The organism is Polaribacter sp. HaHaR_3_91 (assembly GCF_019278525.1).
Lineage (GTDB): Bacteria > Bacteroidota > Bacteroidia > Flavobacteriales > Flavobacteriaceae > Polaribacter.
This window is the reverse complement of the sequence record NZ_CP058986.1, coordinates 3,670,073-3,727,743: the sequence shown is the minus strand read 5'-3', so window position 1 is coordinate 3,727,743 and position 57,671 is coordinate 3,670,073. Positions and strand designations below refer to the sequence as shown.

The 57,671-nt window shown below is 28.9% G+C and carries 39 protein-coding genes and 1 tRNA gene (1 of these 40 cut by a window edge); 27 read left to right on the top strand and 13 right to left on the bottom strand.

The genetic code is table 11. The annotated features are described in order from the left end of the window. Positions 1 to 771 precede the first annotated feature (771 nt). The 26 genes from H0I27_RS15540 to H0I27_RS15415 all read left to right on the top strand — a co-directional run bounded on the left by H0I27_RS15540 (position 772) and on the right by H0I27_RS15415 (position 39,194). Positions 772 to 844 (top strand) — tRNA-Met (locus H0I27_RS15540). A gap of 51 nt (positions 845 to 895) precedes the next feature. Continuing rightward, positions 896 to 2,419: a site-specific integrase gene (locus H0I27_RS15535; RefSeq protein WP_218731567.1), complete on the top strand. Its 1,524-nt coding sequence runs from the start codon at positions 896 to 898 to the stop codon at positions 2,417 to 2,419. Then, the gene (locus H0I27_RS15530; protein ID WP_218731565.1) at positions 2,420 to 3,070 is read left to right on the top strand and encodes a hypothetical protein; all 651 of its coding nucleotides are present in this window, start codon (positions 2,420 to 2,422) and stop codon (positions 3,068 to 3,070) included. A 269-nt stretch (positions 3,071 to 3,339) separates the two neighbouring features. Next, on the top strand, positions 3,340 to 6,591 hold the full coding sequence (gene hsdR / locus H0I27_RS15525) for a type I restriction-modification system endonuclease (protein WP_218731564.1): 3,252 nt from the start codon (positions 3,340 to 3,342) through the stop codon (positions 6,589 to 6,591). Next, positions 6,584 to 8,074, top strand: a complete 1,491-nt coding sequence (locus H0I27_RS15520; RefSeq protein WP_218731562.1) for a DUF262 domain-containing protein — start codon at positions 6,584 to 6,586, stop codon at positions 8,072 to 8,074. The genes hsdR and H0I27_RS15520 overlap by 8 nt, the downstream gene beginning before the upstream one ends. A gap of 3 nt (positions 8,075 to 8,077) precedes the next feature. Continuing rightward, positions 8,078 to 10,105, top strand: coding sequence for a DUF262 domain-containing protein (locus tag H0I27_RS15515; protein ID WP_218731561.1), 2,028 nt, complete (start codon positions 8,078 to 8,080; stop codon positions 10,103 to 10,105). A gap of 11 nt (positions 10,106 to 10,116) precedes the next feature. After that, on the top strand, positions 10,117 to 11,520 hold the full coding sequence (locus H0I27_RS15510; RefSeq protein ID WP_218731559.1) for an N-6 DNA methylase: 1,404 nt from the start codon (positions 10,117 to 10,119) through the stop codon (positions 11,518 to 11,520). Then, positions 11,521 to 13,110: a restriction endonuclease subunit S gene (locus H0I27_RS15505; protein ID WP_218731558.1), complete on the top strand. Its 1,590-nt coding sequence runs from the start codon at positions 11,521 to 11,523 to the stop codon at positions 13,108 to 13,110. Continuing rightward, positions 13,107 to 14,660, top strand: a complete 1,554-nt coding sequence (locus H0I27_RS15500) for a restriction system-associated AAA family ATPase (protein ID WP_218731556.1) — start codon at positions 13,107 to 13,109, stop codon at positions 14,658 to 14,660. The genes H0I27_RS15505 and H0I27_RS15500 overlap by 4 nt, the downstream gene beginning before the upstream one ends. Positions 14,661 to 14,727: 67 nt before the next feature. Next, a complete protein-coding gene (locus H0I27_RS15495) occupies positions 14,728 to 15,789 on the top strand; it encodes a hypothetical protein (protein WP_218731555.1) in 1,062 nt (353 codons plus the stop codon). Between the two features lie 109 nt (positions 15,790 to 15,898). Beyond that, on the top strand, positions 15,899 to 16,402 hold the full coding sequence (locus tag H0I27_RS15490) for a hypothetical protein (protein WP_218731553.1): 504 nt from the start codon (positions 15,899 to 15,901) through the stop codon (positions 16,400 to 16,402). A gap of 8 nt (positions 16,403 to 16,410) precedes the next feature. Continuing rightward, entirely contained in the window at positions 16,411 to 17,697 is a 1,287-nt protein-coding gene (locus tag H0I27_RS15485) for a hypothetical protein (protein ID WP_218731551.1), read from the top strand. A gap of 203 nt (positions 17,698 to 17,900) precedes the next feature. Continuing rightward, the gene (locus H0I27_RS15480) at positions 17,901 to 19,037 is read left to right on the top strand and encodes a reverse transcriptase family protein (RefSeq protein WP_218731549.1); all 1,137 of its coding nucleotides are present in this window, start codon (positions 17,901 to 17,903) and stop codon (positions 19,035 to 19,037) included. 48 nt (positions 19,038 to 19,085) lie between these two features. Further along, a complete protein-coding gene (locus H0I27_RS15475; RefSeq protein ID WP_218731547.1) occupies positions 19,086 to 22,127 on the top strand; it encodes an EVE domain-containing protein in 3,042 nt (1,013 codons plus the stop codon). Continuing rightward, positions 22,128 to 23,366, top strand: a complete 1,239-nt coding sequence (locus H0I27_RS15470) for an McrC family protein (RefSeq protein WP_218731545.1) — start codon at positions 22,128 to 22,130, stop codon at positions 23,364 to 23,366. It begins immediately after the preceding gene. Positions 23,367 to 23,980: 614 nt separating this feature from the next. Continuing rightward, entirely contained in the window at positions 23,981 to 24,517 is a 537-nt protein-coding gene (locus H0I27_RS15465) for an RNA polymerase sigma factor (RefSeq protein WP_218731544.1), read from the top strand. 160 nt (positions 24,518 to 24,677) lie between these two features. Next, a complete protein-coding gene (locus H0I27_RS15460; RefSeq protein WP_218731543.1) occupies positions 24,678 to 25,796 on the top strand; it encodes a FecR family protein in 1,119 nt (372 codons plus the stop codon). A 36-nt stretch (positions 25,797 to 25,832) separates the two neighbouring features. Further along, positions 25,833 to 29,198, top strand: a complete 3,366-nt coding sequence (locus tag H0I27_RS15455; protein WP_218731541.1) for a SusC/RagA family TonB-linked outer membrane protein — start codon at positions 25,833 to 25,835, stop codon at positions 29,196 to 29,198. An 11-nt stretch (positions 29,199 to 29,209) separates the two neighbouring features. Then, positions 29,210 to 30,616 (top strand): RagB/SusD family nutrient uptake outer membrane protein, encoded by a 1,407-nt coding sequence (locus tag H0I27_RS15450; RefSeq protein WP_218731540.1) that lies wholly within the window; start codon positions 29,210 to 29,212, stop codon positions 30,614 to 30,616. A gap of 30 nt (positions 30,617 to 30,646) precedes the next feature. Beyond that, positions 30,647 to 31,108, top strand: coding sequence for a hypothetical protein (locus H0I27_RS15445; protein ID WP_218731538.1), 462 nt, complete (start codon positions 30,647 to 30,649; stop codon positions 31,106 to 31,108). Positions 31,109 to 31,111: 3 nt separating this feature from the next. Then, on the top strand, positions 31,112 to 33,898 hold the full coding sequence (locus H0I27_RS15440; RefSeq protein ID WP_218731536.1) for a pitrilysin family protein: 2,787 nt from the start codon (positions 31,112 to 31,114) through the stop codon (positions 33,896 to 33,898). Between the two features lie 26 nt (positions 33,899 to 33,924). Beyond that, positions 33,925 to 35,382, top strand: coding sequence for a hypothetical protein (locus H0I27_RS15435; protein WP_218731535.1), 1,458 nt, complete (start codon positions 33,925 to 33,927; stop codon positions 35,380 to 35,382). A gap of 79 nt (positions 35,383 to 35,461) precedes the next feature. Next, positions 35,462 to 36,931, top strand: a complete 1,470-nt coding sequence (locus H0I27_RS15430; protein WP_218731533.1) for a calcineurin-like phosphoesterase C-terminal domain-containing protein — start codon at positions 35,462 to 35,464, stop codon at positions 36,929 to 36,931. Between the two features lie 286 nt (positions 36,932 to 37,217). After that, complete coding sequence (locus H0I27_RS15425; protein ID WP_218731531.1) at positions 37,218 to 38,618, top strand: tyrosine-type recombinase/integrase; 1,401 nt, start codon at positions 37,218 to 37,220, stop codon at positions 38,616 to 38,618. Positions 38,619 to 38,754: 136 nt separating this feature from the next. After that, a complete protein-coding gene (locus H0I27_RS15420; RefSeq protein ID WP_218731530.1) occupies positions 38,755 to 38,943 on the top strand; it encodes a hypothetical protein in 189 nt (62 codons plus the stop codon). A gap of 59 nt (positions 38,944 to 39,002) precedes the next feature. After that, positions 39,003 to 39,194, top strand: coding sequence for a hypothetical protein (locus tag H0I27_RS15415; RefSeq protein WP_218731528.1), 192 nt, complete (start codon positions 39,003 to 39,005; stop codon positions 39,192 to 39,194). Between the two features lie 41 nt (positions 39,195 to 39,235). Here H0I27_RS15415 and H0I27_RS15410 read toward each other — a convergent pair whose 3' ends face one another. After that, positions 39,236 to 39,595: an integrase core domain-containing protein gene (locus tag H0I27_RS15410; protein ID WP_218731049.1), complete on the bottom strand. Its 360-nt coding sequence runs from the start codon at positions 39,593 to 39,595 to the stop codon at positions 39,236 to 39,238. 959 nt (positions 39,596 to 40,554) lie between these two features. After that, complete coding sequence (locus H0I27_RS15405) at positions 40,555 to 41,757, bottom strand: hypothetical protein (protein ID WP_218731526.1); 1,203 nt, start codon at positions 41,755 to 41,757, stop codon at positions 40,555 to 40,557. A gap of 346 nt (positions 41,758 to 42,103) precedes the next feature. Between H0I27_RS15405 and H0I27_RS17780 the strand changes: the two genes are divergently transcribed. Continuing rightward, on the top strand, positions 42,104 to 42,319 hold the full coding sequence (locus H0I27_RS17780; protein ID WP_368407321.1) for a hypothetical protein: 216 nt from the start codon (positions 42,104 to 42,106) through the stop codon (positions 42,317 to 42,319). Positions 42,320 to 42,643: 324 nt separating this feature from the next. Here H0I27_RS17780 and H0I27_RS15395 read toward each other — a convergent pair whose 3' ends face one another. The 11 genes from H0I27_RS15395 to H0I27_RS15345 all read right to left on the bottom strand — a co-directional run. Continuing rightward, entirely contained in the window at positions 42,644 to 43,507 is an 864-nt protein-coding gene (locus tag H0I27_RS15395; protein WP_218731524.1) for a hypothetical protein, read from the bottom strand. After that, positions 43,507 to 47,211: an ATP-binding protein gene (locus H0I27_RS15390; RefSeq protein WP_218731522.1), complete on the bottom strand. Its 3,705-nt coding sequence runs from the start codon at positions 47,209 to 47,211 to the stop codon at positions 43,507 to 43,509. Before H0I27_RS15390 ends, H0I27_RS15395 begins: the two co-directional genes overlap by 1 nt. Next, positions 47,195 to 47,767: a hypothetical protein gene (locus H0I27_RS15385; protein WP_218731520.1), complete on the bottom strand. Its 573-nt coding sequence runs from the start codon at positions 47,765 to 47,767 to the stop codon at positions 47,195 to 47,197. Before H0I27_RS15385 ends, H0I27_RS15390 begins: the two co-directional genes overlap by 17 nt. 6 nt (positions 47,768 to 47,773) lie before the next feature. After that, the gene (locus tag H0I27_RS15380) at positions 47,774 to 48,970 is read right to left on the bottom strand and encodes a hypothetical protein (protein WP_218731518.1); all 1,197 of its coding nucleotides are present in this window, start codon (positions 48,968 to 48,970) and stop codon (positions 47,774 to 47,776) included. Positions 48,971 to 49,151: 181 nt separating this feature from the next. Next, positions 49,152 to 50,156 carry an IS30 family transposase gene (locus H0I27_RS15375; protein WP_218731516.1) on the bottom strand — a complete coding sequence of 335 codons (1,005 nt, stop codon included), beginning with the start codon at positions 50,154 to 50,156 and terminating at the stop codon, positions 49,152 to 49,154. 215 nt (positions 50,157 to 50,371) lie between these two features. Beyond that, positions 50,372 to 51,136 (bottom strand): hypothetical protein, encoded by a 765-nt coding sequence (locus tag H0I27_RS15370; RefSeq protein WP_218731514.1) that lies wholly within the window; start codon positions 51,134 to 51,136, stop codon positions 50,372 to 50,374. A 348-nt stretch (positions 51,137 to 51,484) separates the two neighbouring features. Further along, positions 51,485 to 52,633 (bottom strand): AraC family transcriptional regulator, encoded by a 1,149-nt coding sequence (locus tag H0I27_RS15365; RefSeq protein ID WP_218731512.1) that lies wholly within the window; start codon positions 52,631 to 52,633, stop codon positions 51,485 to 51,487. Between the two features lie 189 nt (positions 52,634 to 52,822). Beyond that, positions 52,823 to 53,383 (bottom strand): hypothetical protein, encoded by a 561-nt coding sequence (locus tag H0I27_RS15360; protein WP_218731510.1) that lies wholly within the window; start codon positions 53,381 to 53,383, stop codon positions 52,823 to 52,825. 153 nt (positions 53,384 to 53,536) lie between these two features. Beyond that, complete coding sequence (locus H0I27_RS15355; protein ID WP_218731508.1) at positions 53,537 to 53,995, bottom strand: hypothetical protein; 459 nt, start codon at positions 53,993 to 53,995, stop codon at positions 53,537 to 53,539. A 167-nt stretch (positions 53,996 to 54,162) separates the two neighbouring features. After that, the gene (locus H0I27_RS15350; protein ID WP_218731506.1) at positions 54,163 to 57,405 is read right to left on the bottom strand and encodes a YCF48-related protein; all 3,243 of its coding nucleotides are present in this window, start codon (positions 57,403 to 57,405) and stop codon (positions 54,163 to 54,165) included. Positions 57,406 to 57,586: 181 nt separating this feature from the next. Further along, positions 57,587 to 57,671, bottom strand: partial view of a PorT family protein gene (locus H0I27_RS15345; RefSeq protein WP_254713102.1) — the end only. The gene runs 1,157 nt beyond the window's last position; 85 of the gene's 1,242 nt are visible here — the last part of the coding sequence; its start codon lies off the right edge, out of view; it ends in the stop codon at positions 57,587 to 57,589.

Sequence of the window (57,671 nt, the reverse complement as noted above, 5' to 3'; positions counted from 1 at the left end):
TTGGTTTTATGTCACAATAGTTGTAGCCTAAGCACAATAAAAAAAGCAAAGAGCCATTGCCAACGCTCAAACAACTATTTCGCCATAAAACCAACCCAATCTAAGTTACATAATAGTTGTTATACTGCTCTTCCGTAAAAACTCCAGGCACTATAACGCCATTATGTAAAATAGCCGCTTCCAGCCGCATAAAAAGAAACTTAAAACAATAATTAAACTATTCAAAAATTCTCAAAATTAATAGAAGCTTTTATCAACTTAAAATTCTTTAGCTTTTAATTTATATTGAGTACTTTTTATGGCTCATACTTTTTACTTAATAGTTGTTAAATTATAATACTTAATTTCATTTGTAAAAGAATAATTTTAAAGAGTCATTATTGTTTAATAATCACTAAATTGCAATAAGAAAATATAATAATAATCTGAACTAAACTGAACACGTTTTAGAACACGATTTAAATAATAAAAAGGTTAAAATTCAGTAAGTCAAAGATTTACTTGAACTCATAACCCGAAGGTCACTGGTTCGAGTCCAGTTCCCGCTACTAAGTAAAGAGTAATCAGCAATGATTACTCTTTTTTTTTTACTTTAATTTTTATTTTGAAAGTTGATTTTTTGTTGATAATAGGTCAATAAAAAATATATTTATAATTTTTATTAAAAAAGAGCGCAATTCTCTAATTAAGTTGTATATTTGCCGCCGGAAATAACGGGTCGATTTTATGATTCGAAAGTTAAAAGCTAAGTTGTTGTTTTTGAAACAATATCGCGGGATAGAGCAGTAGGTAGCTCGTCGGGCTCATAACCCGAAGGTCACTGGTTCGAGTCCAGTTCCCGCTACTACTTTAAATCATTATAAAACAACAGTTTAGTTCGCTAAACTGTTTTTTTATGCAATCAATTCTCGAATTCATTACCTTTACTTCCAAAATTGAACACGATTTGGAACACGATTCAAAAGTTTTACCACTTTTTTCACCCCCAAAAATTTATACTGCAAATGGAGACCTCTCTAAGCGCTGGTATGTGTATTTTTCATTTAAAGTTCCAGAAACAGGAAAAATGAAACGTATGGGGAATATTTATGGAAAAGTGAACAATTACAAAACCAAAGAAGCACGGTTGACTATTTTAACTTCATACAGAAAAAATTTACTTTTTTTATTGAAGAAAGGATTTAATCCGTTTGAAGATAATGCTATTTTACATCAAAAATTGAAAGATCCTTTTTTGAAAGAAGCACCGAAGAAAAAAGCTAAAGAAGAAGTTTTAAAAGAAGAGGGAGTCCCAAGTTATTTAAATGATGCTATAAAGTCAGCAGTAAAAGAAGCTATAGATGAACATGCAATTGTTTTAGGAGTAGAAAGTGGCGGCGGTAAAACGAAAAGCATTGCTAAGGAAGAGAAAAGCATTACAAATGACGATAAAAGTATTGCTGATGATAATAAAACAATTGCAAATGATGATAAAACAATTGCAAATGATAATAAAACAATTGCAAAAGTTAAATATGATGTAATTTCTATTACAAAAGCTTTTGATCTTGCCTTAGAATTAAAAGAAAAAGAAGTAAGTGAAAGGACGATTAGTGACTATAGAAGAAAGAGTAATAAGTTTATTGCGTGGATGGAGGTAAATTATCCTGATAAGAAGCATGTAAAAAGTATTGATAGAAAAGATGTAATAGAGTATTTAAATACCATTCTTTTAAGAACAAGTGCAAGAAGTAGAAATAATTATAGAACAGAGTTAGGGAGTTTGTTTCAGGTATTAAAAGACAATGAATTGGTGGATGAAAACTATATTCAATCCATACCAATTTTAGCATCAAAACCTAAAAGACATAAAACATACTCTTTAGAAGAACAAAAAAAGATATTTAAATATTTAGAAAAAGAAGATCCTCATTTATTGTTATTTATAAAGTTTGTTTCTTATTGTTTTATAAGACCTATTGAAGTTTGTAGAATAAAAATAAAAGACATTAATGTTGAGGAAAGAAGGATTCAGTATAAAGCAAAAACGAGTGCTAAGAAAACAAAAATAATTCCTGATATCTTATGGGAAGTATTACCAGATTTATCAGAATTAGATAAAGAATCATATTTGTTTACCCCTAAAACAATAGGTGCTTTTTGGGATGCGAAAGAGATTAATAGAAGAGATCATTTTTCTAAGCGCTTTTCAAGTGTTGTAAAAGAGCAATTTGGATTGACAGAGGATCATGGGATTTATAGTTTTAGACATACATTTATTTCTAAATTGTATCGAAAATTAAGAGAAAAAGCAACTCCTTTTGAAGCGAAAAGTAGTTTGATGTTAATTACAGGCCATACTTCTATGGTTTCGTTAGAAAAGTATTTACGAGATATTGATGCGGAATTACCAGAAGATTACTCTAAATTATTTGAATAAATGTCAGAAAAACAACCAAAGCAACACGAAATTTATAATGAGTTAAGGGATAGGGCTTCTTATCCTCTTTTATTGTATGTTTCTAAAAGTTTAGTAGAGGACGAAGTTGATGACGAGCAAAAGAAAAACACCGAATGGTTGTTTGATCGGTTAATTGTTGCCAAAGCTAAAGAGGTTGTTAGTTATGTCGATGTGCAGGATGATACCATGGAGATGTTGAGAAAAGGTGGTGAGTTAAGAGCGAATCTTTTTGATTTGGTAGATTATTACGCAACATTAAAGGAGGCACAGTTTAATTTTTTATACAATAATTATCTAAACCATATACTTGGAATGAAGTGTTGGTGTGATGAGATGGTTAAAGATGTAGAAAATGGAACGAATGAATTTTATAAAAAATACATTACCTATTTTAACTTGCAGGCAGATCTGTATGCACAGCATCAAAAAGATCTTGCAGAAACTTTTCCTGATGAAAATGGTGAGATAAAAATAGAAGTGAATATCCGTTCTTTTGTTGTTGATAATTTCTCGATGATCAAAAAAGAAATCAATACAATTGAAAAAGAATCTACAAAAAAGAAATATTTAATTACAGATGAGGAGTCTCGTAATTATTTATTGGAAAAAGTTTTTGGTGTTGATTTGTAGATGAATCACCTTGGAAAAATAAAATAGAGGACATTTTGCGTTAATTGTACGTATGATTAACGCATAATTGAGTCAAATTTAAAACGTTATCATAAAATTAATAATTTATCACCTAATTATTTGGGAGATTTCTTTATTTCGATTTGATTTTGGTGTATTTTAAAATAAGTCATTATCTAGAGGGCTTTTTATGATAGAATTACGGAAATCCATAATACTATTCCAATTCATTTGGCTATTTTTAAGGTTCAAAAAAAGAAAAAGTAGTTATGAGGTTAAAGTCGAACTTTAGGTTTCTCCAAGAAAACTATAAAGAGCTATTTCCATTAGTTTTATTAGCTGAACAAAATTGTTACAAAGATCCTAGTACCACCCTAGCAAAACTTAGAATTCTTACAGAAAAACTAGCAAGAATTTTAATTGATTTTGAACAACTTGAAGAGCCTTTGGACGGTAGGCAAGTAAGTCGATTAACAATGTTGTCTAACTATTCAGATACACCGTCTGAGATTATTTCTATTTTCCATGCCATAAGAAAATCGGGTAATAAAGCCTCACATTCAGGTGAAGGAACACGAGCGGAGGCAAGATACATGTTAAGGCAAGCCTATTACTTAACAAAATGGTTTGTTGAAGTTTATGAAGAAGAAGATTTTGTTCCTGATTATATCACTCCAGAAGAGTCTTGGTTTTTAGAAGATAACAATAGAGCAAAGGAATTAGAAGAAGAATTAGCGGTTTTAAAAAAAGAAATAAATACTTACAAAGAGCAAATTCTTAAGCAAACACAACTTTCTGAAGAAGCAAAACAAAAACGAAAAGAACGTGCTTTCGTAAAAGCTAAAAAAACGGAAGAAACAGAAGTTGAAACCAGAGATCGAATTGACAAACAATTACGAGATGCTGGTTGGGAATGTGATACACTGACAATTAATTTTAAATCGGAAAAGACACTTCCTCAAAAAGGAAGATATATGGCGATAGCCGAATGGAGATGTGATACAAAATGGGCAGATTATGCTTTATTTAATGGCTTAGAATTAATTGGTATTGTAGAAGCTAAAAAACACATTAAAAATGTAATGAGCGATTTAGGGCAAGCAAAAACGTATAGTCAACTTGTAAATACAAATCATAATATTACTTTTCCGTTACATCCAAATAGTAGTGATTACAAAGTGCCATTTACTTTTGCTACAAATGGTAGATCTTATCTAGAGCAGTTTAAATCTGCATCTGGTATTTGGTTTTGGGATGCACGGAATAAAAAAAATATAGCAAGACCTTTACCTGATTGGTTTTCACCAAAAGATTTAATTGAAAAACTCAATTATGATGAAAATGAGGGTATTAAAAAACTAGAAAAAACAGACTACGATTTATTAGAAGATAAGAGTGGTTTAAGTTTAAGGGAATATCAAATAGAGGCAATTAAAGCCGTAGAACATAAAATACTAACCAATAAAGAAGATAGACGCGCTTTGTTAGCGATGGCAACAGGAACGGGTAAAACAAGAACCATGATTGGTATGTGTTATCGTTTAATTGCTTCAGGGAGATTTAGACGTATTTTATTTTTGGTAGATAGAAGAATGTTAGGTAAACAGGCTTCAGATGCTTTTAAAGAAGTACATATAGAAGGGTTACAAACGTTTGCTCAAATATATGATTTACAAGATTTAGAAGATAAGGCGGCAGAATTAGATACCAAAATTCACTTTGCAACCGTGCAAGGTATGGTGCAACGTATTGCCTATTCTGATGATTCTCCAAGTGTTGGAGATTATGATTGTATAGTAGTAGATGAAGCACATAGAGGATATACTTTAGATAAAGAAATGGATGAGGAAGAATTTATTCTTCGTGATCAATTAGATTTTCAGAGTAAATACAGAATGGTGTTAGATTATTTTGATGCCTATCGCATTGGGTTAACGGCAACACCTGCATTACATACTAGAGATATTTTTGGGGATCCAGTTTTTACGTACTCTTATAGAAAAGCAGTTGTAGAGGGGTATTTGATAGACTTTGAACCTCCTTATGTTTTTCAAACTACCTTGTCTAAAGATGGTATTGTTTGGGAAAAAGGAGATGAAGTAAAAATATACGATCCTGAAGAAAATGAAATCAAAGATTTAGGAGTTACTGATGATGAAATTAAAGTAGAAATAACAGGTTTTAATCGTAAAGTAATTACTGAAAATTTTAATAGAGTCATATTAAACGAATTGATTTCTACCTATGGGATTTTACCAGAAAATAAGGACAAAACCTTAATTTTTGCAGCTACAAATATTCATGCAGATACCATTGTAAGGTTGATGAAGGAAGAGCTTGTAGAATTAGGTGAAGATGTAGATGATGATGCAATTGTTAAAATAACTGGAGAGGTTTATAATAGAGAAGACTTGCTTCGTAAATTTAAAAACGATCAATACCCAAGTATTGTGGTTACAGTAGATTTGTTAACAACAGGAATAGATGTGCCAAGTATTTCTAATTTGGTCTTTTTACGAAGAGTAAATTCTCGTATTTTATATGACCAAATGGTGGGGAGAGCAACAAGGCGTTGTGATGAAATAGGAAAAGAAGTTTTTAAAATTTACGATTGTGTTGGAGTTACCGAAATTATGTCAAAAGAGCAGGTGATGAAACCTGTTGCTCCATTAGTAACAAAAACCTTTGCTAATTTAGTAGAAGAATTTGCAATCATTAAAGATGAATATACTAAAGAAGCAAAACTAGATAGAATTATAGCCAAGGTACAGCGTAAGTTCTCGGGTTTCAATCAGGAGCAAAAGGAACGATTTAGTGTCTTAACAGGAGAACCGACAGCAAGAGACTTTGCTAAAAAGTTAAAAGCTACAGATGTTCAAAACTTGAATCAATCTTTCTCTAATTATGGACACTTATGGGAGTTTTTAGATAGAGAAAAAGGAAAGGCTTTAAACTATAGTACCTTATATAGTGATCATGAAGATAGGGTTGAAGAAATCTCTAGAGCGTATGAGAAAAACCTAAAACCTAAAGATTATTTAGACTCCTTTACAGAGTTTATCAGAAATAATAGAAATGAAATTGCAGCATTAAACATTGTGTGTACAAAACCAAGCAGTTTAACACGTTCAGATTTAAAAGAGCTGCGTTTGGTGTTAGATATTGAAGGCTTTAACAAGAATCAATTAAATGCAGCTTTTAAAGAAGTAACCAATACAGAGATAATTGCAGACATTATTGCACACGTTCGTACTTGTGCTTTAGGCGAAGATTTAGTGTCTCATAAAGAACGCATTTCAAAAGCCTTAGCAAAATTGAAAACTTCGCATAACTGGAATCAAATTCAATTAAAATGGTTAGATAAAATAGAAGCACAGTTGCAAAGAGAATCTATAATTACTTTAGAAGATTTAAACAAACCACCTTTTAGTGTTGATGGTGGACTAAGAAAATTAGACAAAGTGTTTAAAAATGAAACTGCTGAAATTATTAAAGAATTGAACGATTATTTGTATGCATAATAATAATAATATAGCTGTTGAGCAAGAGTTTGTTAATAAAATAGATCCCAAGGTGCAGACTGTTAGGGATTTAATTTGTTTAGAAAATTTAACTATACCAGAGTATCAAAGACCCTATAAATGGCAGTCTAAAAATGTAAAACAGCTTATAGAAGATGTTCTTTTGCATAAAGAGAAATCTGCATATAGAATTGGTACCGTTGTAATATATGATAAGTCTAAAGATATATATACAGATCAAGAAGTAACAAAAAAAGACTACTTCCATATTGTAGATGGACAACAAAGACTTATAACCTTAACTTTGATTGCTTATAGTTTACTTAACGAGCCAAACACAAAAGAAATTGCAGAAAAAATAATAACAGGTAGTCAATTAAGTCTACTTAAGGTGAAATTTACAAGTGATATTACTAAAAATAATATGGCTTTAAATTATGATATTATTAAAAGAGAAATATCCCATTTTACTGTAGATGAAATTAAGTTTTTCTTTAATAAATGTGAATTGATTTGTATTACGCTTACAGATATTTCTGAGGCATTTCAATTTTTTGATTCTCAAAATGATAGAGGAAAAGGTTTAGATCCCCACGATTTATTAAAAGCATTTCATTTAAGAGAAATGTCTTCACTTAATGAATTAGAAAAAGCAGCTTGCATTAAAGATTGGGAAGAGAAAGAAGATCGCGAATTACAAGATCTATTTAGTAATTATTTATTTAGAGTAAGACGTTGGTCTAAACGTAAACAAGGTAGGTATTTAAACAGTAATAATGCTTCCACTTTTAAAGGTGTAACCTTAGATGATTCTTTAAATTATCCTTACGCTTATCCTTTAAGAATTAATAATGTATTTACAGATGAGTTTAACACCCATTTACATCGTAAAATTGACTTAAATATAAAGCCCTATCCGTTTCAAATAGACCAAGTCATTATTAATGGAAAACGTTTTTTCGAAATGATTGCTTTTTATCAATATAAAGTGAATCAGATAAAACAGACACACAATATAATTAACATTAAAAACGAAAAAGGGAGGTTTGTAAAAGGTACTATTGATAAAAAAGACTTATTAGAAAAACTTCAATTCTTAGAGGTGAAATCAGAAAAAGATATTGTGTATAGAATTTTTGAAACCTTAGCCAGTTATATCGGTAGAAATAGAACAGGAGATAAATATGTCAGAAATATTTTTGATTGTGCTTTGTTATATTATATAGATAAATTTGGTAATAAAAATTTAGACAAAGTTTTAGTTAAACTATTTGTTTGGGCGTATTCTTTAAGACTAACAAGTAAAGCAGTACAATTGGCTTCAGCAGATAACCATGCTGTTGTGTGGAATAGTGTTTTTAATGTAATTAGAGAAGCTACTCAACCTAAAGAAGTCTATAATATTGATCTTGGTAAGATAGAAATTCAATCAACCAATACAAAAAAAATTGAAACTCTTTTTACAGAATTAAAATACATTTAAGCTATGGCTAAAGAACCAATAGAACTAAGTATAGGTAGTATTTTTAGCCCAAAAGATTATTCTCAATTAGAAAAATATGTAATACCAAGATATCAACGTAATTATGCCTGGACAGAGCCGCATATAAAACAGCTTATTCAGGATATTTTAGATTTTTCAGAGATAAATTCTAAGAATTATTATTTAGGAAGTTTAGTCGTATATGAAAGAAAAGAAGAAGGGAAAACGTTTTTTGAAACTATAGATGGTCAACAAAGATTAACAACTTTAAATATCTTGTTTTCAGTATTAAAAAACGAATTTAATAAAATTGAGAGTAATTTTAAAATTAATCTGAGGTATGACAGTAGGCCAAAATCAACTTATAGCTTAGACTATTTTTTTAATTATGATAAAGAAATTGACTTTATAAATAATACAAAAGGATTAAATACACGCATTAAAGCTGCTTATCATATTATAACTAACGAATTAAATACTATTCAGGAAAATAGAGGACAAGAGGTCTTAAATAATTTTGTGTCTTACCTTAAAAATTCTGTTAAATTATTACGGGTTCCTGTACCTGAAGATACAGATTTAAATCATTATTTTGAAATAATGAATAGTCGTGGGGAACAGTTAGAAAAACATGAGGTTTTAAAGGCAAATATGTTAGATGTTTTTAAAAATGACGATAAAAGCACTCACGTTTTTAATACTATTTGGGAGGCTTGTGCTAACATGGAAAAATATGTGCAATATGGTTTTTCTACTCATAAAGACAAAAATAATAATCAAAGTATTAGAAATCTTATTTTTGGTAACGATTGGACAGGTTTTAACCCAACAGACTTTAATGAGGTTTTAAACTGTTTTGGTACTGTTTCCGATGAAAGTAACGACCCCACAATGTTATCTATTTTGATTGACACTAAGGGTGATGCTTCTAAAAATAAAGAAAATAAAGAAGGACAAGAACGTTTTACTACTGTAATAAATTATTCTAATTTTTTATTACATGTTTTAAGAATCTTAATTAATAAATCAAATAAATATTTCATAAACGAAAAATTAAAAGATGTGCCTTTAGATGATAAAAGGTTATTAGATACATTCAAATTATTCTTAGAGAATAAAGCAATTAATAAAATAGAATTTGTAGAAGATTTTGGTTTTCATTTATTAAAACTTAAAAGTAAATATGATAAATATATTATTAAAAGAGATGGATTAGATGATAAATGGAGTTTAAAAGAACTTAAAGTAGAGAGTTCTCCTCAATACAATAATACTTTTTCAAAAAATAATCAGAAAGTTATTCTATTACTTTCTATGTTTCATGTTTCTGCACCAACATTAATTTATAAGCATTGGTTAAATGCAGCCCTAAACTATGTTTTATATATAGATGAAATAAAAGAAGCTGATTATATAAATTATTTAGAACGGTTAAGTGATGCGTATTTATATGATAATTTTTTAGCAGAAAAAGGAAAAAAAATAGAGTATTATGATATTATATATACCAATAAAGGTGAACGTAGTCTTTTTGATCATAATGCTATTGATACAATTTTAAATAACGGTACAAGTGTAGAAAACTTTATTTTTAATCGTTTAGATTATTTATTATTGCACCAATGGGAGGAGCAAAAAAACAGTATACAAGAAAAAGATAGAGATTATAAATTCTTCAACTCCAGTATAAAGAATTTCAATTTTTCATTTCGATCGTCTGTAGAACATTATTACCCACAAAATCCGCATAATAATGATGATAAATTAGATGACAAAGATTATAAATTTTTAAATAACTTTGGAAACTTATGCTTAATTAGCGGAAGTCAAAACTCTAAATTAAGTAACCTATTACCTGAAGGTAAAAAAAGTCATTATTCGCCAAATGATATCGAAAACGAAAGTGTAAAACAACGTTTAATGATGTGCTATACCGAGTGGGACAAATCAAATATTGAACATAAGGTAACAGACCATTCTCAAAAAATGAAAAATTTACTTTTAAGTACAACATCAAATATAAAAAACTAGAAAACATATAAATGGCATTATCCACACAAGAAATAGTAAACAAACTCTGGAATCTTTGTAACGTATTACGAGACGACGGAATCACGTATCACCAATACCTAAACGAATTGACGTTTATTCTGTTCCTTAAAATGGCAGAAGAAACCGACTATAACGATAAGTTACCAGAAGGCTACCGTTGGGAAGATTTAAAACTAAAAGAAGGAATTGAACTCGCTACTTTTTACCGAAAATTATTATTGCATTTAGGTACAGAAAGCACAGGTAAAATTCAGAAAATATACAACAACGCACAAACCAGTATTCAAGAACCAGCCAATCTGCGTAAAATTATAAAACATATTGATGAGCTAGATTGGTTCGAAGCCAAAGACGAAGGTTTAGGTGAAATGTACGAAGGCTTATTAGAAAAAAACGCTAGCGAAAAGAAATCTGGAGCAGGACAATATTTTACACCAAGACCATTAATTAATGTAATGGTGCGTTTAATGGATCCTAAAGTAGGAGAACGTTTAAACGACCCTGCTTGTGGAACCTATGGATTTATGATTGCTGCACATCATCATATTTTAAAGAATAATGATATTTATAATCTAAGCGAAGCTCAAAACAACCATTTACAAAACGAGCAATATTCGGGTTGTGAATTGGTAGGCGACACACATCGTTTAGCAATGATGAACGCTTTTTTACACGGAATGGGAGGAAACATCGCTTTAGGTGATTCTTTAAGTAGTTATGGTGAAAGCATTAAAAACATGGACTTAGTTTTAGCAAACCCACCATTTGGAACTAAAAAAGGAGGAGACAGGCCAACCAGAACCGACTTAGTCTATCCAACCTCTAACAAGCAACTCAATTTTTTACAAGGTATTTATAGAAGCTTGCATACAAGAAGAGGCGCAAGAGCAGCAGTAGTTTTACCAGATAATGTATTGTTTGAAGATGGCGACGGACAAAACGTACGTAAAGATTTGATGGAAAAATGCAACATACACACCATTTTGCGTTTACCAACAGGTATTTTTTACGCCGCAGGTGTAAAAACCAACGTGCTATTCTTTGAGCGTGGTACCACAGATAAAGCCAACACTAAAGACGTTTGGTTTTACGATATGCGTACCAATATGCCCAACTTTGGAAAACGTACACCCTTTACCGAAAGCTATTTTGCAGATTTCGAGAAAGCCTTCACTGCCAAAGACCGAAACAAAATTAAAGACGAACGCTTTAGCTGCATAACCAGAGAATTTATTGCTAAAAAGAACGACTCTCTAGATTTAGGCTTAATTGCAGATGATAGCATTACCAAAGCCGAAGACATTGGTGAACCTATAGATATTGCCAAAGAAGCCTTAACCGAATTAACCAGCATTACTAAAGAGTTAAATGCCATAATTAAAGCATTAAACTAGATGGGAAATAAGTTACCAAAAAATTGGATTTCATCAAGTATAGGAGAATTACTAGACGTGAATATGGGACAATCACCTCCAAGCTCATCTTATAATACAGATGGAATTGGTATTCCTTTTATGCAAGGGAAAACCGAATTTGGAGATTTGTATCCTGAAATAAGAAAATACACTACTGAACCAAAGAAAATAGTTCAAGCTGAAACAGTTCTGTTGTCAGTTCGTGCTCCGATAGGACCAACAAATGTTTCTCAAGCTGAATTATGTGTTGGAAGAGGATTAGCTGGCATATCTAGTAATGTATTACCATTAAATTTTCTTCTTTATTATTTACGTTCAATTGAAGATACTTTAGATGCTAAAGGAACAGGAACAACATTCAAAGCTATTTCTAAGGATAAATTATTAGAAACAAATTTCCCACTTCCACCACTAGCAGAACAACAACGCATTGTTGCCAAGTTAGACGAATTATTTGGGCATCTAGACAGCCTAAAAACCCGTTTAAACAACATACCACAAATCCTTAAAAACTTTAAACAGACGTTGTTAACCCAAGCGGTAACAGGTAAACTTACTGAGGAATGGCGTGTTGGGAAAGAGTTGGAAGAATGGAAAGAAATTACAGTTGGGGAGTTTATGATTGAGGTGAAAAATAAAATGAATCCAATGGAATCAGATGCTACAAATTATATAGGGTTAGAGCATCTTCTAAAGGATGGAGGAGTCATTAATAAGTCAACTTCTGAAGATCTTAAAAGTTCTAAAACAGTTTTTAAAAAAGGTGATGTTTTATACGGAAAATTGAGACCATATTTAAATAAACATGACGTTGTTACTTTTGATGGTGTTTGCTCCACAGATATTTTAGTATATAGAAATGATTTTGAAGATTCTTCATATTTCTTTAATTATTATTTAGGAACTGAGAGTTTTATTCAAAAAGCAAATTCTGAGTCTAAAGGTATAAATCTTCCAAGAGTTTCATCAAAAACTATTAATCAATTCAGTATTGCTGTTCCACCAAAAGAGGAACAAACTGAAATCGTAAAACGTGTAAAATACTTATTTGCGAACGCAGATACCATAGGTGTCCAATACCAAAGCTTAAAAACAAATATAGACAGCCTGCCACAAGCTATTTTAGCCAAAGCGTTTAAAGGTGAATTGGTGGAGCAATTAGATACAGATGGTGACGCAAGAGATTTGTTAAAAGAAATTCAAGCGCTAAAAGCTGTCGCAGCACCTAAAAAGAAAGAAAACACCTTAACAAAGACAAAATCAAAAAGAAAAATTGATAAAGGAAAAACAAAAGTTATAGCTAAAGTGCCTGTAAAAGGGACAGTGAAGGCAGAAACAATAAAACAATTTGGTATTGAAGCAAATTTAATGTGGCTTCATCTTAAAACTAATGTTGGTTTAAAAAAATTCACTTTTGATCAAGTTGATTTACCACCAAAATATAGTTATGACAGATTTAAAGAGGAATTATTTGAGCTTTTGGATGAGTGTAGAAAATTAGAAAAAGGGCCTCGATTAGTACAATCATACGCAGATGGTCATATTTCATATCAAATAAAATTGAAATGAAACTGATTCATTTTTCATATAACGACCCATATAGCCATCACCCAATCAATGGGTTTGATGAAAATTTAAGAAATATTCATTTTATTAAAAAGGGACTGAATCCAATTTGCTTGGTTGGTATAAATGGCTCTGGTAAATCTAAATTGCTAGAATGTATTGCAGAAGTATTCGAATATCTTACTGGACGATATACAGATTTTCTTAAAGACCCAGGAACTACAACTATTCAGTTTAGAATTGATTATATATTCAAGCTATCGAAAGGAGATAGTTATGTGAGATTTGTACAAAATCAAACAAAAGGCAAACCAGATTGTTTTATTGGAAAAGATGAAGATTCTTTAGTAGGAGAAAAAGACGATTCAAAAATAAGAGCAGTTTTACCTGAAATAGTCCTTGGATACTCATCTGGAGAAAACGAATCTCTAAGCCAATGGTTTCATCCTTATGTAGATGAATACGGAAAATATTTTAATGATTTTAGAAAGGGTGCTGTAACAAAAAAATTACCTGACTTGCCACATATGCTTTGGGTTGACTTTAGCATGAACAAATTAGTATTTATTGCTAACTCAGTATTTAGTCTTGATGCAGATTCCAAATGGAACAATATAATAAAAGAAGTTAATACAACTGCTCTGAGGTCTTTTCGAATTATTATAAAACTTAAACCAAAGAAAGGACCATCTAAAGGAATAATTGCAGCAAAAGAACAACTAGATATAATTGAAACGTTAAAAAGATGTAGTTCGTCATCTCACGATGCCAAGGACAGAGAACAATCGCTAGTCCTTGACTATTATTACTCAGAAGCTACCTATAAAGCTTTTAAGAAGAATTTTAATTCTGCATTTGGGTTATACACGGCATTATTTAAATTAGATACATTGAATCTTATCGTTATCCAATCTGAATTAGATGAAGTAAACAAAATAAAAAAAGAAACAGGGGAGACTTTACCAAGACCTGTACTAATAGAAACTCAAAAGGCAATAGGCTTCTTTGGATTAAAAATGCACCATAAAAGCAAATCAGTGGTTCAGTATTCAAACTTAAGTGATGGCGAACACCAATTCTTGCACATTTTTGGAGCTTTGAACATGATTCAAAGCAAGAATGTTTTGTTCTTGTTGGATGAGCCAGAAACACACTTTAATCCACAATGGAGATCGGCTTTTATATCAAATATGGATAGTATCGCAAAAAAACGAGAGCAAGAGTATTTGATAACAACGCATTCGCCGTTTCTTCTTTCAGATTCAAGAAGCGAGAATGTATTTGTTTTTGAAAAGTCAGCGAATAAAATTAAAATAACTCAACCAGATATAGAAACTTATGGCTCAGCTGTAGAACTTTTATTAAAAGTAGCTTTTGGTGTAGCGCCTCCTGTTGCTTTAAAATCCAGCAAGGAATTAAAGAGTCTAGTTACTAGAAAAAATGTAACGATAGAAGCCCTTGAAGCAGGAATAAATAAATATGGGGATTCAATTCAAAAGTTTGATTTGTACCAAAGAATAAGGGATTTTAAGAAAGAGCAAAAGAAAGAGTAGAATGTTAGAATCTTGCACACATATCACTCACAAGGCAAATAATTTGCATCTATTCTTTTGTAATTATTTGGAGAACATTAAAGATTTACCAAAGAATACAGAATTTATTAGTACACATTGTCCTGATAAGGCATTAGCTGTTCCTTTTTCTAAAATTGAAACAGACGGTTCTCTAACAAAATTACACAAACTTGTAAAAGAGTTTCAAAAGAGTCTTCTAGACCTTTCAAGCCCAGATCGTAAAACGTACTTAAAGATTTTTGAAGATACAAATCAAGTAAATAAATTATTTAAAAGACCTAGTAAAGCTATTAGAAAAGATGATTATCCTGGGAAAACAGGAGATACCACTCATAAGTTATTGGTTGAGATGTTTACTAATACATTTGGATTAACAGCTTTTGATATTAAAGGACATTACAAAAAACTTTATGATTCCAAAAAAGATAGTTGGTGTCCATTTTGTGGAATGGAAAAATACAAGGTACCTGAAAGAATTAAACAAGATTATGATCACCTATTGTCTAAAAAGGATTATCCTGCTGCAGCTGTTAACTTGAATAATCTTATTCCAATGGGGATAGATTGTAATAGAATATATAAAAAGGATGATGACATTTTATTTGATAAAAAAAATAATAAAAGAAGAACAGCTGTTCATCCATATTCAGAGACAATAAAGCCTATTCTAACTCTAAAAGGAAGTAAAGTGGGCGTTGATAAGAACGCTAGAACTTGGAAGGTTAGTTTTACACCAAAGAATCAAAAAGTTGCAACTTGGAATGATTTATTTAATATTTCCGATAGGTGTAGAGAGGATTTTCTTGAAAAAAGACCTAAATCCTCTCAAGAAACGGAATATGATACATTTTTAGAAATGTTGATTAAGTTGTGTCGAAGAGAGAAGAGTAGGTATGAAATTAGATCTAGTACAATAGGTGACTGGACTGAAGTTAATCTAGATACATATTTGGAGGATAATATAGATGTTTTAAAAGACTATTACTACAAGGATAGGAACATGTTAAAAAGTGCGATTTATGATTTCTTAAAAGATCATTCCGATTCAGATTATAAAGAAACTTTATTAGATAGGATAAATGTCAATTTAAAAAGGGGAATCTCATGAATTTTTGAATTAACAGATTAAAATAAATATTTTACCAGAAGATTTATTAATAGGTATTGTATTAGTGTAGAAGGTAGAATAATTAACCGATTTAAAAAAAACAAGGTCAATGAATGATAAAAGAAAACAACTGTGTTTAAATTATTTAAAGGCTCAAAAAGCATTTTTAGATATTGCTAATGATGATGAAGTATTACGTGGTAAGGATAACATTATAGGTAGAATAGGAGAAGCTATCGCTCATTTTTTTTTAGAGCAAATAGGTAGGTATCCAAAAGTTATTAAAAAGCAATCTAACCCTAGTTATGATATTACTTGTAAGAATGGAGCAAAAAGAGTTTCAGTAAAAATGATTACTTCAGAAAATAAAACAGGTAACACTTCAAAAATTCATTCTAAATGGGACGAATTAATAGGAATTGAGTTAGGTGAAGATTTTAAAATATTAAAATTAGGAATTATAAATAAAGAGAACTTTGATAAAGAACAAACCAAAAGAAACAAAAGTTTAACTCCTAGTTTTAGCAGAGCCAAACTTAAAGAAAATGGTGTATTTAATATAACAGGTAGAGTTTACGATAAAAAGGACTTAGAAAAGTATAATTTGATTTAAGTATAAAAATGGCTCATCAATTTACATTTAATGAACAAACAATAATTAAAGTTGGTAATTTATTACCTCGCTTAAAGTATGCAGTAGAGCCAATTAAAGTTATTAAATGGCTTGAAAACTTTGATGAAGATGAAGTTGATTCTGCTATTGATTTATTAAGAGTATATGAGTATATACCTTTTAATGAGTTTATGTTTAGGTTAAATGATTTATTAGGTCAGATTTTAAAAAAGATACCTAGAGGTGAAAAAATTATAATTTTTCCTTACGGGAAAGTAGGCAAAAGTGGTACTTTAGTAACTTATCCATTAAGAAATACTAAAGTTTTTAGAGATAGAAATAAAGATAAAATAAAAGGAGTAAAAGAAGAAGATAAAGATATTTTATTGACTCATGATTTTGATAACATAAAGAACCCAAAAAATTATAAGCATTTTATATTTATTGACGATTTTATAGGTAGCGGAAAATCTTTTTGCAAAGTGTATTCTAAATCTAATTCTATTCAACAATGGATAAAAGATAATGATATAGATAATGTCTACTTATTATCTACTATTATTATGTCTGAAGGTGAAAAGTATATTAAAGATCGTTTTTCAAATATCCAAATAGAATCCGAAGTAAGAAATAAGATTTTTGACAAAACCTTATCGCCTCTAAATATTTTTGGAAATACTGTAGATATTGAGAATATAGCAGTCAAACATGGTAAACGAATAAATAGAAGAGAACCTGCTGGTTTTGGTAGTAGTCAGTCATTAGTTTCTTATTTTCATAGCACTCCAAATAACACATTACCCATTATTTGGTCTGAAAATAAAAAGTGGAATCCATTATTTCCTAGATTTGCAGGTATTAGAATGGATGAAGCTCGTGAATTTAAACAAGAAATAGCATTCTATATTGGTATTTGCAACAAATTAAAGATTGATCTATTTACTGGAAAATCAATAATTAAAAAGCATCAGGATAAGCTTGTTCGAGAAATAAAACATAATAATAAACTAGATCATTCCGTAATCGCATTGTTGTTCCTAAAGAAGCAAGGTTATGATAACATTATTATTAATCATTTACTTGGCTTAACTAGATCAGAACTTTATAACATATACATTGAAGCAATAAAATTAGATTTTTTAAATAATCAATACGAAATAACCGCTTATGGCACAGAGTTTTTGAAAGAATTAAAAAAAAGAACAAAACCAGAAAATTTCAAAAAAGAGACAAAACACAGTTTAAGAGTAAAAAATGAATTTTATATACCAGTACAATTTAATGGAATGACATAGTTTATTGTTAGCAAATAACCCTAGTACGGTTTTCTCAGTGTAGTTCATTGAGAATTAGTAAAGCTACTTGATAATATAATCTATATGTTATCAATAATATGATTAAAGACTAAACTAAATCTAAGTCAGTTAGATTTATTTGATTCTTCAATCACATTTTCAAGAATATTTAATTTAACATTCAAGAAAGAGTAACAATAACTATGTCATTTTCATTTAAACAATTTGAAATAGAAGCTAAAAAGCAAGAAAAGTCGCAAGAGTTTATCGATGCTTGTTTAGTTTATGCTAAAAAACTAACACAAAATGATTATCCAGTAACATTTTCGTTAGAACATTTAGCTATGCAAATTGGTATTCAATCAGATTACCTTAGAAACTTAATTGGAGATGATAAAAATGGTATTACAAACAATTACGAGCATAAATACAAACGGTATAACTATTTTAAATTAAAAAAAAGACATGGTGGTTTTAGAGAGATAATGTCGCCAGCTAAAGATTTAAAATTCATCCAAAAATGGATCTTAGTAAATATTTTAAGTAAATATAAATTAGCAGATAGCTGTAAAGGTTTTAGAAAAGGGATTTCTATTTTTCATAATGCTAATGTTCATGAAAACTCTGAATTAATTTTAAAAGTTGACCTTTTAAAATTCTATGATACAATTACAGAAAAACGTGTTTATGGAGTATTTAAATCACTTGGATATGCTAAGAACTTATCCTATTCATTAGCTAAAATTACTACAGCAAAACATAGAGATAAATATTGGAGAAATTTTGATGATGATTCTAAAGAGAGATTAAAGGAATTGGTTATGGCAAAACCTCCTATTTTACCACAAGGAGCTCCAACTAGTCCTATGCTATCTAATATACTAGCAACAAAAATGGATTACAGGTTTGAAGCATTATCAAAAACTCAAAATTGTAGATATTCTAGGTATGCCGATGATATGACTTTTTCAATAACTAAAGAAGGTAAGTTACCTTCTTTGAAACTAATTACAAAAATAATATCTGATGAAGGTTTTTTTATTAATGATAAAAAAACAAGATACATGAAGAAAGGCTGTAAACAGTATGTAACTGGATTAACAACTACAAACGGCACCAATGTTTCTAAAAAATATAGGAAGGAAATTTCAGAACATATTTATTATTGCAGAAAGCATGGAGTAGATGGACATTTAGAGAGGCGAGTTGATTTTTCTGGTTATAACAATATTAAGTTTCATAACTGGTTATATGGTCATTTATGCTTTATAAAATCAGTTAATGAAGAAGCTAGTAAAAAAATGCTCGATAGTTTTAATAAAATAAATTGGTATATATAGTTATTTAAAACACTTAAATTTTTGTGAATAATTAGAAAATGAAAAAAAATGCTATTTGAAAAAGTAAATAAAGAACACATAATACAAGGAATTAAAGATTTTGGAGAAAAAGGAATACCTAAAGGTTTTGGGGCTTCATCAACATACGATTTAGTTTATAACGGTATACATTACCCTCCAAAGACAATTATGGCGTATGCAAACTTTCATGCAGAAGGAAGAACTATAGAACCCTATTTTAAAGGTGGTTTGAATACGGATTGTTTTAACGTCTTCGAAAAACTTCAATTTAATGTCATTAAAAAGCAGTTAACAGATCCTATATTTCAAATTCAAGTATCTAAAACTACAGACGGCAATTTTTTAACAGCACAATTGCAAATTGTAAAAGGTGGCTATCAATTATTAAAAGGATCTTATATTTATAAAGAACCCAAACCTAGTTTTTTAATCCATTCTTATTATAAAATGAGAGTCAAATATGAAAACGAAGACTATTTTGAAGACTCTGATTATAGTAAATATGTAATTCTTAAAAAAAACATAACCTTTGATAAATCTTCTCCTGCCGCTGTTATAGTTCTTAACAGAGCAGCTAATGGAAAGCGTGAATGGAAATTAAAGGATGGTACTACGCTTGAAGAATTTGAAAACAAACAAGTAAAACCTTTAAAACAGATTAATTACTGGGTCTTTCAAGGGAATCCGAAGATTTATAATACTACAGCAGCACTAAAATCAGGACATTTAAAAAGTTGGAAAGTAGCAGCACATAAAGATAAAATAGCCATTGGAGATAAAGTTATTATTTGGCAAACAGGAAAAGATGCAGGTTGTTACGCACTTGCTGAGGTTACTTCAGAAGTAGGTGTTTTCGAGGAAGAAAAGTTTGAAGAACAATACTATATTGATAAATCAAATTCTTTAGCTACAGTTAGAGTGAAAATAAAAATTGAACATTCATTTGCAGATACCCCAATACTATGGAAAGATATTAAAAATAGAGCCATTTTTAGTAATTTTAAGGCAGGTAACCAAGGCACTAATTTTTCGGCAACAAAAGAAGAATATCAAGAATTAACAAACATGATCAATTCTAAAAACCTTAGTATTAATACAAAATTAAATTACTTAATTCAAGATTACAAAAGCGCTCTAATAAATGATAATTGGTTATATGTTGAATTGTATAAGTTTGAATGGGCAAATTGGTTAACTGAAAGAGTTGTTTTTGAAGAACAAACAGATGAAGAAATTTTAGAGCTATGTTTGGCTTCTCAGAATGAAAACTATACTGACTCTAAAGGCGTACAATTTATAAAACAGGGTGCTAGAGAAAAGCTTAGCAAGTACATTGGAATTGAAGATATTAAAATTTTTAGAGATTTTTATAATCGTATAGAATTAGAAAATATAGATTATTCTAATCGTAATATGAGTTTTCCTATTTTGTCTTGTTGGATGTCTGTTTTAGTTCCTAATTCAATTTTTCCAGCAAGCAGAACTTCATTTGCTGATATTATTAGAAAGGTTTTTGTAATAAAATTAAGGAGTAGTAATATTGATTTTGTCATTAATATGCAAAAACCAATGGAGACAATATGCAATGTATTATTAGAGAATAAGGAAGTTGTTGATTTTGTTAGTAAGCAATTGAATAAATCAGAATTATCGCAGTTAGATTTAAACTGGTTAACACAAGATTTTTTATTATTTATAGACAGACATCCAAATTTATTAAAGCCAATAACAGAAACTGTTGAAGAGGAAGAAGAACAATATATTATGCTTGAGAAAATGCCAACAAACCAAATTCTATACGGACCTCCAGGAACAGGGAAAACGTTTTATTTAAAAGATCAATTGTTTGATAGATATACTCTTAAAGAAAATGCGATTACCAAAGAAAAGTTTTTTGAAGATAAAATAACGAATTTAACTTGGTGGCAAGTAATAGCAATTGCACTTATTGAAAATGGAACGTCAAAAGTAAATGAGATTTTGGAGAATAGATGGGTGAAAACGAAAGCATCCTTATCAGAATCTAAAAATGTGAGAGCTACAATATGGGGAACGTTGCAAATGCACACGATAACTTCTTCAGAAAATGTAGCATATAAACAACGTCAAAATCCGTTAATTTTTGATAAGAATAATGATAAAATGTGGCAGTTACTTGAGGAAGAAACAAAAGAGCAAATTCCTGAAATATATGATATAATAGATGAGGTTAACAATTTTAAAAGCAATAATGAAACAGTTATAAAAAATTACGATTTCGTAACATTTCACCAATCTTTCGCTTATGAAGATTTTATAGAAGGAATCAAACCTGTTTTTCCTGAAACAGAAGAAGAAACTAAAGATTTAGGATATAAGATTGAAGATGGTGTTTTTAAAAAATTGTGTATAAAAGCGAAGAATGATCCTTCAAATAGATATGCAATTTTTATTGATGAAATTAATAGAGGAAATGTTTCTGCTATTTTTGGTGAGTTAATAACGCTTATTGAAACCGATAAACGAAGTGGCGCTAAAAATGAAATGAGCATAAAGTTACCATATTCTAAAAAAGAATTTAGTGTGCCTTCTAACTTGGATATTTATGGTACCATGAATACCGCAGATCGTTCTGTAGAAGCATTAGATACTGCTTTAAGACGTCGTTTTGAGTTTAAAGAAATGATGCCAGATTATACTGTTATAGAAAATGAAGAAGTAGATTATATTAAGCTATCTGAAGTTTTAAAAAAGATAAACGAGCGTATAGAGTTATTAATAGATAGAGATCATGCCATTGGTCATTCGTACTTTTGTAAAGTAAATTCAGAAGAAAAACTAGCCAAAGCTTTTAATACTAAAATAGTGCCTTTATTGCAAGAGTATTTTTATGGTGATTATGGTAAAATAGGATTGGTGTTAGGAAAAGGATTTGTAGAAAAGGAAAAAAATGATGCTATCAATTTTGCTGATTTCTCGTATGAAAATTCAAATGATTTTAAAGCGCCTTCATACCTTCTAAAGCAAGTAAATGAAGATAATGTAATAGAAGCAGTTTTATCATTGTTAGGAAAAAAGCAAGCGGAATAATTGATAAGTAATAAGACAATATCGGTTTTTGAACACCAACGTTTATATGTTGGTGAGGAAGGTTTTAAGCAAGTACATTTAGATGCGCTATTAAAACTGAACGAATATCACGATGGTAATTATTTTGAACCTATTGCAAAAGGGATCAAATTTAATCAGTATGTTGGTGTAATTCAGGTAGATGGTTTAACTATTGAAATTCATCCAAAAGCAGATAAAGAGGATTCAGATACTAAATGGAAAGGTGTTTTATTAAAAATGTTACAAGCATGCGGAAAGCTTAAAGCGGAATCTTCTGGGGCAGCACATGTTAAAAGACAGCACCTTAATTTACTAGAAGTTTATTTTGAATTGTACTTATTAGAAGTAGAAAGTTTGGTTAGAAAAGGTTTGATTAAAAACTATAGAAAGCAGACACAAAATACAAAAGCATTAAAAGGTAAATTGGAATTTGCAGGACATATTCGAAAAAACATCGTCCATAAAGAACGCTTTTATACTATGCATCAAGTGTATGATAGTAATCACTTTTTACATCAAGTATTACAAAAAGCATTAATTATTGTTACTCAGTTTACAAGTGGAACTAGATTACAAGATTTAGCAAACAGAGTGCAGTTAAATTTTCCAGAAGTAGATCAAAAAACTATTACCGAAAAGCAACTGAATGAAGTTAGGTTAAATAGAAAATCTGTAGGATATGCGAATGCATTAGAGTTAGCGAGGTTAATTATTTTAAATTATTCACCCGATATTTCAAGTGGAAAAGAAAAGATGTTGTCTCTATTGTTTGATATGAATGAATTATGGGAAACTTATGTTTTAAAGCAGTTACAGAAGGCTTGTTTAGGAACTGATATAAAAGTGTCAGGACAAGAATCTAAATCCTTTTGGGGAGGTAATAGTTTAAGACCAGATGTTGTGTTACGTAAAGGTTCGCAAACATTTATAATCGATACAAAATGGAAAAGACCAAAAAACAATACCGCTTCAGTAAGTGATTTACGTCAAATGTATGCGTATTGTCGTTTTTGGGATGCAGAAAAAGCAATGTTATTGTATCCTGGAGATCCCCGAGAAAATAGTTTTAAATCGTACTTAACAGATGACTATATCTTGGATAAAGAAAATCATTCAGCAATAGAACATCAATGTAAAATGGGCTTTGTTTCTGTTTTAGAGGGAGGAAAGCTGGATGAGGTTTTAGGTGAGAAGGTGTTGTCATTATTAGTTTTGTGATTAAGAATTAAGTAAATAATAGAGGTTAAGCTAACAAATGTTTACCATATTTAGAATATGGTAAATAAATTACTTACCTGCATTCTAAAATAATGGGTATCAATTTGCCATTGTTAATGTCGTATATGTTGTATTGGTTTGATAGTGAGTGTGATAAGGGGTTTAAATCCCGTTCTCGCTACAAGTATAGTACAAAAAGTCAAGGTTTAGATCTTGGCTTTTTTTGTTTGGGTACAACAAATTGTTTTTTTTAATTCTTTACAACAAAAAACTACAAATTACCTTAATTGCTATTAATTAATGCAATAAGCTCTTTAAATAGCTTGATTTTAAGATAATATCCTTATTAAAATAAAAAACTAATTATAATGATTCCGTAAACATTTAAAACGACAACTTTGGTTGTCGCTTTCCTTTTTATTCCATTTTTAATTATTAGAAAATAATAGCCCACAACAGTCAATATTTACTAGTAAACTTATTGAATTTTATAATATACTACCTATATTTATTTTTTTTTAAGAAAAAAACACATCAACTTTAATAATGATTGTTTAATCGTAAATAAACGTCGATTTTCTAGTGAATAACCCAAAAATATAAGTTTTTAATTTATGGATAACATAGAGACTATATATAAATTACATGTAGATGATTTGTACTCATATGGAATACACCTTGGCTTTGATGGTAGTTTAGTTATGGATGCTATTCATAATGTATTTCAAAAAATTCTACTTAATAAAAATTTAAATTACACCACAAATACCAAAGCTTATTTACTAAAAAGTTTGAGAAACGAACTTTTTGATGAATACAAAAGATCAAATAAGTTTTTAGCCTACGAAGAAGAAGTAAAAGACCTAAACTTTAGGTTAGATATAAATGTAGAAGATTTAATATTAGAGAAAGAATCTAAAAAATATTTAAAAAATAAAATTGAAAAGGTTTTAGAAAAATTAACATCTAGACAACGAGAAATTATATATTTCAGATACACTCAAAATTATAGTTACAAGGAAATTTCAGAGATTCTTGGAATTACTATTCCTGCATGTAGAAACCTCATATTAAAAGCATTAAAGGAATTACGAAAAAACGATGCAGGTAATTTTTACCTATTTTTAAACTACACTACTTCTATCTTATAAGGTAATTATATACCTATATTTTTCAAATCTTTTTTTTAATCAGTATACTTAGTTAACATAATTTTAACATTTAAATAGGTGATGAAATAAGAAAACATCTGTGTAGTATATGTAATCTTTATTTAAAAGAATAAAGACTTAAATAAATTATTAAAATTAAATGACTGTAAAAGATTTTTTAGAAAATGAAAAATTTATACTCTTTATGCTTTTTAAAGATAATGAGTCTATAAAACATTGGGATTTACACTTAAGTAAACACCCAGAAGATAAAATTCATTTTCAAAATGCTGAACATGAATTTAAAAAAATAAAACTTAATCCTTCGTCGTTACAAAAAAGCGATAAAGAAGCATTACATAAACGTATTTTTGAAGCCACTCAAAAAAGCAAAATAATCAAAATAAATAGAAAACGTAAATTTTACTCAGCAATAGCTGCATGTGCGTTAATTTTGATTTTAATAAAAGCTTACAATACAACTCCAAAAGATTTAGAAATTCCTAAAATTCTTGTAGAAAAATCCCTAGCAAAAACAGAAATAGAGTTAATAGCGAGCGGAAAAACATTCACACTTTCAAATAAAAAAACATTAACTGTAAGTAAAGAAGGAACAATTAATGCTGAAGGTAAAAGCCTAAAAGGAAGTGATTCTACAACCTATAATATTTTAAAAGTTCCTTTTGGAAAAAGAACAGAATTAGTTTTAGCTGATGGTTCTAAATTATGGGTAAACTCCGGTTCTACTGTGAAATTTCCTTCAAAATTTAATAAAAATAAAAGAGAAATTTATTTAGAAGGAGAAATTTATATTGAAGTTGCCAAAAATAAACTAAAACCCTTTAATGTTAAAACGTTAAACTTTGATGTAAACGTTTACGGAACTAGTTTCGACGTTAAAGCATATAAAGATAACGAGGAGCAAAGAGTTGTTTTAGTAGAGGGATCTGTTGGCGTTACTACTGTAGACAATATGAAAGCAACCATGCTTCCTAATGAGTCACTAGATATAACAGCATCAAAATTAATTAAGACAAATGTAAGTACTGAAACTTATACCTCTTGGAGAAGTGGTTATTTAATATTTGATGACAAACCATTAGAAGAAATTTTAATAGAATTATCTAGGTACTATAATGTAACTTTTTTAGATACAAAAAAAGAGCTAATCAATAAAAAATGTACTGGTAAAATCTATTTATCATCTAATTTAGAAGATGTATTAGAAACACTATCAACATTATCTAACAGTTCTTTTAAAATACATAACAACATTTAATAAATCATATTTAAGTTTAATAAGAAATATTATAGAATGAAAAAAACTCTTTTAATAAAGCTTAGTAATACAGTATTAGTAAATAAAAGGACGCTATATCTGCTACCTTTTCTAATATTTATAAATTTAGCTAGTTCATATGCCGCTACAGAAAATTTTCAAGTAGAAAAATTAACTTTAAATCTAAAAAACATTTCTATTAAAGAAATAATTAAAGAAATAGAAAGTAAATCAAGTTTTGTTTTTATTCAATCTGGTTTAAAAAAAGATGAATTAAACAAAAAAGTAAATTTAAACGTTGTAGATAAAACGATTTCAGATTTATGTGAGTCTATACTAACGGATACTACCATAAAGTACAAAATTATTAATAAACAAGTTGTTTTATACCATGTAGAAAAAAAGGAAAATATTATTAGTAGATTTTTTCAAGAATTATTTAGTATTTCCGGAACTATTACAGATGAAACTGGAGCACCAATAAGTGGAGTTACTATTGTTCTGAAAAAAGATCCTAGTATTTGGACCGTTACAGATTTTGATGGGAAATATAAACTGAGTGAAATACCAAAGGGAAGTATTGTTAAAGTATTAAGTATGGGTTTTTTAGACCAAGAAATAGTAATTACTGCTTCTGGTGTAAAAAACTTAGTTTTAAAAGAAGATATAGAGTCTTTAGATGAAGTAATTGTAACGAGTAATTACGGTACAGCTCAAAAGAAATCTAACTTAGTATCTAGTGCATATCAAATAAAATCAGAAGATATTGTTAACTTACCTCAACAACGTTTAGATAAAGTACTGGAAGGTGTAATTCCTGGTTTGGAAATAAATCCGCAAAGTAATGGTGCAGATAGTTCTAGGCCAAGATACTCGGTTACTATTAGAGGAGAAGCTTCTTTATCTGCCTCTAACGAACCGCTATGGATTGTAGATGGTATTCCTATTAATACAGGGAACAATACAAATCAAATTTTAGGAATAGAAACAAGCGTAAGTCCATTATCTTTCATAAATCCAGATGATATTGAATCGATGACGGTTTTAAAAGATGCTTCTGCAACTACTATATATGGGGCAGATGGAGCAAATGGAGTTATTTTAATAACCACAAAAAAAGGAAAAGCAAATAAAACCCAATTAAATGTGTCCTTAAGATCTGGTATCTCATTTATAAATAAAAATTCAAAGTTTAAGGTTTTAAATAGTGAACAATACCTTGAACTAGCAAAAGAATCTTTTTTAAATGCTGGAAATGACATTAACTATTTTCCTTTTACGGATAATGATATGAATGCCTATTCTACTACAAATACAGATTGGTATGATGTGTTTTTTGATGTTGGCTCAACATCTCAAATAAACTTATCTGCTTCCGGAGGAAGTGAAAAAGCTACGTATCGTATTTCTGGATCCTATTTTGCAAACAACATGACAGTAAAAGGTAACAAACAAGAAAGAATTACCTTAAATTCTAACAACACTGTTAATATATCAGATAAACTGAGTTTAGATTTCACCTTATTAGGTTCTTACAATATCAATTCCACTTTTACTCCTAATTCAGATTATTATGAGAATTTGCCTATAATATCGCCTTACAATGCGGATGGTACTTTTAGACAATACTATAAAATTATAGAAGGAAATAATCCTGATGGCTCTCCAAGATTCATTGAAAAAAGATTTTTTAATAGCGTTGCTGAACGTGAACAAAATGATAACGGTCAAAATGCTTTTTCATTTAAAAGTGCCGTGCAATTAAATTACCAAATTAATAATGATATCTCTTTAAGTTCACAATTTGGTGTTGATTATAATAATTATAATGAAAAACGCTATAACTCAATGTACAATTGGTCTGGAAACGACGTAACATTTACATACGATGGTTACGCTAATTCCTCATCTGCTAACTTTTTAAACTGGAATACCATTCACAGAGTAAACTATAACAAACAAATTGGCTTACATCAAATATCTGGTGTTGTAGGGATTGAATTAGGAGCAAATAAATACAACTCAACAAGTGCTTGGGGTAATGGTTTTATAAACGATCATATAAGAACAGTAGGTTTGGCTGCATTTTCAGACGGTTCAAGTAGTGAAAGCGAAACTACTAAATCTTCTTATTTAGCCCAATTAAGTTATAGTTATGATGACCGTTATAATTTAATTCTAAATGGTAGAAATGATGGGAATTCAAATTTTGGTACGAATGTACAACGTGCCAACTTTTTATCAGCCGGAGCGTCATGGAACATTCATAAAGAAGCATTTTTTGATAGTGATATAATTAATATTTTAAACATAAAAGCAAGTTACGGAACCAATGGTAATTCTCGCTTTGGATCCCAAGATCCTGATGGTATTTATTCTGTTAGTGACTCTTACCAATATGGTGGCGATTTAGGGGCAGGTATTTCATCGGGTGCCAACCCAGATTTAAGTTGGGAAACTACTTATTTACTAAACCTTGGGCTAAGAGTAGCTATGTTTAACAACCGTCTAGATATAAGTACGGAGGTTTATCGAAATAAAACTGTAGACTTAATCAGTAATTTTGATGCTTCCAGAACAACTGGTACCACCACTCTTGTTAGAAATTTAGGGGAAATTGAAAACAAAGGAATAGAAGTTACTTTAGAATCAAAAAATATACAAACCAATAACTTTAAATGGAATACAAGAATTATTACTAGTCACAACCAAAATAAGTTATTAGCACTATACCAAGATATTCCTAAAAACTCAGGTAATTATCGATTGGAAATTGGTAAAAGTACAAAAACATTCTATCTAATGGAATGGGCTGGCGTAGACCCACAAGATGGATACCCAATGTGGTATGACACAGAAGGAAACATCACTAAAGATTTCAGTTTAGATAATAGAGTCGCTAATAAAACTGAAGAAGCAGACTTATTTGGTAGTATGACAAATACATTTTCTTATAAAAATAAATTCAACTTTAGTATTACTACTGGCTATACAATTGGAGGTTATAGTTTTAGTTCTTTTGCTAGAGATGTAAATTCAGACGGATTAAATATTGGAGATGATAATCAATCTATAAACCAACTAGATAGATGGCAATCTGAAGGAGATCTAGCTTTAGCAACAATACCACTTTGGGGAGTTACTACAAGTTCAACTAGAAGCTCTACTCGTTTTTTATATAGTAAAACAAATGTAAAGATTCAAAATGCATCATTTAGTTATCTATTTAATAATAAGGTAGTTCAGTCGTTAGGCTTGCAATCTATGAGCGCATCATTAATAGGTAATAATTTATTGGTTTGGACACCTTATGATAAATCTAATAGAAATTCTTACAAAAATAATATAAGTGGTTATCCTTTAGAAACGGAAATTTCTTTAGGCTTAAACGTAACATTTTAAATAATAAAGACATGAAATATATAAAAACACTTGTTGTAATTTTCAGTTTTGTTTTACTAAATAGTTGTAGTGATTTTTTAGAAATTGATCCCATTGGAAAATCTACAACTCCTGTTTTCTTTTCTGATATGGATGGAATTAGAGGAGCAGTACCAGGAGCTTATGCTACTGTTTACGAATATTACGGAGAAGAATTCTTATTATACCCAGACGTAGCTTCAGATATGCTACAGGTGAATACCGTAGGAGAAACCTCTATGACATCTCAGTATAATTATTCATCAAACCCTGAAGAAGAAATAACAGCAGTTGGTAGTATATGGACCTATGCTTTTGAAGCATTAGCAAATGTAAATAATATTATAAAATACCAACCTTCACTGCTTGAAAAATATCCTGCAAACGAAGATGAATTGAGAATTATAAAAGCAGAAGCTTTGTTTCTAAGAGCATTGATACATTTTGATTTGGTTAGAGTCTATGCACAACCTTATAACTTTACTGCAGATGCTAGCCATTTAGGAATACCTGTATTGACTGATACTCCTAGTTCAGACGATAATGTTGCTAGAAATACTGTAAGTGAAGTTTATACGCAAATCTTAAAAGATTTAAAAGAATCTGAAGAAATTTACGGAGACGAAATAAGTGCTAGATCTAGTTATTATGCGACTAAAAATGCTGTACATGGCCTGTTAGCCAAAGTATATTTATATATGGAAGAATGGACAAATGCTGTTAATTATGCATCATTAGCAATTACTTCTACTCCGTTAGCAGAGGGAGACGATTACGTAAACATGTTTTTATATGCCATAGAAAATGATGAATCACTTTTTAAATTAAATGGAAAATTAAAAGAACCAGAAATTATCGATTTTTACGATTACGGAACTCCATTAGGTTATGCAGGCGATAAATTAATAGGTCTTTTAAATGAAAACCCAGACGATCTAAGGTTACAGTTATTAAATGAAGACACTTCCGGAACCTTAAAATACGCTAAAATAGATACCGATATTAACGATAGGTATTATAACATAATTGTTCTAAGAACGTCTGAAATGTATTTAATACGAGCAGAAGCTAATAATAATTTAGATAATATTGATCTAGCACTAGAGGATATTAAAACTTTACAAGCTCGTAATTATCAAAAGAGCGTAAGTGAAATTACAATTTCAGAAAACTCGAAAGAAACTTTAGCTGTTTTAATAGATAAAGAAAGATCAAAGGAGTTATGTTTTGAAGGAAATCGATTATATGATTTAACAAGAACAAAACAAAATATGATTCGTGATGATAATTCAACATCTACAGTAAAAGAAGTATTGTATCCAAATAGCTTATTTGTATTACCTATTCCTCAGAAGGAAGTGGATGTAAATTCAAGTATGATACAAAATGAAGGTTATTAAAATATTAATTATTAATTAAAAGTAAAAACCATGAAAAAAATACTACTACAAATATTGGTTGTTATTACTACACTAACTTCTTGTAATAAAGACGAAATTACGGTGTTTGATGAGCCATTTGTTCATATAAATTTTAATGATATTTCAATCTCTAATATTAACTCTAATAGAAAAGATATTGTTTCTTATTACATTTATTTAAGTTCAAAACCTTTGGATAAAGATATGCTTTTAGATTATTCTATTATTATTGGAGATGGTCTAAAAGAAGGCGTAGATTTTAAAATTTTAACAACCGAATATCCTTTAGTTTTCCCAATCGGAATTTACAGGAGACCTATTCAAATACAATGGTTAGATAATAATTTAGATGCTTCAAAAGACAATACATTAAAGATTAAGTTAGACTCCAATAATTTAAATATAAACATCGGTTTTCCTGGACCAGATGCAAATCAAAGTGAATTAATATTACAAAAAATAAATAGTTAATTAATGCGTTTAATAAGTCTTATCACATTCCTTATTTCTTTATCTAGCTTTTCTCAAGATTTAGTTCAAGATACTGCACTTGTAAAAAAGAAACTTCCTAATGGTTTAACTTATTATATTTATCCAACAGATAAAGTAAAAGGACAAGCAAACTTTAGATTATTTGTAAAAGTAGGTTCTTTGCAAGAAACAGAAAAGCAGCGAGGATTGGCTCATTTTTTAGAGCACATGGCTTTTAATGGTATTAAACATTTTAAGTCTAATGAATTAATAGATTTTTTAGAAAATAAAGGAGCAAAATTTGGGCACGATTTAAATGCACACACTTCTTTTGAAGAAACTATTTACAAACTTAAAATACCTACTAAACAAAATTCTGTAATAGATTCTACATTAACCATTATGTCTGATTGGGTAAATGGAATGTTGTTAGATTCTTTAGAGGTAGAAAAAGAACGAGGAGTCGTTTTATCTGAATGGCTTTCTAAACAATCACCTAAAAATAAAAACGGACAAGTATTTTTAAATACTTTGCTAAACAATTCTATCTATAGTCAAAGAACAGTAATTGGAGATACTGTAAGTTTGAAAAACTTTAAGTTAGAAGAATTAAAAGCTTTTTATAAAAAATGGTACGATCCTTCTTTAATTGCTGTAGCTATAACTGGTGATGTAACCCCTATTGAAATAGAAAAAATAATTATAGAAAAATTTTCTAGAATTCCTTCAAAATTTCCAACAGTTACTTTAGGTGAAATAAAGAATTACAAGAAGGATAGTTTAATTATTTACAGTGATAAATCTATTAAGAAAACAGAATTGAACTATATACAGCTTCAAGATGTTTTTAAAAATGTAAAAACTACAAAAGACTACAATACCTATTTAACACGTAATGTTCTTAATAAATTAATATCTGCTCGTTTAGGAAAGCTATCTTTTAATACAAATAGTTATAAAAAAGGAAGTATTAATATTAGTAACTTTTTAAAATCCAAAGGTGTTTTATTAGCTTCAGTAACATTAAAACCTAATACTACAATTGAAGGTATTAATGAATTTAACACACACTTTAAACAAATTTTTGAACATGGTTTTACAGATTTAGAAATAGAGAAAGTAAAAAAAACAATGTTAAGTTCTTTTAAAAGAACATTAAATGATAAAAACCCAATATCCGCATCAGGAATGATGAATCAAATGCATCAAGATTTTTTTAATGGAAATATGATTATTTCTTTAAAAGATGAATACAAATTGATGGAAGATTATTTTTCGAAGATAGATTCAGTTCAGCTTTTAAAAACTTTAAAAGAAAATAAGACGGAAGCACCTTTTCAGTACTTAATAACTACAAATAGTAAAAATTCAAAAAGTTTATCTACTAAAAAAGAACTTTTAAAAACGATACAAGATTTTAAAACTAAAAAAACAATAGCTTATCAAAACAATTTCTTTGTCCCTAAAAAGTTGTTGAAAACCACACCAAACATAGGAAGTATCAAGCGTATTGTAGCATTACCTCAAATAAATGCTCAAGAAATACAATTAGATAACGGTGCAAAGGTTATTTATAAAAAATCATTAACTAATAATGATGATATTTTATTAGCAGGTTTCAGAAAAGGTGGTTTTTATGCTATGGATAGCATTAATTATTTAAATGCTCAATATAGCGCGATGACAGTTTCTATGAGTGGTTATGATAATTTTTCTAGAGAAGCATTAAGTCATTTTTTAGCAGGAAATAGTGCGAAAATTCAGTTTTTAATAGATAAAACACGATCTGGTTTTTTTGGAAGCGCAAAAATTAAAGATATTAAAACACTTTTTGAACTATTCTATTTGAAAGCTACAAAACCAAGAGTAGATACTTCTCTTTTTAATAAATTAAAAGAAGCTTCTATTCTTAATATCACCAAAGATAAAAAAACAGAAAAAGAGTTATTTCAAGAAGATCTTAAATATTTAATTAGAGGTAAAGATTATACAACATCACCAAAAACAAAACAAGACATAGAAACAAACTTAAATGTCAATTCTATTATTCCTATCTATAATTCTTTTTTTGGTACAGCTAATAATTATGTATTGACAATTATTTCAAATAAAGATTTAGGTGATATTTTACCATATGTAAAAACATATATAGCAAGTATACCAAAAGGTAATGTAGATAACTCATACCAATACAGGCCAAAACCTATAATAAAGAAAAACATCAACTTTATAAGAAGCGGAAGTGAATCTCCAAAATCAACTTTTTCTTTAATCTACCAACAAGATAATAAATTACAAAATTTTGAAAGTGTAGAAATACAAAATCAAATTTTAGAAGCTGTTTTAAAACTAGAACTAAATAAACGCTTAAGAGAAGAAATGGGTGTTGTTTATGGCGTTTCTGTATCTATTAGTGACACAAAGCACCCTATACCTTTAAGCAGACAAACAATTGCCTTAGTTTGCAAACCATCAGATGTAGAAATTATAAGCGAGGAAGTTCAGTCTATATTAAATGGAATTGCTTCGGGAGAAATTGATTTTAATCAGGATTTAAAAAAGGTAAAAACAAACCTCATCAAAAATTTTAATATTAATAAACAAAAGAATTCATTCTGGACAAAAAACATACGTAATTTTTATTTTAATCAACTTAAAAACTGGGATTCTGTTTCAGATTATGAGAATGCTGTAAATAAAATTTCAGAAAAAGATTTAAGAAAAAAAACAAAAAAATATTTTATTAAAACCCCCAAAATAAAGGCGGTCTTACATCCAAAAGAGAATTAATTATAACCATTTAAATTTTTAGTATTATGAAAAAAACAATCAAATTTTTAATTGCTTTAACAGCAATATTTTCACTTACAGTTAGCTGTAGTTCAGATGATCCTGCAGAAGAAATAATACCTGCAGAAGTTGGCTTAACTAGTTTCGGTTTTTATGCAGAAGACAATGCAACAACTTTATTTGTAGATTATATTGTAAATGATCTATCAACTACAAACATTAGTGTTTCATTACCAAGTGAAACAGATTTAACATCTTTAGTTGCTCGTTTTACAACCACAGATGGTGACGTAGTAAAAGTTGGTGCTGTAAATCAAACAAGCGGAACAACAGCTAACAACTTTTCTGCATCAGTAGAATATCTTGTTTCAGAAGAAACTACTAATAAAATCTACACGGTAACTGTAGGTAAATTAGCTAGTTCAGTTTGGAGTTTACTATCAACATATAATGAAGATACAATTACAGAAACTGCATTACAAATAGATCCAACAACATCTACTCCTTATATTGCTTACATTAGTGACAGAGATTCTAGTAGTGATCAAAAAATGAACTTAATTAGTTTCGATGGAACTTCATGGAATAGAACTGGAGCTACAGATTTTTCTGACTTCAGAGCAAGTACTGTAGATTTAAAATTTAGCACAACAGGTACACCATATATCAGTTTTTTAGAATATACAGATATTAGACAAGCATCTGTAATGTCTTATGAAAATAACTCTTGGAGTTATGTTGGTAACACTCCTTATACAGATGTAAAAGCAGGAGCAAATACAGTAGCTATTACTAGTGATAATTCTTTATATGGTTTTTACACAAACGATGCAAGTGGAGACGACAATAGAAGAAGTGTTTTTGCTAGAGCTTATAATGCTGGAGCTTGGTCTGATTTTACAATTACAGGAAGATCTGGTTTAGCTAGAGCTGTAAAGACAAAAGTAATTGGAGACGTTATTTATCTTGCTGTTTTAGATTATGGTGAAGGACAAGCTATTTCTGTTTATAAATATGAAAACGGAGCTTGGACAACCCTTGCAGATAAAATGAAAGAAAGTGAAGAAAACACTATTTACTATTACAATGTTTCTATTGATGTAGATCAAAACGATAATGTATATTTAGCCTACTCAGAAGACAACGGAGATGAAACTGATTATCAATTAAGAGTAAAAAAATATGATGCTTCAACCTCTACATGGAGCACATTAGGAGACCTAATTGTAACAAGCAATACTAGAGATTTTGATCTTGCTGTAGATAAATACAATACAGCAATGTTATTTTATCAGAATGACAATAAAACTCCGGTATTTTTATCTTTTGATGGAGATATTAATAACTGGGGAGCACCAGTCGTATTTGCAGATGCAGATGCTAGTGACTTAAAAATTGAAGTAGCTCCCAACGGTTTATCTTATGCTTCTTACGTAGCAAATGATGTAATAAACTTATATAAATTTGATTCTCCTGAGAATTAAAATTTTAAATTATTTCTATTCATAAAGTAAATAAGCGGAGGTAATAACTTCGCTTATTTATTTTTATAAAACTAAAAGAATGGCCAATCTTAAATTTGTTACTATTTATTTTCTATTAATCGGTTTTTTATCGAATGCTCAAACAAATAATACTTGGGTAAACGGAACTATTTTTGTTAAAAATAAAAGGTTAAAACAGGTAATGGTATCTAATGGAGATACTATTGTTATGACAAATAAAAAAGGAGAATATAAAATACCTGTAAAAGAAGGACAAGTTCTTTTTCCTATTTTGCCATCTGGCTATGAATACTCTAATAGAAAAAAATGGTGGTTTAATATACCAGAACATTTAGAGCCTAACTCAACTATTAAAGTAGCATTTAATTTACAAAAAATTAAGGAGAATAAAAACTTTACATTTTTAGCTATTGGAGATATTCAAGTTGGAGATGATAAAGAATTGTTACAAGCAACTCAATCTGTAATGACGGAGTTGTTAAACAGAAAAGATTATGATTTTAGTATTTATTTGGGAGATTTAGTTAACGATTCCCCAGAGCTATTTACTCCTTTAAAAAAATTAATAGATGATATAGAACAACCATCTTGGGTGGTTTATGGAAATCATGATAGAAACTTTAAAGCAGGTAAAGAAAATCAATCTAATTTTTTTAGAGATAATTTTGGATCTGAAACCTATGCTTTTTTTCGAAATGACATTTTATTTGTATCATTAAACAGTATTACTCCAGAAGGCAAATATGGCTATAAAGGAATTTATCAAAAAAATCAAATTAGATTCTTATCACAACTATTAAAATCTGTAAAACCAGATCAACCGATAGTCATAAGTCAACACATTCCACTCGTAGGAATGAAAAATAAACAAGAACTTTTAAATATATTAAATCCGTTTAAAAATATTTTAGTTTTATCTGGACATACGCACACTGTATTTCAAAATGAAATAAAAATGTCATCAGGCAATGTAATTCACGAATTAACAGCAGGTGCAGTTTGCGGAAACTGGTGGACAGGTCAAAAAAATTGGCAAGGAATCCCTCTGTCTTTAATGAGTTGTGGAACCCCAAAAGGATATTTTGAAATTAATTTTAATAACGGTAATTATAAAATAAAATACAAAGGAGTTAATTTACCAAGCAATAAGCAATTTAGTGTTTGGTTAGGAGATTATAATTCTGAACCATTATCATCTTTATCAAAAAATAATGAATTTTATGTGAATGTGTTTTCGGGTTCAAAGCATACCAAGGTTTCTGTAAAATTAGCAAATAATGAAGTTGTTTATTTACAAAATGACCGTATCGTAGATCCTTTTGTTAATTATATAAAACGTTCACAAAAAGAAGGAAAAGGTCCTGATAAAAACAGTAAAAAATCACCTTATTTAAGAACAAAATCTAGACATATATGGAAAGGGATTTTTCCTGATAATTTTAAAAAAGGATATAATAAAATAGAAATTACAATAGAAGACCCTCATTTTAGAACTATTAAAGAGTCTTTTTGGGTATTAAAAAAATAGTAAGTAGTAGAGTAAATGTATTAGGTTTTTGTGAGCTATTTTTTTATTAAAGTTATTCAGGTTTATTTTAAAAATCACTACATTGCAACAAGAATAATACAATAATAATCTGAACTAGACTGAACACGTTTTAGAACACGATTTAAATAATAAAAAGGTTAAAATTCAGTAAATCAGTAATTTATCTGAACTCATAACCCGAAGGTCACTGGTTCGAGTCCAGTTCCCGCTACAAGGTTTAAAGCCAATAAAATCAACGGTTCGTGTTACACGAACCGTTTTTTTTATGTCTTTAAATTTCTTACTTTTACGTACCGTACACGAAAACGTACACGCTTTACCTATGAAACTGAATTATTCTGAGCCAAAAATCTACACAGGTGGAGTTGATATTTCTAGTTGGTCTAAACTTAATTTGAAAGAAAAAAAAGCTGCTTTGGATAAACCTTGGTATGTTTATTTCTCCTTTAGAAACCCTCAAACAAATAAATTAAAAAGGCAGCCGAATATAAAGGCAGGTGTAAATAAGTTGAAAACTAAAAGAGAGCGGTATGCTTTTTTAAGAACGATGCAAGAAGGGCTGTTGCAATTGTTAGATTATGGTTTTAATCCTTATGAAGATAATTCTGATTTAGAAAGTACTTTTTTGGGACAAGAAACAAAAGTAGTAACCGATAAAAAGGAGAATGTATCGATTTCTACTAAGGTAGAAAATCAAATAATTCCAAAAACACCACTAGAAACAGAAATTATAAAATCAGTAATTGCAGTTGAAAAAGTTGAAGAGACTGGTACTTCTATTGCGGACTGTTTAAAGTTAACTTTAGAGTTGAAAGTGAATATGATGAATAAGAATTCATATGTTCAATATAAAAGTAGAATAGGGCTTTTTGAAAAATGGTTGAAAGAGAGAGACTATTATAAGAACCCAATTACGTTTATTACTAAAAAAGTAGTGACTCAATATTTGAATGAAGTTTTAAAAAGGACTAGTGCGAGAAATCGTAATAATTCAAGAACAGACATTGCTTCTATGTTTCAAATTTTAGAAGACCATGAAATGGTCGCTCATAATTTTGTTAGGAAAATTCATGTGCTAAAATCTGTTCCCAAAAGAAATAAAACATATACACCACAACAAGAAAAGGAAATCTACAAGCATTTACAAGAAGTAGATGCCCATTTATTGCTTTTTGTAAAGTTTATATCTTATAGTATTTTAAGACCTATTGAAATTTGTAGGTTAAAAATTGAAGATGTAGACGTACAAGATAAAAAGTTGTACATCAAAGCGAAGAATAAGCCTGTACAGATAAAAATAATTCCAGAAATTTTATTAAACGATTTACCTGATTTATCTAATAAAGATCCCAAAGCATTTTTATTTGGTAGGTATGAAATTGGAGCAGAATGGAATGCACAAGAAACGAATAAGAGAAACGAGTTTACCGCTCGATTCAAAAAAATAAAAGACCATTTTAATTTAGGTGAAGAATACGGAATGTATGGTTTTAAGCATACTTTTATTACTAAATTATATCGAAAATTTAGAGAAAACATGTCTCAACATGAAGCGAAAAGTAATTTGATGCCAATCTCTGGACATGCAACAATGGTTGCATTGGAAAAATATTTACGTGATATTGATGCTGAATTACCAGAAGATTACTCTAAATTTTTAGCTTAGTGTTGGCTGTTAAAAAAAACAATCAGATTTTCTTTTAAAATAGGTGTCAAAAGCCGTTCAAAGCCAATAAAAGCTATTCAAAGGCATTCAAAGCCGAACAACTTAATTTTATAAAGATTCATTTTTGTGTTCTAATATGAATGCAGAAATCGTTTATCAAGTAGCAAAAGCACTTCCGAAAGAAGAGCAAAGATTGCTGTTTGATAAATTAAAGAAAGATTTTGCGATTGTATCTAAGCCTAAAAAACACAAACATAAGCCACTTTTAAGTACAGAAGATGCTTTAGAATATTTATTGAAGAATGTGTTTTCTAGGAAGCAATGAATCAAAAAAATATATAAAAATCGCGATTTACCTTAAATCGTATGTAAGCTTAAGTCAAAATGGAATCAAGAAACTATATCTGTAATTATTGTAGAAAGGAATATATACCTAAAAGAAGAGGTGTGCAAAAGTTTTGTAGTAATAGTTGTAGAGTAGGTTCTCATAACCTAGAGAAAAAGAAATCAAAAACAGGATTGGTTCCTGCACCACAAACAGTAAAATCAGAAATGTATTATACTGATATAGGTTGACCTTTTTTGGTCTAATTTATACCTTTTAAATTATTTATATTCTATATAACTAGTTCAGTCAAATTTACATTATTTCTTCGATATGATTTGTATTTGATGTTTGGATTTAAATGTACTTCTGCTGGTTTTCTTAATTCTAAGCTAAAATGGGTTCTTAAATTGTTGTAAATATATACAGCTTGTTTTGTTACTTCTTGAGCAATGGCAGTATTTTTAATGCAATTTCTAAGTCCATATTCATATTTTAAAGTTCTATTAATTCGCTCTGCAATTGCGTTTTCATAAGGATCATATTGTTCTGTCATGCTCATCATTATGCCATTTTCTTCTGCAAATGCTGTGTAAAGTAATGGCAATCCTTTTGTATTACATTTGCAATCCTTTTCGTTTTTGTAATGCAATTATTTATTTTGATGAGAATTTGTGTCGTCTTTGTGAATTTGTAGCAATTGTTTTTACTTTATGATAAACATTGCAGTGTAAGGTAGTAGCAATTCTTTTGTATTACAGTTGCAATCTTTTTTGTTTTTGTAATACAATAATTTATTTTGATATGGCTTTGTGTTGTTTTTGTGAATTTGTAGCAATTGTTTTTACTTTATGATAAACATTGCAGTGTAAGGTAGTGGCAATTCTTTTGTATTACAGTTGCAATCTTTTTTGTTTTTGTAATACAATAATTTATTTTGATATGGCTTTGTGTTGTTTTTGTGAATTTATAGCAATTGTTTTTACTTTGTGATAAAATTGCAGTGTAAAGTAATGGCAATCCTTTTGTATTACATTTGCAATCCTTTTTGTTTTTGTAATGCAATTATTTATTTTGATGAGAATTTGTATTGTCTTTGTGAATTTGTAGCAATTGTTTTTACTTTATGATAAACATTGCAGTGTAGGGTAGTAGCAATTCTTTTGTATTACAGTTGCAATCCTTTTATATTATACTGATATAGGTTGACCTTTTTTTAGGTTAATTTATACCGTTCCTCATTTGATTGTCGAGTTTATATCCCGTAATTTGCTTAGAATATGCATGAGTAACGATTGCTAAGTAGTTGTGTCCATTCTGAATTTGGTCAACGACGAATAATTTGAGCTCTAAAGGTGCTTTTTCGTACGTTTTTTTTGCCAGGGTTGTTTTGAGTTTTCATAAGTGACTATAATTAAGTGTTTAATTTTTAGTCAACCTATTTCAGGAAAGTACATTTCCTAAATATTGTACAACGTTGTTTTGTATGGAAAGTTGCGATTTTGTGAACGAGGAATTTCCAGCGGAAATTCAGAAGTTTGCAAAGAAGCAACAAGTTTTAGTTTAAACCAAATATAGCAATTTTTTATAGAAGGTGTTGGCAAACGTTTTTTATTTTTCCAACCATTTATTAATTTCTTCAATTATTATTATATAATCATCATATTTTGATTCATTATAATCATAATCTTCTTTCAAGTTTTCTTTTAGAACTTCTCCGTTTCCTATTGCTTCTGAAAAGAATTTTTGTTGTTTATAAAATTCATCTATGAAATCATCATCTACATAATTAGGAATTCCCCACGCTTCATAATGTCTTTTTAACGGTAAATAAAATACAAATCCTGTAAATATATCTTTATACTTATAATTATGTTTGATAAAAGGAAAAAGGTCAAATAATTCATTTCCAAAAGGACTATTTTTAAAATCAAAACCTAAACTTTCTTTGTTTATAATTTTAAATGATGCATCCCATTTTCCATTCTGTATAGGCCTTTGTACATAGTCTTTATATGTCTCATTTTTATCTGATTCAACGACTTTTAACGTTGGAGCTAACCCATTTAAATATACATTTGAAACATCATTTTTGTAAGTCTCAATTAATTTATGTCCAACATTTTTGTCATCGTTTTCAAAAAAAGTTTTTGAAAAAGCATGTCTTGAATTCATAATTACTAAACTTTTTTTTCGTGAAGAGTTTAGCTTTATACTATCATAAACATGAATAATGTTTTCTGCCATTGCGCTATCTCGATGTTTGTAAATTCCATTAAAATACGTTAAAAAATTTTCTTTACTGGAAAGGTTTTCTTTGGAAGGGTCTTTAACGTCTGAAACAAATAAGTTTATTTTTTGATCTGCTGGTAATGAAAAATTAAGTGTATTTATTTTGTCTATAAAATAATAGAAATTAGCAGCACTCCAACCATTCCATTGAATTTTTCTGTAAAGATTTAGAAGTTGTTTTTCTTTTTCTTTAGAATCTGTAAAATCAGTTTTAGTAAAATCTAACACAGCTTTTTGATTACTTATTGAACCTATTTCTGTAAAAATATTTCCGACATTTTTTTTGAAATAATCGGAACTTACAATGTCATATATCAATTCATATTGAGTCATTTCTCCATGATTTCTTTCACATAAAATAACGATGTCATGTTTTTTCCACAAGTTAATTATATAATCTTTTGCACTTGTGTTTTGTGTTTCTAGAAAAGAAACATATTTTGCTAATTCAGGATTTGTGTCTTGACAAAAAGCAAAAGCATTTGTCAAAACAAGGACGAATATTAATAATTGTTTTTTCATTTTAATGTTTGCCAACGTTGTTGTGTGGTTAAGCAACTAAGTTAGCAAACTTTTACGAACCCGTGAATATTCCGCAGGAATATTCGCAAGTAGGGAAGAACCTAGCAATTAATTATACACGGCTTAAGTTAGCATTTTATAATAAAAGACTAAATTTAAGCATATAAATCAGAAAGCACAAAAGAGAGGAGTAAGGTTATTATATACGGAGAGACTTTAGATCTCGTCAACATTGAAAATCCCCTCTCTTTTCTACACAGATTTCGTACAGTTCTATGAGGCTTTTAGACCTCGATTTTAAGTCGTTGAAACTCGCGTAGTATGTCCTTTCAAAAAACATTCTCTTATGAATAAAGATATAAAATATTTTGGACTTGACATCAGTCATTTATTTTTTGATGTTACCGATTCTTTAGGTAATTATTACCAATTTAAAAATAGCATTTCAGGCTTTAAAAAGTTCGTAAAACTACTAGATGTAAATAGTCATTGTGTGATGGAAGCTACGGGCTATTTACTATTTATGTGCAGTTTTAATGCCTGTAAATATAACTATGCTTGAAAGCAATTTATGATAGAATAGTCGCTAAAGGAAAGAGCAAAAAACTAGCCTTAATAACGGTATGTAATAAGCTACTAAAACAAGCTTTTGCGATTGCTAAATCCGGACTAACTTATGATAATAATTATAGAAGTGTTTTAGTGAAAAATTAATGAGTTTTTACTTGCTTTTTACCACAGTATTTTGTTGTGCATAGTGCTTTCTCGTTCTGCTTGATTTTCCGATGTTTGTTATTTAGTTCGGAAGTGAGCGTTGGCGAGACATACTCTTTTGCAATTTTGGGCTTGTGTGTTGGCTGAAGCGAATTGCGAATGTGTATGGCTTTTAGCTTTGGTTATTCGTTTCAATATAATATTCTTGGTCTAGACCTTTTTTTTCTTTTTTGATTAATTCAATTAAATCTATAACTCTTGATTCCTGTATTTTGTCAATTTTGAAATTTACTTTTTGATTATCAAATCGTTCTCTATTACCATCATTTCTTAAATCACTTTTAATATTTTCAGGAATAAAAAATGTCGCTTTTTCTGATAAATGCTTTTTATATTCGTTTAAGTATATCCCAATTCCTGCAATATCAAAATCTCCAAAATGCAAATAATTATTTGGGATAGAATTCATCCATTTTATAAAATCTTTATTTTGGTTTTGAGGATAACGAGAAACAAACAAAGGGTTTATATTTTTAAATAAGTATTTCTGTTCTTGTATTTGACTAAAATTTTTAGCATTCTCAACACCAATAACGGTTATTTCTTTTGGGATTATAAAAGATTCATAATCATATATAAAAACAAAGCTTCCTTTAATAGGATTGATGATTATGGTTTCATTATTCAGTTCTGCCTTTATTGGACTATAACTATTCATTAAAAAGCCTTTAAAAGCTCTCTCTTTTGATTTTTTAGAATCTGTTGTGATTTTTACAAGTTCTGCACGAGTTGAATTTTCATTTTCTAATGCTAAAATGTATTTATTCAAATTATTAATTTGCAATTGATTTGCTAAATAGGTGTGTAGATCCACTTTATTTATTAATTCTAATGACTTTTTGTGTTTTCCTTTTCGAGTTATAATATTCTCAAATACTAAATCGTCAATTAATCTACTTTTAGCAGAGTGATTAGGAATAGATTCTCCATTGATTAGTTGTACTAATACTTTTGCTATTTTTAATGTTAATTTCATTAATTAAGAACTTTGGTATTTACTTTAACCAATCGATTAATTTTTGTGATGTATTTTTTAGTGTTATTTTTAGATTGTTCTTTTGCAAGTTTATATGTGTATTTATAATCTGTAGCATTTTGACTTGTTGGTGAACCATTAATTAGTAAAATGTTTCTTTCGTTCGCAAATCTTAAAATCCCTTTAACATTATTAGGGTGAAGTCTACCTATTTCATCCATCATACAATGTAATTTAAAATCTTTGAATTTTTTAGAAGCACTATCTTTAAAAACATTTAGAAGTAAAATGTTTATCATAGCTTTGACTAAAACATCCGTTCCCTCACTACCAACATTAGAAAGTTTTTCTACCCATCCAGAATCATTATCATTCTCTATTATTCTAAATTGTAAATCAAAAGACTCTGAAAGTGTTAGAGTTGTGCTTTTTGACTTTATTAATTCTTTGACTAATTGTTTTAATAAATCTACCGCTTTTTGATTTTTTGAATTACTTTCTGAGGAAGTAAAAAGATTTGTTTCTCCTAAAGCAAGACTGTTTTCATCATTAAACTCTTTTATCTGAATTAATAATTTGACGATTGGATTAGAACTTTCTAAAGTTTTCATTTCCATTCCTTTGATGGCTTGAACAAAGTTTTTGCCAATAAAATCATCATTAATTTTTTTGATTATTTTTTCAATTTCTCCTTTTTTAGAGTTCAGTTCAGTTGTTTCTCTGCCTATTAAGCGAATGATATTTGCAAATCGATTATTTACTCGGTTTTCATATTCGTTAATTTTATCCAATTCGATAAATTCTTTAAGTTCAGATGCAAAGTTTAAAAATTCAATATCTTCATTTAATTTTACTTTAAAGCTAAATATATTCTGTTCGCTAAAATTACCAGTAAATGCATTTGTAGATTGTTGTAACTCTTTAAATATCTCGATTCCTTTATAATGTTTGTCATTTACTTCTGCAATAATTGAGATAGCCGTTTTTGTCTCAATAATTTCTCTAATTGGCTCAGAAAAATAAATATGGATGCTTTTATAAGTTTCTGACTTTTCTTTAAACTCAATAAATTTCTTTTCGTCATTATCAAATTCATCAATTTTAGACTGTATTGATTTAACAAAATCTTCTTGTTTAGAATATTTTGTATTTATTTTATTCAACTCAATTTTATGTTCAGTAACTATTGAAGCTTGTTTTTTTTCTAAACTAGTTTTCTCAACTTTTAATTGAGGTACTTTGTCAAAGAGTTCTCTTTTGTCTTTGTTGTACTCAATAACAATTGTTTCGTTCTCTTTTATATAATCTAAGTCCTTTTCTATATTGTTTAATTTATCATCAATTATATTGAGTCTTTTCGTGTCAGCTCCTTTGTTGTCTAATTCTGAGTTTTGTTCTTTTTTGAGCTCTTGAATACGTTTATCTGATACTTCTTTACTATTTGAGATAGAAGTTTTTATTTCGGAAATGGTATTATTTCTGATTTCCTCTAAAGATTTAATTTCAGAATCCCGTTCCTTTTCTTTTAAGCTTGTTTTACGCCTTATTCCTTTTTTTATAAATTCAAGGTTATCTTTAGCTTTTAATTTCTTTGAAGCAACTTCATCTAAATCATTTTCTAGTTTTTGTAAAATAGCTTCTTTTTCAGATTTAGCTTTTGAAATCCATTCATCTAAATCAATTTTATTTTTCTTTAACTTTTCTTCGTTTTGTGATATTGTATATTCATTTTCTGCAATAACTTCTCTAAGACTATTTAGTTTTTTCTTAAATTTAGTTTTCAGCTTTTTTAAACTTTCCTCTTTATTTACATTAAATTGCTTAATAGTATTTTGAACTTCAACAATCTTACCTTTATATTCCTCAATTTCTTCATTGTATTCTTTGACAGTTTTAATACTGTTTTTTAAGGTGTTTAAGTTTAACTCTATACCAAATAGGGTAGAGGAAGTACTATCAATTAGTTTAGGGTTTAGTTCTGTGTTGAATAATACATTGTCTTCATCAATTACTTTACCTATAGTGTTTTGCCAATTAGGAATATTATTGTCATTTAACCAGCCGTAAAGAGAAGATTTACTTTGTTGAATTTTGTTTTCAATTTTCTCGATTTCAAATGCTATTTTTTGACTTTTTTCTTTTTCTTTCTCAACTGACGAATTATTAATTCTTTCAACTTCTTTTGCCTCTAATTCCCACTCCTTAAGAATTGTAGCTGTTTGATTTGTTGAATTTAATATGATGCTTTTCGAGCTTGAAATTTTGTCATCAAGTGTTTTTTTATCGGCTTTACTCTTCTCAATTTCTGTAGAGAAAAAGGTTTTATGTTTTAATTCTGATTTGCTTCTTTTTAGGCTATTTTCATTTTCTTTTATTTTTTCTAAAACATTGTAACCTTTATCTACTTCATCTTTATTTTCTTCTTTAATTTGATTTATCAATTTTTGGTAGGCATCAAATACTGAAGTCTTATTCTCTCCAAAATCACGCTGTATTTTATTGATTTCTGCGTTTTGCGTATTGGTAAACTCTTGTTGTTGATTTTGAATTTGGGAAATGAGAGCTTGAAATTTCTGACTAATTTCTGTGAATTTAGAGGTTAGCAGATTTTTTTCGTCCCCTAAAGTTTTTTGTTCAATAGTTAAAGCATCTTTTTTTGCAACTTTTGAAATTATTTGATTGATATTTTGATTGTCATAATCAACCTTTTTTTCTTTCGATTTCGTTAATACTTTTTTGAGATAATCAATATCTGAAATTAACTTTTGTTCTCTTTTTAAATGAAGCTCTTTTAAATTTTCTTTACTTTTATATAAGGTATTTAACTCATTATTTTCTTTCTTAAAACTAGAAGATAAAAGTGGCTTTTCATTTTCTATGTAATTTATTCTAGATGCTAATTCATAAGCTAGCTCTTTCTTTTCCCTTTTTAGGAAATTGTAAACTCTGAATCTATCAATAATTTTATCAGCTTGTTTCCTGGCTACAATTTGCCCTTTTCTATTTTCTTTAAACCATATTTTAATATCGTTAATTTGAGTTTCAAAATCACGTAAATGATTTTTAGAATAATTCTCTATATCTATAAGAAACTCCTCTTCATTTAGAGAATTTATTATGGTGTCTTTAATAAATTTCGCTTCTAAATTAGTATTGAGAAGTACGTTTTGAATAGTTCTTGGTATATTTTGATATTGCTTACTTTCTATTAAAGCATACTTTTTAAGTTCAGGCTTTAATCCATTATTATCTCCATAAATGATTCTACGAAAATCTTCATAACTCTTTATTAAATTTGTGTAATAAATCTCTTTACCAAAAGCATTTCTAATTTTATCCCAACTTTCAAAAGCTTTATTATCCTTATCGATAAATAATTCTCGCTTATACTCAGAATTAAAAAACCTGAATGCAACTTTTCCATTTACTTTGTAGGCTAAAACACAAAAAGGAATGTTGTCTTTTATAATTTCGTAAATAATATATGAGTTTTGATATTGAAAATAATAATCATCAAATCCCTTTTTCTCTCTCGGTATCCCAAGCTTTGTTTTATTTGCATTGTAAAAAAATAAAATAGCACGAAGCAATGTACTTTTTCCAACACCTTGCGTTCCAATTAAATGAACATTTCCATCTAATTCAATTTCTGCGTATTGTACAGATGCGCTATTTATAAAAACTATTTTATTCAGGTATCTCATTTTCTATTTCTTCGGGAATATTAATAGCTGTTATAATGTTTTTCAAATAATTTAGTGAAGTAAGTACTTTGTATGTTTCTGAAATCTCATTTTCTAATGTTATAAAATTATCTTTTTCAAGTTTCTCAATTATTTTTTTTATTCTATCTGAGTAACTTTTTTTGTCAACACCTATTTTTTTTAATTGTTCTAGTTTGGTTTTTAAATCTGCATTGTTTTTTAGTTGATTTACAATGTCTGATGGTGAAAACCTAAAGCCTACATCAAAAGAAGAATCAAAAGTTTTAAAAAAGTCTAGTATGTCAATCCAATTAAATGCTTTTTCTAGTTTCCTGTCTAAGTCTGCATTATTTTCTATACGACTGAAATAGAAAAATTCATTGCCTTGTTCTAAGATATAGTTGATTTGATAAAAGTATTCGTATAAATCTTCAAATGTTTCTTGATCTTCTAAAATCCTATAAAGCTTTTGAATGTCATTATCTGGGCTGTTTGAACAGATGAATTGTCCTTTGCGAAGCACGTCAAATATTTCTGATGTATATTTTGTAATCATTAAAATTTATTTTGAAAATACCATAGCATATTCAATACCATTGGTGATTTGGAAATTGTCTTTTATTTTTAATTCTTGCTCATATTGAGAAATGATTTGGCAGAAGATTGTTACTCGTTCATTAAAATCTACGTCTTTTGAAAAATCATAATTTAAAATAAAATTGAATAAGTTATCACTTGTAGCAACAAATCGATTTCGTACTTCTTCTAAATTAATCATTATTTCTTTCTCAATACTATTTTCAAGATATTCATTAGAAATACTATCTGCTATTTCTGGTTTGAAGAGTAACCTGTCCTTATGCTGTTTAGCAATTCTCTTAATTGCTTCAAAAGCTTTTTCATTTTCTCTAAGAAAATCAATAGATAAGTTTAAAGACTGATTTGTTCTTCCCTCAAAAATCACGTGATTCTTATTTGATACTATTTGTTTAATGTCTGTTTCTGCTTCAATAGTAAAATTGTCTTTTAAATATTTTAGTTTTCGTAATTTTTCTAAGAACCTCCCTTGTTGTTTTATTTGATTTAGAAAATCAATTATCTGTTTTTCTATTTCAATTAGGTTATGTGAGCATTCTCCTAGCTGATGTTTTAATTCAATAATAATTCGATTCAATTCTTCGTCTAAGGCTCTATTAAAAAAAGTTAATTCTTCCTCGTTAATTAGAGTCAATGTTTGCTGTATCAAATTTGTTATTATTGTTCTTTTCTCATCAAGGTGTTCTAACTTTAATTGTTTATTCTTGTAATTAGATTCGTTTTTAAAGGTGTTTTCAATATTTCTTCTTAAATCTACCACACTTCGTAGTGTGACTAGTCCCATATTTCTAAACGTTTTTTTTATTAGCCTTAAATATGAATATCTGCGATTTTCATTAGGCTCATTTAAAAAATAAAGGATATGTTCTTTTATAGTTTTGATATTATCATCAATGTAGGACAAGTTAATTTCTTCACTAACATAAAGTACTTGTTCAAAGAATTCTAAAAATTGACCATCAAGTTCTAATAAGCCTCCATTTTCTCTTATAACAGATTTTTCTATTAACTTATCAATTCGACTTTCTTCGTAATCAACTAGTTCTAGTGCATCACTCAATCTGTAGTCTATGGATTTTCTTTTACTAAACATTTCAGATATCAGTTTTTCCTCTCTTTTCAAAGCGGTAACCAATTCTTTTATGTCATTGAAAGTATTCATCGTTTCGTTTTGTGCGTTGGCTAAAAAATAGCTCTTTTAGTTTTTTTAGCGTTGGCTTATGTGTCGGCAAAAAAACCAAATGTGCTGTTTGTGCGGTTGGCTTTTTTAGTTCAAATTTTAATGGTTTGCACCTTGGATTCAATGTTGTAACGCAACAAACCGTTTTTGTTTATTGATGTTACTAAGCTACAAATTTAAGTTCTAAATCCATCATTTCTTTTGGAGTTTTATATCCTATAATTTTTCTTGGTCTGTTGTTCAATTTTTCTTGAATATTTTGGAGTTTATTTACGTCAATTTCATTGAAGTTTGTTCCTTTTGGAAGATATCTTCTAATGAGTCCATTTGTATTTTCATTTGTTCCTCTTTCCCAGGAAGAATATGGATGTGCAAAGTATATTTTCATACCTGTTTTTTTAGTAATCATTTCGTGTCTCGCCATTTCAATTCCATTATCATATGTCATTGATTTTTTATAAATAGGATTTAATTTGTTTAATATTTTAGAAAACTCATTAGCTACTTCACCTGCTTTTTTAGACTCTAATTTTACTATTAAAGTAAATCTAGTTTTGCGCTCTACAATAGTTCCAATAGCACTTTTATGATTTTTTCCAATCACTAAATCTCCTTCCCAATGTCCCACTTCATTTCTAAGTTCAATATGTTGTGGTCTGTTGTCAATACTGACTTGGTTAATGATTTTACTTCCACCACCACGTCTTTTTTTAGGAGTTCTACGTCTTGTTTTTTTACGTACTAATAGTTTGATTAACTTTTTATTTAAACGAGCTTGTGGTCTAGTATAAATGTGTCTATAAATAGCTTCGTGTGAAATAGACATTATTAGATTATTAGGATACAACTCTTTTAATCTTCCAGAAATTTGTTCAGGATTCCAGTTTGATAAAAGTCCTTTGTAGACAAAAAATTTGAGTAAAGAATAAGTGCTTATTTTATCTAAATTTCTCTTGTTTAAATAATCTTCTTTAGCACACCAATGAGCAAGTTCAGCATCATATCTATGTTCTTTTTTTTGCACCCATTTATTCACTTCTCTACCGATAGTTGAACGAGATCTATTGAGTTTAATTGCTATATAAGATTTAGACTTTTCTTCATTTAAAAGAGTCTGAATAATCACTCTTTCTTTCAAAGTTAATCGTCTATGTTTTTTTACTTCCATTTTACAAATCTATAATTTTAGATTTGTTGCGTTAAGTTATTGAATGGAGGAGTACAAGTGAGCAATGTGCGCTAACGGTCTTGTATATGAAAAGTAGCGTTTAGGTATTCAATACTTTTCTCTTTGCCTAAAGATATTAAAAAAGCGCAAACCATTATGATTTGCGCTTAATTAGCTATTTTTTATATACGTTGTTAGCAAACGTTTTATTCTATTTAGTTTGTAGCGAAATTAGCTATACTAGTTCCGCCATTTGTTACTGTATTGTCAGCATATTTTACGTATGGCCTAAAATAGTATTGAGTTCCTGACATTAGAGGTTCTGCTACAGCAGAATAACTAGTAATTACAATAGTACCTTCGTTATGTATACCATCAAAATTCTCAATTGCATTTATACTACTGCTAGTGAAATCGCTATTTACACTATATTCAACACCAAATTCTATAGGCATTTCTTTAACAACATTATTAATATTTAATGTTACTGTGATAAAGTCTGTCTGAATTAAAAACGCGTCTGATTCTATATCTAAAGTAACATTTCTACTAGTACTCGCATCAACATCAGTACTTGCTTGTATCTCGTTTCCATAGAAATGAGTGCCATCACTGTATTCAAAATAACCTCTTATAAAATAAGTTTGACCACTTGTTAAATTTTCTATATAACCTGTTGCATCAGAATTATTACCAGATATACCTGAAGTACTATTAGCACCAACCTCAGGGTTAGATGAAGTACCATAAACAAAACCTCTGTCTGTTACTGTCCCAAAACCACTATCTTCTTGAAAAGTTCCCGAAACTATTAGATTTACAGTCCCATCAAAATTTATAAAAAAATCTGTGTTGGAATTAGTTGTAAAGTTACTATTAACAGTTGGTGGATTCATAGAATCATCATCGCTAGAACAACTAAATGTTAAGCTTAAAGTTAATAAGCAAATTACTGTTTTAAATAAATTTTTAATTTTCATTTTTTTTAATTTTTAGCGCACTTTTGCGCAATTATTTATTTTGTTATTTTGGTTTTACTAAATACTTTAATTAATGTATAAATTGTAATAAACTGAAGTAGTGGAAAAATAATAAGTAGGTCTACCCTAAATGCATCTTTGTTTTTTATAAGACTCCATTCTGTTACAAGTAATTCCCAAGAAATGAAAAGAATCCAGATAAAGATTATTACCATCAAAGTCAGTTTATTAGTCTTCATAATTCTAATTCTTGATTTGCTGGTGCAAAGATACGGCCAAGGACTATTTTTTAAGTCTTAAAAAAGGCTTGTTGAGTCTAGAAAACCGTTTTCTAGACTTATTACATAATTATAGACTCGTGTAGTTTTGTGGTAATATGTTGTTTTTAAACAATGTAGGTGTAAGGGAAGTGTGTTTTTTAAAAACACTATAAAATGTTGCTTTTGAGCTAAATCCTGAGTCAAAAGCTATTCCTAACATATTTAAATGATTGTTTGAAGTATCTAATAATAACTTTTTTGCTTCTTCTACTCGATAATGATTTACAAATTGATTAAAGTTTTTGTCAGACTCGTCTCGTATGAGTTCCGATAAATTCCGTTGCGTTATTTTAAGTTTTAAAGACACATCTGCTAAAGATAAATTGGGCTCTAAAAATAATTTTTCATCATCCATTAATGCAATTAACTTTTCATAATGATCTTTATTATTAGTTTTTAATCTATTATTGGTTTCATTAACATCACTTTGTTGATGGTCTATCTTTTTAATACTAGCGATTTTAGTGACAAAAAGCTTAGACTGCTTTATACCGGAAATCCCTATCCAGAAAATAAAAACGACATTAATTATTGAAATGGCTGGATAGATGTAATCATCATAAAATATTCCTTCTAAAAAAAGTGAAGACAATATAATAATCAGAAAGGTAAACAGAAACATAAGAACACCCTTTGCCCAAGTGAGTAATTTTCCTTCTGTATTTGAGTAAAATTCTTCAACTTTTGTTTTTTGCTTATTAATGAATTTAATAGTTAGAAAGATATAATATATTGAATAAGCAAATGATAATATTTCAATCAGAGACAATACATTAGAAAAACTTTCTGAATTATGCAATTTTACTTTTGTACCCACACTTAGCATAAAAAGTACTGTATAACTTATAAATTCTAGTATTCCAGGCAAAAGGATGAGTACAATTTTCTTTTTAGTTAAATTAATATTAGAAATTCCTTTAACATATATATAGAATAAAGGAAGTATTAAATAAAAAAAGTTAAATGGTAAAAACAGCAACCAAGGTTCAGATTCAAGAATGTTTAAATCGTGAAGGATTGAGTTTAAGAGTTCTGCGCAATACGCAATTAAAAATAAGCCTAAAAAAAGCTTGGGTTTTATGCGTCTGCCCTCGATTATTAATACCAAGCCTAAAAACACACCTTGAACTAACCCGAGTATATCGATTAAACTGACAATGTTATAGTTAATTTCCATTTACGTAATTATGAATAGAATTCTAGGAATGAATAATGTTGATTCTAATGTTTGCTAACGTTGTTGTATAAGCATTGTTGCGTTGTTTAAGCAATGAATTTACTAAATAAAACACGAACGGCGAAATTCCGAAGGAATTTCCCAAGTGAGCTACAACTAGCAATAAAGTTTATACGGTGTTACCTGTAGTTATTTTTTCCGATACACTTTTAAATTATATTTAAATTCAGTTCCGTCACTTTCCAAAAATTCAAACACTTTCAATTCCGTTTGAGTGATTTCCGCTATTTCTATTTCGTTTTTCGTAAACTCAATTAAAGAACCAGATTTTTTTAATTGTTCCAAAAGACCAGGCGCAAGTTTGTCAATCGGAACGTTGTATTGTGGTTTGTCAAAGGTCATTATAACGACCTTTTCTTTTGAGTCATATTCCCATTTTCCACTTTCACAATTTTCCGAATTTTCACAACCAATTAGTTTATAAGTTCCATTTTTTTCAATCCGCATACTTGGTCTCCAAACAACTTCATTGGCAGTAATTGTGTCGTTTACAAAATGTTTTATTTCGGTAATAATTTTTCCGTTTTTATCAGTCAATTTTTGAAATTCCCACGTTCCAATAAACAGTTTTTCAATTTGTTCCGAACTTTTCTTCGTTTTTGCGTCGTCAACTAATTCCAAATAAGTTTTAGATGACTGGCAATAAGTCAAAATCGGAAATAATATTATGGCAAGCAGGATGTTTTTCATAATTACAGGTAACGGTTTTGTGTATTAAAAGTTGCGATTTTTACTCACTTCTATTTTCCGCAGGAAAATAGAAGTGAGTAAAAAAGCAACAACTTTTGGTTAAGCTAAAATTAAGCAATTTTTATTACACGTTGTTGTGCAACGTAATTTTATTTAATTTTCAATTCCTAACTTTTCGTATCGGTTAATTCTTCGTTCATTAAATTCAAAATAGAATTCTTTCTCTGTTATTTCTTCTTTGATTAAACTTTCAAGATTCTTTACGTTTTCTAATTTATAATATATTCTTTTATGTTCATTATCTATACCTAATTCAAAACTGTTTTTTGTTTGCGTTAAGATATTTCCTTTGAAATTAGAGTCCATTTTTGAAAAGAAGAATAGCGAATCTTTTTCCAAAATCATATTTCTAGGAAACATCATTAAGACATATTCTGAACAAATATGAACAGTATCGTTTTTTATAAAAATTTCAGCATAGTCAATTTCTCCATTTTCAAGTTTTATTAAACTACTCGAATACCAGTTTCCATCAATATTCCTTTCCTTTTTAATTCCATTACAGCTCAATAGTATAAAAATTGAAAATAATAAAGTCAATTTTTTATTCATTTTCGTATTTTGTTTTATGTTGCACAACGTTTATGTATATGGTTAGTTGCATCTTAAAATTCACTAAACTTTATTTAATCACTGGACTATATAAATAAACACTTAACTTTACTTAAGCGATTTATAGCAATTAACTATATACTGTGTTGGGCAATCGTGTTTTTATATTAATTCAGTATAAATTTTTTAGATATCGTTTTATTATTTGTGAAATTCACCTTTAAAAAATATATCCCTTTTCCAAAATTGGATACGTCTATTTTTATAGCTTCAGAGTTATTTGGTTTATTTTCTTTATAAATAAGTTTTCCTAAAACATTATACAATACAATAGAATTTATTTGTTCGGAACTTTTTAATTGAATGTTTACAAATTTATTAGCAGGATTCGGATAAACAGATATTAGTTCATTTATGGAAAAATCACTTATGCTTAATGTACCTGTTGTAAATTGATAAGTGCCTGAATAAATAGTATTGCCGTTATTAGTAGCAACCAGTCTATAGTAATAAGTTTGATTTGGAAGGATATTGTTAATTGTGGCTTTTATTAAATTTGTACTGTAACCATAAGCAAAATTAGGTGTTCCCATAATTGACGAACCAAAAGTATCTGTTATACCATATTCAAATTGAATATTTGTTAAATAAGAACCATAGCTATTAATTAAACCTTTTAATTCTAGAGTGTTTGTTTCTGGCTCATCTATTGTGCCGGAAACCATTATTATATACCCAGAAAGATTAAAGACACGTTCTTCACTAAAAATTGTTTCACCATTATGTAAAGCCTTTAATCTATAATAATAAACTGAATTTGCATCCAAATTTGATATTGTAGCATTTATATAAGCTGAATTATTAGCATTAAGTTGTGAAGGACTGGTTGCAACATTGTTTTCGTAATCTATAGTGCCATACTCGAAAACTATATCTGTGATATCTTGACTGTAAGATGTTAGATTTGCTGATAATGTAACATCATTTCCATTAATGTTTGGATTATATAAATTAATACTATATTCTGGATAGGTAGTGAAAGATAAAATTTCACCATAAATATCTACGCCTTCATGAGTAGCTTTAATTCTATAAAAATATTGTGTTTCAGGGATGAGATTATTTAAATCAGCTATAATATTTTCATTTGTATTTCCTGTTACTAAAAACGGTGCTCCATTTACAATATTATTAAGAGCATCTGCACTTGTGCCATACTGAAATTCAATATTAGTTATGTCATTCTCATTTGAAACTATATTTCCAGAGATAGCTGCACTATTTGAGGTATAGTTGTAAGTATAATTTGTTGTTATTTCATAATCTGGAAGAGTTGTAAAACTTAAAAGCTGGCTGCTATAATTAGTAGAATTATGAGTACCTCTTAAACTAAAATAATATGTAGTGTTTGGGTTTAAGTTAGTTAAATCTGTAGAAACGTTTAAAGACTCGTCAGCATTTATTGAATTTGGTGATACTGTCATATTATTGCCTCCACTAACAAAAAACTCAATATTAGAAATTACTCCTTCATTAGAAGTTGCATTACCAGTTAAATTAACACTAGAATTTGTAATGTTTTGTGCAGAATTTGCATGTAAAATAGCTGCATCATATTCTACATCACTTCTATATATTTTACCATTTGAGCCAGCTGTAAAAATTTTATCATTGATAAGTTCAATTGAATTTATACCATATTGAGTAGTCAAGTAGCCCCAACTTTCTCCACCATTCATAGTTCTGTATACTTTTCCATCTTCATCAGCGATATATCCAACATTTTTAGAATAGAATTTAACTAATTCATAATATTCATAAGGGATTGAAAGTTCTTGCCATGTTGTTCCTCCATCAGTTGTTTTATGCATTAAAGCATTATCTCCGACAAAGTAACCGTTATTTTCATCTAAAAAATAAAAGTCATTAATGTCTTCTTCTACTTCGATACTAACATTCCAAGTAGTTCCACCATCTATAGTCTTATATATTCTTCCATTAGAGTAACCTACTCTTCTACCATAACCTATTTGGCTATTTAAAAATTGAACTTGTCCAAACCCTATAACAGAATTAAGGTATGACCAAGTATCTCCACCGTCAATTGTTTTAATTACTCCTCCGCCGGCAAAACCTATATTTTCGTCTATAAAATGAATATATTTTAAATTGTTTGATGTTAACGAATTACCATTATTTGTCGGATTCCAGTTTAATCCACCATCAGTAGTTTTGTAAACTTTTCTAGCTCCAAAACTACTACCTAGATTTCCACCAGCAGAAGCATAACCAATGTTTTCGTTAATAAATGAAATTTCATAAGTATATCCACCTTCTACAGGTGTTCCTAACAAAACAAATGTATTGCCACCGTCTGTAGTTTTAAAAACTTGATTACCAACTAGAACATATGCAATATTTTGATTTATAAATTCTATTTGATTCACATCATTATATGTTGTTGAATGTTGAGTCCATGTGCTTCCACCATCAATAGTTTTAATTATGCGCCCACGAGCTCCTGTTGCATAGCCAATATTGTTATCTTGAAAATAAATACCATACATGGAAGTATTACCATATCTACCATTTTGAAAACCTGCCCAAGTCCAAGTATTTCCAGAATCTATAGTTTTAAAAATCACTCCATGATCGCCTGTTGCATAACCAATATTCTCGTTCAAAAAATAGATTGAATATATAGCATCATTAATATCTGTCACTTCTATCCATGTTTCTCCTCCATCTGTGGTTTTAAACATGTCACTATGTTCCTGAGTTGAAAAACCGATATTTTCATTAACAAAATAAACCGTAAAATAATCTGAAGGCGTAATATTACTGTTATCTCTTGTTATATACCAATTTTGACCTCCATCTACGGTTTTTAGTATTATTCCATTATTACAAACTGCATGCCCAACTAAAGAACTAGTAAAAGATGTTTTATTTACTGCAGAGTTTGGAATACTCAAACTTTCCCATGTAGTTCCTCCATCTTCAGTCTTTACGATACTATTTGAAGTTGACAATATAATAGTGTTATCATCAATAATATTTACAGTATTAAAACTGCTATTAAATCCTGTAGATATTTGACTCCACGATGCTCCACTGTCAATAGATTTTAAGACGTATCCATAGTTTCCAACAATATAACCAGTTGCATTATATAAACTCAAATCATTTCCACTAGAGATATTCTGTTTCTTTAACCAAGTGCTTCCAGCATCTATTGTTTCTAAAAGCTCATTAGATGTTATTATATATCCAATATTAGTTGTTGCAAACTCAATATCTTTTCCTGTATTAGCAGTTGGCTTTGGGTTTAGTAATTCCCAATTTGTTTGAGAGTGAATTTTATTTATACATGTTATAATACAAAATAGGATAAGTAGATTTTTTTTCATTTCAATTTATTAATTTAATTATTCAGTTCGTCCAACATGTTGCCCAACGTGTTTGTATATAGTTTGTTGCGTGTTTTAAGCACCTAATTTAGCAAATAAAAACCGAATATAGAATCCTCGAGAATTTTCGTAAGTAGGCTAGAACTAGCAATAAATTATATACGGTGTTATGGGGTGTTTTTTATAATATAGAAAACCCAAATATTATTGAAAATGTTTTATAGTTAGAACTCCAAAATTCCTCTTTATAAAAAGTGTCTCTACTT

Excerpts from the sequence above, each read along its gene's own strand:
- H0I27_RS15535 (WP_218731567.1), top strand. The coding sequence starts at position 896 with ATGCAATCAATTCTCGAATTCATTACCTTTACTTCCAAAATTGAACAC.
- H0I27_RS15530 (WP_218731565.1), top strand. The coding sequence starts at position 2,420 with ATGTCAGAAAAACAACCAAAGCAACACGAAATTTATAATGAGTTAAGG.
- hsdR (WP_218731564.1), top strand. The coding sequence starts at position 3,340 with ATGAGGTTAAAGTCGAACTTTAGGTTTCTCCAAGAAAACTATAAAGAG.
- H0I27_RS15520 (WP_218731562.1), top strand. The coding sequence starts at position 6,584 with ATGCATAATAATAATAATATAGCTGTTGAGCAAGAGTTTGTTAATAAA.
- H0I27_RS15515 (WP_218731561.1), top strand. The coding sequence starts at position 8,078 with ATGGCTAAAGAACCAATAGAACTAAGTATAGGTAGTATTTTTAGCCCA.
- H0I27_RS15510 (WP_218731559.1), top strand. The coding sequence starts at position 10,117 with ATGGCATTATCCACACAAGAAATAGTAAACAAACTCTGGAATCTTTGT.
- H0I27_RS15505 (WP_218731558.1), top strand. The coding sequence starts at position 11,521 with ATGGGAAATAAGTTACCAAAAAATTGGATTTCATCAAGTATAGGAGAA.
- H0I27_RS15500 (WP_218731556.1), top strand. The coding sequence starts at position 13,107 with ATGAAACTGATTCATTTTTCATATAACGACCCATATAGCCATCACCCA.
- H0I27_RS15490 (WP_218731553.1), top strand. The coding sequence starts at position 15,899 with ATGAATGATAAAAGAAAACAACTGTGTTTAAATTATTTAAAGGCTCAA.
- H0I27_RS15485 (WP_218731551.1), top strand. The coding sequence starts at position 16,411 with ATGGCTCATCAATTTACATTTAATGAACAAACAATAATTAAAGTTGGT.
- H0I27_RS15480 (WP_218731549.1), top strand. The coding sequence starts at position 17,901 with ATGTCATTTTCATTTAAACAATTTGAAATAGAAGCTAAAAAGCAAGAA.
- H0I27_RS15475 (WP_218731547.1), top strand. The coding sequence starts at position 19,086 with ATGCTATTTGAAAAAGTAAATAAAGAACACATAATACAAGGAATTAAA.
- H0I27_RS15465 (WP_218731544.1), top strand. The coding sequence starts at position 23,981 with ATGGATAACATAGAGACTATATATAAATTACATGTAGATGATTTGTAC.
- H0I27_RS15460 (WP_218731543.1), top strand. The coding sequence starts at position 24,678 with ATGACTGTAAAAGATTTTTTAGAAAATGAAAAATTTATACTCTTTATG.
- H0I27_RS15455 (WP_218731541.1), top strand. The coding sequence starts at position 25,833 with ATGAAAAAAACTCTTTTAATAAAGCTTAGTAATACAGTATTAGTAAAT.
- H0I27_RS15450 (WP_218731540.1), top strand. The coding sequence starts at position 29,210 with ATGAAATATATAAAAACACTTGTTGTAATTTTCAGTTTTGTTTTACTA.
- H0I27_RS15445 (WP_218731538.1), top strand. The coding sequence starts at position 30,647 with ATGAAAAAAATACTACTACAAATATTGGTTGTTATTACTACACTAACT.
- H0I27_RS15440 (WP_218731536.1), top strand. The coding sequence starts at position 31,112 with ATGCGTTTAATAAGTCTTATCACATTCCTTATTTCTTTATCTAGCTTT.
- H0I27_RS15435 (WP_218731535.1), top strand. The coding sequence starts at position 33,925 with ATGAAAAAAACAATCAAATTTTTAATTGCTTTAACAGCAATATTTTCA.
- H0I27_RS15430 (WP_218731533.1), top strand. The coding sequence starts at position 35,462 with ATGGCCAATCTTAAATTTGTTACTATTTATTTTCTATTAATCGGTTTT.
- H0I27_RS15425 (WP_218731531.1), top strand. The coding sequence starts at position 37,218 with ATGTCTTTAAATTTCTTACTTTTACGTACCGTACACGAAAACGTACAC.
- H0I27_RS15420 (WP_218731530.1), top strand. The coding sequence starts at position 38,755 with ATGAATGCAGAAATCGTTTATCAAGTAGCAAAAGCACTTCCGAAAGAA.
- H0I27_RS15415 (WP_218731528.1), top strand. The coding sequence starts at position 39,003 with ATGGAATCAAGAAACTATATCTGTAATTATTGTAGAAAGGAATATATA.
- H0I27_RS15405 (WP_218731526.1), bottom strand. The coding sequence starts at position 41,757 with ATGAAAAAACAATTATTAATATTCGTCCTTGTTTTGACAAATGCTTTT.
- H0I27_RS17780 (WP_368407321.1), top strand. The coding sequence starts at position 42,104 with ATGAATAAAGATATAAAATATTTTGGACTTGACATCAGTCATTTATTT.
- H0I27_RS15395 (WP_218731524.1), bottom strand. The coding sequence starts at position 43,507 with ATGAAATTAACATTAAAAATAGCAAAAGTATTAGTACAACTAATCAAT.
- H0I27_RS15390 (WP_218731522.1), bottom strand. The coding sequence starts at position 47,211 with ATGAGATACCTGAATAAAATAGTTTTTATAAATAGCGCATCTGTACAA.
- H0I27_RS15385 (WP_218731520.1), bottom strand. The coding sequence starts at position 47,767 with ATGATTACAAAATATACATCAGAAATATTTGACGTGCTTCGCAAAGGA.
- H0I27_RS15380 (WP_218731518.1), bottom strand. The coding sequence starts at position 48,970 with ATGAATACTTTCAATGACATAAAAGAATTGGTTACCGCTTTGAAAAGA.
- H0I27_RS15375 (WP_218731516.1), bottom strand. The coding sequence starts at position 50,156 with ATGGAAGTAAAAAAACATAGACGATTAACTTTGAAAGAAAGAGTGATT.
- H0I27_RS15370 (WP_218731514.1), bottom strand. The coding sequence starts at position 51,136 with ATGAAAATTAAAAATTTATTTAAAACAGTAATTTGCTTATTAACTTTA.
- H0I27_RS15365 (WP_218731512.1), bottom strand. The coding sequence starts at position 52,633 with ATGGAAATTAACTATAACATTGTCAGTTTAATCGATATACTCGGGTTA.
- H0I27_RS15360 (WP_218731510.1), bottom strand. The coding sequence starts at position 53,383 with ATGAAAAACATCCTGCTTGCCATAATATTATTTCCGATTTTGACTTAT.
- H0I27_RS15355 (WP_218731508.1), bottom strand. The coding sequence starts at position 53,995 with ATGAATAAAAAATTGACTTTATTATTTTCAATTTTTATACTATTGAGC.
- H0I27_RS15350 (WP_218731506.1), bottom strand. The coding sequence starts at position 57,405 with ATGAAAAAAAATCTACTTATCCTATTTTGTATTATAACATGTATAAAT.